This window comes from Spirosoma sp. KCTC 42546, from assembly GCF_006965485.1.
Classification (GTDB): domain Bacteria; phylum Bacteroidota; class Bacteroidia; order Cytophagales; family Spirosomataceae; genus Spirosoma.
Window position 1 is genome coordinate 3,935,515 of the sequence record NZ_CP041360.1, and the last position, 57,671, is coordinate 3,993,185.

Below are 57,671 nucleotides of genomic sequence, written 5' to 3' on the forward strand. Positions count from 1 at the left end.
GTGAGCACCCGTAGTTATGACCGGATTATCCCCATCAATTAAGCAGGAACAGTAAACAAACAAGAACAAATCAGTAAACACAAGACTAAAACGCACAACCATGTATAATAAACACGCATTTCAATCAGAACATAAAGGTGGTTGCGGTCCAATGGGCCGGGGTAAATTTGGCCCTTGGGGGCGCGGTAAATTCGGCGGATTCTGGGGCGGACCAATGTTTGGCCGTCACGGGGGGGGCTTCCACCAGGTGCCCGTCAATATTGAAGAGACTGACGCCGAGTATACCATCTCCCTCTTCGCAGCCGCTCTGGTAAAAGAGAATGTAAAACTAACCGTAAAAGACGATGTGCTTACGGTTTCCTATCAGGGCAATGATCAATCGGAAGCCAATGAGCAAGCAGATACGGGTAAGTATACCTATCAGGAATATGGTAACCGGTCGTTCGAGCGGTCGTTCCGGCTCAATGATAAAGTTCTCACCGAAAACATCACGGCCAGTTATGCCGATGGTGTCCTGAAAGTAGTTCTGCCCAAGAATCCGGCAACTAATAAGCCAGCCCAGACTATCACTGTGGCGTAACCGCCTGGTGAAATGAATAGCAAAAAGGCCAGTCCGTTTTACGGTACTGGCCTTTTTTTACCCTTTGTTAGCTACTTTAAATAGCAACTATAGGGGAACTATTGCTTTTTGATATCTCCCCGAATTTCACCAGCGGGATAGGTAGTTGTGTGTAAATTGGCATAGTAGAAGCCATTTTTAAGACTGTCTACCCGATTCTGATTCGCCAACTGGAATGTCCCGATAATCGGATTAGTTAAACTCGTAAAAGGGATTTCAACCCCACCCGTTAATGCAGTTGTATTCGTAATACGGTGCAGGTGTCCAGCTGTTAACGAAGCCGTAAATGGCCCTGTGTAGTTTACTGTATAGCTCAGAACGCGGGTTGATTCATCGATTACGCCTGCAAATGTACCCGTTGCCGTAGACGATGTTGATGATGGTTTCTCTGCCGCACCGGTTAACGTGGCAGTAAGCTTGGTTGTGGTTGAGGTAATAGTGGGGTTTTCATCGTTATTGCTACAGGACAGGAAAGGAAGTCCTAAGGCAAGGAGCGTTAAAATGGAATAGGTAATGTTCTGAAGTTTCATAGCAGTTCGCGTTTTTTAAATCAATTTAGTTCTTTAAAGGTATGTACGGCAAATACGTCAATGGGGTTGCGTTGACGCTAATTAAGTCGCCAAGATAATAGTAAGTGGTTAGTTTACGCCAATACTTGTCTATAAACAGTGGAAATGGCTGTATTTATGGCCATTTCAGATGAGGTTTTGCACCCATAAGCGGTAATACATCATAATATTTCCAAAACGTGACAGAATCTTCTAATTTTGGTCCACTAACCGGAATTCATTTCCTGAGTTCAATGGTTGTCTTTATAGAATATACTTTCAGTAACCTGTTATCCTACTTGCTATGGCTTTTGATTTAGACATGATTCAGCGCGTTTACGCTAACCTCGGCAAACGCGTCGATGCCGCCCGGCAGGCAGTGGGCAAACCGCTGACCTTGTCGGAGAAGATTTTATACAGTCACCTTTTTGGCGGTGAAACAACCCAGGCCTTCGAGCGGGGAAAAGCCTATGTGGACTTTGCGCCTGACCGGGTAGCCATGCAGGATGCAACGGCCCAAATGGCGTTGTTACAATTTATGCAGGCAGGTCGGCCACAAGTAGCTGTTCCCTCCACTGTTCACTGCGACCACCTGATTCAGGCTGAAGTAGGGGCCGTGCAGGATCTGGACATTGCTAAAAATAAGAATAAAGAAGTATATGACTTCCTGGCCTCTATTTCCAATAAATACGGAATTGGCTTCTGGAAGCCAGGCGCGGGCATTATTCACCAGGTAGTGATCGAAAACTACGCTTTTCCAGGTGGTATGATGATCGGTACCGACTCGCATACACCAAATGCGGGTGGTCTGGGTATGATCGCCATTGGCGTGGGTGGAGCCGATGCCTGCGACGTGATGGCAGGTCTGGCCTGGGAATTAAAAATGCCAAAATTGATTGGTGTAAAACTGACCGGCAAACTAAGCGGCTGGGCATCGGCAAAAGACGTTATCCTTCGTGTAGCGGGTATCCTGACCGTAAAAGGGGGAACAGGCTGCATCGTTGAATACTTTGGCGAAGGAGCTGAAAGTCTGTCGGCAACGGGTAAAGGTACGATCTGTAACATGGGTGCTGAAATTGGGGCTACAACCTCCATTTTCGCCTATGACGAGAAAATGGCCAATTACCTGAAAGCAACCAGCCGGGCCGATATTGCCGCTGCTGCTGACGCTGTGAAGGCAGACCTGCGTGCGGATGACGAGGTATATGCTGATCCCGCTTCCTACTACGATCAATTGATCGAAATCGATCTGAATACACTTGAGCCACATATCAACGGTCCATTCACGCCCGATCTGGCCTGGCCACTGTCGAACTTCGCCAAAGCCGTTAAAGAAAATAACTGGCCTGTTAAACTTGACGTTGGTCTGATTGGCTCGTGCACCAACTCCAGCTATGAAGATATGACCCGTTCGGCTTCGGTAGCGGCTCAGGCAACGGCTAAGAATCTGAAAACCAAAGCAGAATTCACCGTAACTCCTGGCTCTGAGCTGGTTCGGTTTACGGCAGAACGTGACGGACTTTTAGATACGTTTGAAGAAATTGGTGGTGTTGTCCTGGCGAATGCCTGTGGTCCGTGTATCGGGCAGTGGGCGCGTCATATGGATGACCCAACCCGTAAAAACTCGATCATTACGTCCTTCAACCGGAACTTTGCGAAGCGGAATGACGGTAACGCCAGCACCCACGCCTTTGTGGCCTCGCCCGAAATTGTGACCGCGCTCGTTATTGCCGGTGACCTGACGTTCAACCCCATGACCGATACGCTGACCAATGAAGCAGGTGAGCAGGTCATGCTTGATGAACCACAGGGTATTGAGCAACCGCTGAAAGGCTATGCCGTTGATGACGCTGGTTATCAGGCACCTGCCGAAGATGGTTCGGGTGTACAGGTACTCGTTTCGCCAACGTCGGATCGTCTGCAACTCCTGGCTCCGTTCGCTGCCTGGGAAGGTACCGATCTGAAGGGATTAAAATTGTTAATTAAAGCCAAAGGCAAGTGTACAACCGACCATATTTCGATGGCTGGTCCCTGGTTAAAATACCGTGGTCACCTCGATAATATCTCGAACAACATGCTGATTGGCGCGGTGAACTTCTACAACGAGAAGACCAACACCGTGAAAAACCAACTGACGGGTGAATATGGCGAAGTGCCTGCCGTACAACGGGCTTACAAAGCTGCGGGTATTGGCTCGATTGTGGTCGGTGACGAGAACTACGGCGAAGGATCTTCGCGTGAGCACGCAGCTATGGAGCCTCGCTTCCTGGGTGTTCGGGCTATTCTGGTGCGTTCATTCGCCCGGATTCACGAAACGAACCTGAAAAAACAGGGTATGCTAGCCCTAACATTCTCTAATCCTGCTGATTACGACAAGATTCAGGAAGACGACGTGATCGACATCGATGGCCTAACGGAATTTGCTCCAGGTCGTCCGCTCGAAATCGTTCTGCACCATGCCGATGGCACGACAGATGAATTCCCTGTCAATCATACCTACAACGAAGGTCAGATCGAGTGGTTCAAAGCGGGTGCTGCGCTGAACATCATTCGGATGAAGCAAAACGCGTAAGTAATACGTTCATAGTTAGTTAACGAATCGGCCTGGTCGATTGCCAAGCGCAATCAGCCGGGCCGATTTGTTGATGGCGCAAGGCTGGAGCCTTGCGCCATCAACAAATCGGTATTTCAGTGGGAAAATCAGCTTTGCTCGTTATAAACAAGCAACGTGACTCTGAAATCAATCCAGTGAATACACTTCCAAACACCCCTGCCGATTTAACTGACCTGATTAATTTATTTGACGTTGAAAAACAGGCAGCGGGAGTCATGACACACATGGCGTACGAATACGTTGCCAGTGGGGCCGCCGATGAATTGACCGTCCGATGGAATCGGGAGTCGCTGGATAACCTAAAACTTAACCCAAGCTTTCTTCAGGACGTTAGTAAGCTGGACACGCGAATCACTCTGTTCGGTGATGAGCTTCCGTATCCAATTCTCATTGCGCCAACCGCCTTTCATAAAATCATGCATCCCGAAGGTGAACTGGCGACGGCCCGTGGCGCTGGTGCCGCTTCGGCAACGTATGTTGTCAGTTCCTTTACAACAACTCCTCTGGAGGAAATCGCCAACGTAGCTACTCAACCGTTGTGGTTTCAACTCTATGTTCAGGACGATAGAAGCTTAGTGAAAGATCTGGTTCAGAAAGCCGAATCGGTAGGCTGCCGTGCGCTGTGCATCACCATCGATACACCAGTCCCCGGCGTACGGAATCGGCAGGATCGCGCAAACTTTCGGTTACCCAACGAAATACAGGCACCGTATATGCATGGATTAGGCGATCAGAAAAAGCTACTGACCTGGGCCGACATCGACTGGTTACAGTCTTTTGCTAAAATCCCGGTTTTGTTAAAAGGCATTTTAAACCCTGCCGATGCGGAACAGGCCATCCAGACAGGCGTCTCGGGAATCATAGTCTCCAATCACAGTGGCCGCAATTTGGATACAGTACCCGCAACCATCGACGTGCTTCCCGGCATTGCCGATCAGGTGAACAAGCGAGTGCCGTTACTCATGGATGGGGGCATCCGGCGAGGAACCGATGTGTTGAAAGCACTGGCGCACGGGGCCAATGCCGTATTAGTTGGGAAACCTATATGCTTCGGACTGGCTTGTGGAGGAGCCGATGGCGTCTCGAAAGTGATGAACATACTCCGAACTGAATTTGAACTGGCAATGACCTTAACCGGCAGAACCACCCTGACCAGCATCGACCGATCGGTACTCTGGAGACCGTATTGATTATAAAGGCTGGGTCAAATTGGTTTAACCACAGAGGCACAGAGATTACAAAGGGTAGAGTAGTTACTTCAATAACTCTGTGTTCTCTGTGCCTCTGTGGTTAAATAAAAATGATTTTGTTGTCAGCTTACTCCAAATTGCGCTAATAGCTGTTATGCATAAAACCGCTCGTAAACCCGCTTCTTAATAAGCTGGCTGAATCGGTCAAATTCGCCCTGATCAGGAATCGCCGGGATTGACATCAACCGCATGGGTATGGGCTCTTTACCATGTTGGTAGGGTGGTTGGACGTAATCAAAGGGATTTAAACTAAAGCCCTGTCGTTCGTAAAATCGAACCCGTCGCTGGCTCAGTTCGTCATTGGGTAGCTCGACTTCCAGAATCACATACTCGTTTGCAGAAGCCAGTAATTGCGTCAATGCCTGCTGGCCAAACTGCTTTCCCCGCTGGGCCGGATCAATCGCAAAATGCTCAACAAAGAGAGTAGTTTCCCAGGTCCAATAAATGATAAAACCTACGAGTTGGTCATTGTCGACCAGCGCACAGAGGTGCATATCCGGGCAGGGGAGGAGTATTGCCAAATCAGCGAAACTACGCCGTTCATCGATAGGGAAGGAGCTTTCATACCAGGTTTGAATGTTGTTTAAGTAAAAATTAGGAGCCTGAATTCGTAAAAAAGTCATACGCAGATTAGAGGATTTTAATCTAAATTTAATCTATCTTTGAATGTATTAGCTTTATCTAAGTTTTATAACTTACTGATAAGTAATCAGTTGAGTTTATATTGCTTTCGGACTATATTTGATTTCCGAACGATATGAAAGGGCAATATTATAACTTTTTAATTTACCGGCTGCTTGGTTTGTTGATGGCGTTGAACGTTATCAACCTGAGCATAGGTGTCCATGATCCGGCACTGCTGACGAGCCGTGCAGTTGCCTATCATGAAGATTTGTCGGTCAATAAAATTGAAAGTATTGGTGAGTTCCTGCTGGAAGAATGCCTCGGTTTTTACGATGCTGTCCCCGAGCACGATGATCCAGATGATGAGTCGGAACTGACCGAACTGGAGCAGGATTACGACTTCAACCCCTTATTTGTTTTTGCCCCCATACTAGCTTCTGTTCAGTACCTGTTTACGGGGAGTGTACCCTTTCGGCCGGAGTCCATTCCCGCACACGTGCTGGAAATTGTTGCTCCACCCCCCCAGATTGTGGTTTAAACCGGGACGAAGAGCCCCTGGTTCTCACATGGCTGACGATCATTCGATTAGCCATTTATACGATTTAATATTCATTTTTTAGAAACCGCTTTGGCGGAGGGCTATTGCTATATCCCTTTGCTGAGGATTACTCTATAGCTCAATTTAAATATGGAAAATTTGGTGAGATGGACAGCTGCCGTTTTGGTATGTGTATCGGTTGTTGGTTGTGCCGGTAGCGAAACGAAAACCGAGGAACCTGAAAAACTGACCCTGCCCGTCGTTCAGTTATCCCGGCAATCTACTACACTGCAACGTGATTACGTAACAACCCTGGAAGCTGTTCGAAACGTGGAAATCCGCGCCAGGGTGTCGGGCTTTCTGGAAAAAATATATGTCGATGAGGGACAGACCGTTCGGCAGGGCCAACTGCTGTTTAGTTTGAATGCAGCCGAATACAAAGTTGGATTGGATAAAGCCCGCGCTAGCCTGAGAAGTGCCGAAGCCGGAGCGAAAACAGCCGAAGTTGAAGTAGGTCGGGTAAAGTTGCTGGTCGATAAAAAAATTGTCTCACCCTCTGAGCTAGAACTGGCGAAAGCTAAACTGGATGTCGCCCGAGCCCAGATCGAAGAAGCACAATCGGCCCAATCAACGGCCTCTCTTCGGCTCGCCCATGCCAACATTCGGGCACCTTTCGATGGCGTTATTAACCGCATTCCCTTCAAAATGGGCAGTCTGATTGAAGAGGGGGCCCTGCTCACGGAGGTGTCTGATATCCACGAGGTGTTTGCCTACTTCGACGTATCGGAGAAAGAATACTTGGGGTTTCTGAAAAAACACCGCGATCTGGTGGGTAAAAATGGGCAGGAAGTAGAGATGATGCTGGCCGATGAGACCCCTTACCCGCAAAAAGGACGGATCGAAACGATGGAGAGTGTATTTGAAGAGGAATCCGGCACCATTGCGTTTCGGGCCCGATTTCCCAACCCACTCAAGATGCTGAAACACGGTTCGTCGGGTAAAGTTCGGATTCCCAGCATTGAAAGCGATGCCTTACTGGTTCCGCAGAAAGCGGTATTCGAGGTGCAGGATAAAAACTACGTCTATGTAGTTGATAAGGCCAATAAAGTGAAGTCGCGGAGTTTCGTGCCGCAGGCCCGGGTTGGTCAGAACTACATTGTTCGGTCGGGACTGCAAGCGGGTGATCGGGTTGTCTATGAAGGCATCCAAAATATTCGGGATGGCGATCAGATCATTCCGGAAGCCGTTTCCGCCGATAGATTGGCTTCGCAAAATACGCTTGCTCAACAGTGATTTGTAAAGAGTTTGAAGTTTGTAGTCTGAGGTTTGACGTTCGCTGACGCATGAACTGTTGACGCACAGTGAACGTCAAACCTCAGACTATAAACGTCAAACATAGCACTTTAATTCATGTTCGATTTATTTATCAAACGCCCGCTGCTATCGGCCGTTATTTCAGTGCTGATCACGTTGATGGGCTTTTTAGCGCTGACGGGTCTGCCTATAACGCAATTCCCGGACATTGTACCACCCTCCGTGACCGTAACGGCCAAGTATACTGGTGCTAACGCCGAAGTAGCCACTAAAGCCGTTGCTATGCCGCTGGAGCGAGCTATTAATGGGGTGCCGGGTATGGTGTATATGAATTCGGTATCAGGTAATGATGGGAGTACGTTGATCCAGGTATTTTTCAATGTGGGTACCGATCCCGATCTGGCGGCTATGAGTGTTCAGAACCGGGTGACAACCGTACTGGACGAATTACCCGAAGAAGTAATTAAAGCGGGTGTCTCGACCGAAAAAGAGGTTAACAGTATGCTGTTGTACCTCAATATATTCAGCGATGACCCGAGTGCCGATGAGAAATTCATCTACAACTTCGCCGATATCAACGTATTAGCCGAGTTGAAACGGATCGACGGCGTTGGTTTTGCCGACATTATGGGTTCGCGGGAGTACTCGATGCGGGTATGGCTCAAACCTGATCGTATGACTTCCTATGGGGTGTCGCCCGATGAAGTAATTAGTGCGATTCGGGCCCAAAACGTGGAGGCTGCTCCTGGTAAAGCGGGCGAAAGTGCCGACCGAGCTCCACAAATGCTGCAATACGTTCTTCGCTACAGCGGTAAATTCTTCGACCCCAAACAATACGAAAACCTGGTACTCCGGGCCGAAACAAACGGCTCGATATTACGCCTGAAGGATGTCGCTGAGATCGAATTTGGTTCGCTTGATTACGATGTGCTGTCCAAAACAGACGGACGGCCATCGGCATCCATTATGCTTAAACAACGACCTGGCTCCAACGCCAGTGATGTAATTAACAACGTGAAAGCCAGAATGGCGGAGTTGAAGAAAACCAACTTTCCACCCGGCATGACCTACAACTTCGCCTACGACGTCTCGCGGTTTCTGGATGCCTCGATTCACGAAGTAATCCGAACCCTGATCGAAGCGTTTGTGCTGGTATTTCTGGTCGTTTTTCTGTTTTTGCAGGACTGGCGTTCAACGCTGATCTGTGCGCTGGCCGTGCCGGTCGCGCTGGTGGGGGCATTCGCGTTTATGAGTGTAATTGGGTTTTCAATCAATTTGCTTACGCTCTTTGCGCTCGTTCTGGCCATTGGTATTGTCGTGGATAATGCCATTGTTGTCGTTGAAGCCGTACACGCAAAAATGGCGGAGGAAAACTTGGCACCAAGAGCGGCTACGTTTGCAGCCATGAAAGAAATCAGTGGAGCACTGGTGGCTATTACGCTGGTTATGTCGGCTGTGTTTGTGCCAGTGGCGTTCATGTCCGGACCGGTTGGTATTTTCTATCGGCAGTTTTCCTTAACGCTGGCCGTGGCCATTGTGATTTCGGGAATCAACGCCGTTACCCTCACACCTGCCTTGTGCGCCTTATTACTTCGTTCGTCGCACGATCATGCGCCTACGGGATTACTGGGCCGATTTTTTGCTCGTTTCAACCGAGGCTTCGATGCAATGACGGGTCGCTACCAGCGCTTGTTGAAACGGGTAGCTAGCCGAAGTGCCGTTACCGTAGCTATGTTTTTGCTGTTTGTTGGGGGGATCTGGGGTGTTGCGTCATTTTTGCCAAGTGGATTTATTCCAACCGAGGATCAGGGTATGATTTACGTAAGCGTAACCACACCCGTTGGCGCAACCCTGAAACGTACGGAAGATGTACTGGATAAAATTCAGCAGGTGGCTTCGAAGATGGATGCAGTCGAAAACGTGTCGACTTTGGCAGGATTTAGTTTAATGACCGATGGCGTTGGCGCTTCCTACGGAATGGGCATGATCAACCTGAAAAACTGGGACCAGCGGAAACAGACGCTGGAGGAGGTCATTGCCCTGCTGGAAGACAAAACCCAAACGGTACAGGACGCCAGCATCCAGTTTTTTCCACCACCTACCGTGCCAGGCTTCGGCAACTCCAGCGGGTTTGAGTTACGGCTTCTGGATCGATCGGGTTCCGGTGATCTGCAAAAGACGAAGAAAGTGACGGATTCGTTTATTGATGCGCTGAAAAAACGGCCCGAAATAGGTAATGCCTTTACGAGTTTTGATCCCAGTTTTCCGCAGTATCTCCTACAGGTTGACCAGGATAAGGCAGCACAGAAAGGTGTCTCCATTGACAATGCCATGAGTACGCTGCAAACGCTGATGGGGAGTTATTATGCCTCCAATTTTATCCGGTTTGGGCAGATGTACAAGGTGATGGTGCAGGCTTCGCCCGAGTATCGGGCCAAACCCGAAGATGTACTGAATCTGAAAGTCAAGAACAAAGATGGAGAGATGGTTCCCTATTCGAATTTTGTTCGGCTGGAGCGAGTGTACGGGCCCGAGCAGATTACTCGCTACAACATGTATTTATCGGCTCTTATCAACGGCGACCCAGCGCCCGGCTATAGCAGTGGTGATGCCCTGCGAACGGTACAGGAAGTGGCTGACAAACAGCTGCCTAAAGGATATTCGTTTGCCTGGTCTGGTATGTCGCGGGAAGAAATTCTGTCGGGCGATCAGGCTATTTTTATCTTTTCAATCTGCCTGGTCTTTGTGTATCTGTTGCTGGTAGCACAGTATGAGAGTTTATTCCTTCCGCTCCCCGTGTTATTGTCGTTACCTGCCGGAATTTTTGGCTCGTTTTTATGCCTGCAACTGGCGGGATTGCAAAACAACATTTACGCCCAGGTTTCGCTGGTGATGCTCATTGGTTTGCTTGGTAAAAACGCCATTTTGATCGTAGAGTTTGCCAATCAGCGCCAGCAGGAGGGACTTCCGATCATGAAAGCAGCAATTGAGGGAGCCGTAACGCGCCTGAGGCCTATTCTCATGACGTCGCTGGCATTCGTTGCCGGACTCATTCCACTTTGTATCGCTTCAGGCGCAGGGGCATTGGGGAACCGTTCCATCGGCACGGCGGCTGCGGGCGGAATGCTCATTGGAACCGTGTTTGGACTGGTGCTGGTCCCAGGCCTGTACGTCCTATTCGCCCGACTTGCCCAATGGTTTGGCGGGACGCAATCGCCAATTGATGATATGAAAACAGAATCTATATCCACCAAAACGAATACCAATGGTGCCATTTTTCAGGAATCTTAACCGTAACCCCTTCTCTTTTTTAGTGAGTTTGATCGTTGCCGGTAGTTTAGGTAGTTGTCGGATTCAGCATAACCCGGAATCTGTACCGGCAATGTCGGTGCCCAAGGTTTACGTTGGACGTGCAGATGGGCGAGCGGATTCGGTTAGTATTGGGGATTGGTCACATAGGGACTTATTTGCCGATCCGAATCTGGTGGCACTTATCGACACCGCCATGGCTCGCAATCCTAATATGAAGATTGCGTTTCAACGTATCGAGATGGCTCAGGCAAACTACGGAATTAGCCAGGGCGCATTGCGCCCCCGTGTCGATGCTGTGGCTACGGCAGGGGTAGAGCGGTATGGTCGCTACACACTCAATGGCGTGGGTAATTACGACACGAATCTGTCGGGTAACGTTTCCGGATCGAGCCGAATCCCGAACCCAACCCCCGATTACTTTGTGGGGCTGCGTAGCTCATGGGAGGTTGATATTTGGGGGAAGCTCCGTAACCGTCGACGAGCGGCTTATACACGCGTAATAGCTTCACAGGAAGGGCAAAATCTGGTGGCAACGGTACTTACTGCCGATGTGGCCCGATTATATTACTCATTACTGGCCTTGGATGCGGAGTTGGAAATCATTGTCGAGAACGTTGAGCTACAGCAGAAAGCGCTTGAGCTAGTCGAAGTTCAGAAAGCTGCAGGACGGGTAACAGAACTTGCTGTTCAGCAATTTCGTGCTCAACTTCTCAATACGCGGGGACTGGAAGGCCGGGTAAAGCAGGAGGTCGTAGAAACGGAAAACCAACTGAACGTGCTGCTGGGCCGCTATCCACAGACAGTAGCGCGTGGGGCATCGATCGAAAAGCAGTCATTGCCTGCAACTGTGTCGGCGGGTTTGCCTGCGCAGTTAGTGTATCGTCGCCCCGATATTCGTCAGGCAGAGCGTGAGCTGGAAGCCTTTCACATAGACGTAGCCGTGGCACGAGCTGAATTTTTACCCTCACTCAACCTGGCTCCGTATTTAGGTTTCAATGCCTTTCGGCCCAATGTACTGCTAAATCCACAGTCGCTGGCTTTAGGCATTCTGGGTGGATTAGCCGCTCCAGTCATCAACCGACAACAGCTAAAGGGGAATCTAGCCATTACGACGGCCCAGAGCCGTGAAGCGTATTATGCCTACCAACGGGCAATTTTAACCGGTGTTTCAGAAGTAGTGAGCAATCTGAAGGGTCTGGAAAACTACCGGAATGTGGCTGGTTTTCAGCAAGAGGAGGTAGCTGTACTTCGGCAGGCGGCTACCACATCGAACGAATTATTTGCTAATGGGTATGCAACCTATCTGGAGGTCATAACGGCCCAGCGAAATGTGCTCGAAGCGGAGTTAGCATTGATTACCACAAAACGGGCGCAGTTTCTGGAATTAGTTAGTTTGTACAGAGCGTTGGGCGGAAGAGCAAAATGATGTAGGATGTATTATATGTGATGTATGGATAAGATCACTTTATATCCTACATCACTTCAGCTTTTCCATGGCCTTTTTGGTGGCCTCGAACTGACGCTTTTTTTGCAGTACAGTTGGCGCTGCTACGCGCTCGCGACAATCGAAAATACCGCAGCGCTCGCAGGTTTGATTGACAACCCGAAAAGGAATATCGGTCAGGGATGCCACACCGTTAGGTGCGTTCAGAAACTTCATTTTGCTTTTCAAGTTGTCGTTCACCGCAAAGCACATCGAAACGCTCATATTCTGCTGAAACTCGGGCTGAAATGGGTGAGCGACCGAAATGATCAGGTACTGGGAGCCAGAATCAGCGTATTCTGAGAGCTGTGCGTGGCAAAGCGTACCATCAAAACCTTTGTTTTGCTGCAAAAACTGAAGCTCCTGCAAAATTGTCCACGCAATCCACCGACGACAGAAATGTTCATCCACAATACCACGCGGCCCCTGTTGCCGGGAAAGGTGCATCTCTTTGGTTAACTTAAACGTAGTTTGGCCGGGTACGTGATTGAATCGGTAAAAGAATAGTTGATCTATCCCGAAATGGCTTGGTAACACATTACTCAATCGGTAAAAGAAGCGTTCGGGCGTAGCCCCGAAATCGGAGATGAGTTGAAGAAAATCCTCACTGCTCCAGGTTTCGCGGGCAAACAGCTGGCTTACTTTAGTCACCAGCGCATCACGCCGAATGAGGATCGCCCCAGCAAAATAGGAGGCTTTATAGTTATTGAGGATCTGCTCAAACGACTCGGCTTCAACCCAGGAATAGGTATAGGGCCGATTTTTTAGATGCAAAAACTGGAAGCCCACTTCGCGGGCCAGAATGAATATTCGCTGTTCGACCGATAGCCCGACATTCATGTGTAAGGTATGCTGTTCAGGCCGATACACTGATCGCAGCGAAACCAATTCCGGATGAGTAAGGGTATCGAACTGTTCAATTCGAACATCATAACGGGTTTTGAGCAGATTAACCAACAGAGCTTCTTCAACGGGTCGGTCAGATGGGGCAAACTCGCTCAGAAATTGGTCGGCCTCTGCTTCGATCTCCGGGAAATAATTGTCGTGCATTTCCTGATACGACCGAAGCATGGTCAGGTACAGTCGCTCAACGCTCATGTTATAGCTTAACGCAATATCCATAAACGTGCGAATCATGGCACTGACTTTGGCGGGTGCTTCGGCTAGTAGTTCGAGCAGGTCGGAGGGATCAATGCCAAAGAGTTCGAGGGGAATCTCAGTGAGGAATTTTGAGCGAAGCAGATCCGAAATCGGCTCTAACTTTTTACTCAATTTCAACGAAACAAGCGAGTCATAATCGACTTGCATTGCATTCGCTAAGGCTGAAATCTTATCTGCCTTGGGGTATTTACGACCTTTTTCAATTTCAGTCACATACGAAATTGATAAGCCTGATTTTTGCGCCAGTTCACTGACAGACAGGCCCTTGTCTAGTCTTAATTGGCGTAGCTTTAGGCCAAATAACAGGCGTATATGATCGGCAGGTAAGTTCAACGGATTGAAGTAGGTTAAGAAAGTTCAGCGCCAGACTGATCAACCGTAAGCGGGTCGAAGTTCCAGGGCTTGGTCGAATCATAATGCAGAAATCCGTTCGAGGTAAACAGCGGGCTATCGACATTGTTATAGTACAACTGACCTGTGCCTAACCCTTGTGGCAGTAAATGCTTGAATTGGGCTGTGTATTGAGCAATGGCATTCAGTCCAATGTTCGACTCGAGTGCTGAGGTAATCCACCAGCCAATATTCAATCGTCCAGCCAGTTCAATCCACTCATCACAGTGGCGTAATCCACCCAGTAACGTTGGTTTCAGGATAATAAACTGCGGCTGGATTTTTTTCAACAACCTGAATTTATGGACGTACTCCATCTGGCCAATGAGTTCCTCATCCAGCGCTATGGGTATGGGTGTGTGGCGGCAAAGATCGGCCAGTAGATCGGGCTGGCCCGCACGGATAGGTTGCTCAATCGAATGCAAATCGTAAGTTGCCAGCCGTTCGAGCTTGACTAATGCTTCATCAGGTTTAAAGGCACCATTCGCATCGACCCGAAGCGTAATCTGGTCGGACGTAAAGCGATCCCGAATCATGGCCAGCAAGTCACATTCCTGCTCAAAGTCGAGTGCGCCAATTTTTAATTTTAGAGTTGTATAACCTGCCTGCAATTTCTCCTCGATTTGCTGGCGCATAAAAGCCGGACTACCCATCCAGACCAGTCCATTGATGGGTAACGCCCGTTGGCCCGTCGTAAAATCAGAGGCCCGGATAATACGCTGACCACCAGCCAGAAAATCAAGCATGGCCGTCTCAAAGCCGAATAATATGCTTGGAAACTGTGGGCTGATCACCTGGTTGAGTACTATCGGAATATTCCAGCTAAATAATTGAAGATCTAATTCGTTGAATTCCAGGCAGTATTGCTGAAGTCGTTCATCAAAGTCAGGCCGATCGTCATAGCTTAGTCCCACCAAAGGACCACATTCACCGTAGCCGACAATGGATGGATTCTCGTCGTCGAAGAGCCGGATAATGTAGGATTTTTTTTTCGTAAGGGTTCCGCGCGACGTACCCGCTTCGAAGCGAAAATGCAACGTATATGGTAGGAAGTCGGCTTTTAAACTCATTGTAAGGATGGCGAGGACGGGAAATCCCAGTCCTAAAAGTACTACTTTTGGCTGCTCAACCGGGCAATATTACGAAAATATTAATGAAACGTTTGGTAGTTAAATGGCTACTCTTGCCACTCAGTGGACTCTATGGACTAGTTGTTGATATTCGTAATTGGCTCTTTGATAGTCACTTATTGAAATCATATCGACCTTCTGTCTACTCCATTAGCGTTGGTAATTTGACCGTAGGGGGCACAGGAAAAACACCTATGATCGAATTTTTGATTAAACGGTATGTCTTTTCCGCTGTAAACGGAATGGGAGAGACGGCTACCTTGAGTCGAGGGTATGGCCGAAAAACCAACGGGTTTCGGATCGCAACAGGTACCGATTCGGCCGAAACAATTGGCGACGAACCACTTCAACTTTACCGGAAGTTTGGCACTCAGGTGCGGGTTTGTGTGGGTGAACGACGGGTCGATGCCATTCTGTCACTTCTGAGGCTTCATCCCGAAACAAAACGTATCCTGCTCGACGATGCCTTCCAGCACCGGGCCGTTCGGCCGCATTTGAGCATTCTGTTGATGGATTACAACCGACCCTTTTACGATGACTATGCTTTTCCTGCCGGACGACTACGTGAGCGACGGAAAGGAGCTCGTCGGGCCGATGTTGTGGTTGTTACAAAATGCCCAATGAATTTGTGGGCAACAGAGCAGGAACGAATTGCCAGACGGATTCGACGCTATACTTCCCCGGGAGTTCCTATCTTTTTTGCCGGACTGAGCTATAGTTCACCCATGACATTGGCAACCCATCAAGTGGCTACAGATCTTAATCCAGTTGTGCTGGTATCGGGGCTGGCCAATGCTGACCCACTTGAACAGTATGTTCGGCAAACATTTGGCCTACGTAGCCATTACCGATTTGCCGATCATTATGCCTATACAAGGGCCGATCTTGACGTACTTTTGGCGGATTTGCCGGCTGAAACAGTCCTGCTGACCACCGAAAAAGACTGGGTGAAACTTGATGCCCTGCTCAGCCCGGAAGAACGGTCCACCCTGCCGCTCTTTTATCTGCCAGTTGCTGTTCAGTTTCTCGCTGGGCAAGAAACAGAGTTTACTCAATTTCTGGACGCAAACGCCCTTAAAAATCGTTAAATACTGATCGTGTGTTCAGGCAAATTTTCGGCTGTCCCGCGTTTTGACGTACTTTTGACCTAATGAATCGGAGTCTTCTAGTTTTATTTTTAATGCTGGGCCTGGTGCTCAGAAGTTTGGCGCAAACGGGCCAAATGCCGGGTGGGTTTCCTGGAAGTTTTGGTGGACGACAGACAATGCCTGCTTCCACGACAGGGAATAAAGGGACAGGGATCATTGATGACTCTACGAAAGTTATCTATGGCCCAAAATCAACACGCTTCGTACTGGAGGATGATATTTTAAATAATCGTCAGAAACTGTACACCTTAGATACTACTATGGACGAGGTGCATCGGTTTACTTATGTGCAGCGAAGCCAGAATTTATACCAGGATTTGGGTACCCTGGGCACGCCCATACGCCCTGTATTTTTACAGGTTCCCCAACAATTAGGTGCCCAATCGGGCTACTACGTATTTAATCCCTACGCCTACCAGACAAAGGACGTCAAGTACTTCAATACAAAATCGCCCTACACCGATATGTACATTGCCCTGGGCGGAAACAGCCAGAATATTCTGCGCTTCGATATGTCGCAGAATATTAATCCCCGATGGAATGTAGGCTTTGATGTACAGCGATTTACATCGCAGAAACTATTTGGCACCAGCGGAACAAACGACTCCTACAAACTCCTAGCTCAGAATTGGGGACTATTATTACATACAAACTATCGTTCGAAAAACGACAAATACACTCTGCTGGCTCATTTTAACAACATGAACCACAGTCTCGATGAACAGGGTGGTGTACTGCCAGGACTGGAGGCTGATGGAACTACACCTATCATTTATAATTATACGGGAGATTCACGCTTACGAAGTGGCAGCTCAACGGTGCAGGGACCACATGGCTGGGAAATCCGGAATGACTGGCACGTTTATCACCAATATGTACTGGATAAAGGCTTTCAACTGTACCATCGGTTTGATTACCAGACCCATAAGAATTTTTATCAGGATGATACCCTCCGTCTAAATCAGTCGGTTACGCCAATTGATGGCTCGGCAGCTATTCGTTTTTACCCCACTATTTTGGGCGATACGTCGCGCATTTTTCAATTAACCCGATACCGATTATTGGAGAATCAGTTTGGTATAAAAGGGAATGCTCAATACAAAGGCTCTTCGTTTAACTACCGCGCCTATCTCCGCATTCGGAGTTATAACCAAACTACTCATTATAACGAGTCGCGTACATCGTTTAATGATTATTCAACTTCCCGGCTCGAAACGTTTGTGGGAGGATGGCTTGGTTATTATTTCCCGGATAGTTTATCACGCCTGACGGCTGAAGCTGAATTTGGCACGAATACCAAGGGAAACCTCCTATATCGACTCAAGGGAGAGCTTGAGAGTAAATTTCTAACGGCTGGTTATTCGTCAATCTCCACAAATCCCACGTTGATGCAGGAGCGGTATCAGAGCATGGTTTTTTTCTGGCGGAACGATTTCAGATTGCCAATTTTTAACCATGCCTATGGCAAGCTGAACCTTCATTACAGACAGCTTCGAATTGAACCGAGTCTAGATTACTACCTGTTATCGAATTATATTTACTTTGACGACAAAGCCACACCTCAGCAGGTCGATGGCTCGTTCAGTGTGCTTCGAACCGGACTAGGCTATCATTTTCAACTAGGTAAATTTCTGGTATCTGGACAGGGGTATTATACGGTTCAATCAAGGTCGGATGTGCTCCGGATACCGCCATTTTTTATGAATACCCGTATCCAGTATGAATTTCTATATGCCAAAGTCCTGTATATTCAAACCGGCATTGATTTACATTATAAGTCGTCTTATTTTGCCGATGCCTATATGCCGGTCACGCAGCAGTTTTATCTTCAGAACACGGAGAAGGTTGAAGGGGCCATACTGGCCGATCTATATGCCAATCTGCGCATCAACCGAACGAGATTGTTTGTAAAGCTTACCCATGCCAATCAGGGCTTGCCACAGGCGGGCTATTTTGTATCGCCTGGTTTCCTGCAAATGCGCCGGGGTTTCTCGTTTGGCGTCGACTGGTACTTGTTCGACTAGGACTACATAGCGATTTGGGGTCTTCTGACAGATGGCTGATACGTGCATAGACGACGTTGCTACCTAAAAACAATCTAAATTGGACGGGTACTAGTCCGAAATATCGGGTTCTTCGTACTACTTTAGGGTAATTTTAATCTCCAGTTGCTTTTATTAGCATAATCAGGTTACTTGTCTCAGCAAAACCAATAATTCTTTATAAATTCTGCATGGATCCATTTCAGATTCAAAAAGCACCCACCCAATTTGATGTAGTCATCGTTGGCTCAGGGGCTGGGGGTGGCATGGCGGCTTATACGCTGGCGAAAGCTGGTGCGAAAGTCGCGTTGTTAGAAGCGGGTGGTTATTTTGACCCGGCTGATCCCAAATACATTACCCAATTGAAATGGCCTTGGGAGTCACCCCGGCGTGGCGCGAGTACAACGCGTGCGTTCGGTGATTTTGACGCTGCCTGGGGTGGTTGGGATATTGAAGGTGAGCCGTACTCTGCCAAACAGGGTACCGAATTCTATTGGTTCCGGTCCCGGATGCTGGGCGGACGAACCAACCACTGGGGTCGTATTTCTATGCGCTTCGGCCCGGATGATTTCCGCCGTCGTTCACTTACCGGAATAGGCGATGACTGGCCAATCACGTACGACGATCTGAAGCCATTTTACGATCGGGTTGACAAGATGATTGGGGTATTTGGTTCGATAGAGACCGATTTTCCAAATGAACCGAACGGCCACTTCCTGCCACCGCCTAAACCCCGCCTGCATGAACTGATGCTTCGGAAAGGGGCGAAGAGTATTGGGGTTCCGGTTATTCCATCGCGCTTGAGCATCCTGACCAAACCCATCAATAAAGACCGTGGCTCTTGCTTCTATTGTAGCCAGTGCGGACGTGCCTGTCAGGCGTATGCCGACTTCTCGTCGTCGTCGGTACTTTGTATTCCTGCGGTTAAAACCGGTAACGTAACCCTTATCAACGGAGCTATGGCCCGTGAAGTGTTGACCGACCCCAAAACGGGTCTGGCAACAGGCGTAAGTTATGTGGATACCCGTACGCTTGAGGAGGTTACGATTAAGGCGAAGTCGGTTATCCTGAGTGCCAGTACCTGCGAAACAGCCCGGCTTTTACTGAACTCTAAATCATCCCGTTTCCCGACTGGACTGGCCAATAGCAGTGGCGTAATCGGCAAATACCTGAATGACTCGACCGGCGCTAGTCGTTCTGGGTTTGTTCCGGCTCTGATGGATCGTAAACGCTATAATGAAGATGGCGTAGGTGGTATGCACGTATTTACGCCCTGGTGGCTTGATAACAAGAAACTGGATTTCCCGCGCGGCTATCACATCGAGTACGGTGGTGGCATGGGTATGCCTGGCTACGGCTTTGGTGGTGGCATTGAGAACATGAACGGCCGGTTCCCCGGTCGGGATGGTAAGATGAAGACTGGCGGTGGCTATGGCGCAGGTCTGAAAGATGATTACCGTCGGTTCTATGGGGCTTATATTGGTATGGCTGGTCGTGGAGAACCGATTCCGCTCGAAAGCAACTACTGTGAAATTGACCCGAACAGCGTGGATAAGTACGGTATTCCAACCCTGCGTTTCCATTACAAATGGTCGGAGAATGAGATAAAGCAGGCCAAACACATGCAGGATACCTTCGAAGAAATCATTCATTCGATGGGGGGTGTTCCGTTGGGTAATAAACCAGGTCCTGAGAATAATTACGGTCTGGAAGCGCCTGGAAAAATCATTCACGAAGTCGGTACGGTTCGGATGGGTAACGACCCACAAAAATCGGCGCTGAACAAATGGCAGCAGGCTCACGATGTGAAAAACCTGTTTGTCGTTGATGCGGCTCCGTTCGTCTCGCAGGGCGACAAAAACGTAACCTGGACAATTCTGGCCAGCTCCATGCGTACCAGTGAGTATCTGATCGATGAAGTCAAAAAGAAAAATATATAAATCAGTTTGAAGTTTGTAGTTCGAGGTCTGACGTTATAAGTACATGGCAACTTTACAGCGTTTTGAAGAATTGAAGGCTTGGCAAAAAGCTCGTTTGGTCTCAAAAGAAGTATACCTAATTACTTCGCAAGGACCATTTGCCAAAGATTTTGATCTTAAGGGCCAGATACGTCGTGCTAGTGGGTCAGCCATGGATAATATAGCAGAAGGTTTTGAGCGTGGAGGAAAAGGTGAGTTTATTCAGTTTCTGGGTATGGCTAAGGGATCTGCTGGAGAAGTAAGATCACAACTGTATCGGGCATTGGATCAATCATATATTACCCAGACCACGTTCGACAGTCTGTATGCTCAGGCCGAAGAAGTTAGTCGAATGATAACAAATTTGATTGCGTATTTGAACCGTTCCACTTACAAGGGGAATAAGTACATCGTTTCTGAAGATTTACCGGACTATAACCTCGAACTACAAACTACAAACCTCAAACCCGAAGGTTTATGAAACGCAGAGATTCCTTAAAAACGCTATCGCTCGCCAGCTTTGGTTTAGCTGTTAATCCTGTCGAAGCCAACGTTCCTGAGCCACCAGACCCGAAACCCCTGAAAATTCCGGGTGGACGGCAGAAGCATGAAGCTGAGCGTGATGCCAAGCTTCATGCCGAGAAATTCTTTACCCCCCACGAACTACAAACCGTTACCGTTCTGTGCGATATCATCATTCCTGCCGATGAGCGGTCGGGGAGTGCCTCGCAGGCGGGTGTTCCGGCTTTCATCGAGTTTATGATGAAAGACCAGCCCCGCAACCAGACGCCTATGCGGGGTGGTATTAAATGGCTGGATAACACCTGCGTGAAACGCTATGGCAAGCAGTTTGTGCTATGCACCAAAGCGCAGCAGATCGACATGGTGGATCAGATTGCCTACCCGAGCAAAGCCACTCCCGACATGACGCAGGGCGCTTCGTTCTTCTCGATGATGCGTAACATGACCGCTTCTGGTTTTTATACCAGTCAGATCGGTATCAAAGATCTGGGTTATGTAGGAAACGTACCCAATCAGTGGAACGGTGTGCCAGACGATGTCCTGAAGCAATATGGTCTTGCGTATGAACAACGTGAGATTGATGCCTGGAAGGAATAACAATTTACAACAAAAAAAGGCCCTGAGAAACTCCTCAGGGCCTTTTTTTGTGACAATTAGAATCGTAAGAAACTTGCTACCGATAAATCTTCATCAAGAGCTTCCCAATGAATACCTTGCCCTCGGCCTATAAATCGCCAATTGTTGAGATCTACTTCGGAAGCGTCTCGTAAGCAGGGATACCAATCAATAGGTACACCAACCTCTCGACCATCCGTTAGGCGGACATATAGTTTACTATCTTCAAACCACACATCGGTGGCGAAAACGGTTTCTGGATTTTTAGTTAAAGTAGCCATGCCAGGCTTGCAGGAGCGTTACTTGATATTCTACTACTAATTTACGGATTTGATTTATTTCTTTCGCTGAAAAGCCATAAGAAGATTCCAATTCAACAGGTTCGAGCCAGAATTTGGCAACATCATCACCTTGCTCGATGTGTATATGGGGTGGCTCATTACCTTCTTTACTGTAAAAGAAGAATCGAAATCAATCGATGCGGAGTACGGTAGGCATTAAGGTTTTTGTTGCAAATTAATATTTTTTTTAATTGCACTTTATTGTATTATTCGCTTACTTATTACTATGCTAACCTAAGTTTCATGCCTTCGTTTGTTGCTATGAAACCCAGCGTTTCATAGAATTGAATAGCTCTGGGTCGTTTCTTATCCGTTATCAATTGGATCATATGGCAGCCTTTTTCTGTAGCCCGGTTAATGGCATAGCTAAAAAGCCGGGTTCCGAGCCCATTGCCGCGGTAGGCTGAATGCACGCGAACAGCTTCAATCTGCGCTCGCAATCCGCCCTGATGTGTGAGGTATTGGATAAACGATATATGGAACGTGCCAACGATTTCGCCATTGATTTCAGCAACGGTTAACTCTTGATTAAAATCGTTTGAGATGCGGAAAAATGCCTTGGTATAGTTCTCTGAAAGAGGCAGTTCTATGTTTTCCCGCAAGGCACCCAAGGCATCGTCGGCGAGTAGTTTGATGATGGTGAGTAGATCGTTCTCGGTGGCTAAGCGAAAGGTAAGTTTTTGATCCATAATCAGGAGGGGGGGCAGAGGTAAAACAATGGTTGATCTCCGTGGCCTCTGTGTCTCTGTGGTTAATAATTTGCGCAATTACTTGACGCCTATTGTCTGGATGATGTAAAGATAAAGGGAAAAAGAAGAGACAACATAAAGATTTAGTGAACAGCCGGCTGATGGCCAATTGATTAGCGTAAACCTACCAACTTTTCCTTCTGTCATCCTCTCTTTCCTCCTAAATTTCTCTTACCTTTACATCCCGTAACGACCTAAACAGGTTTCAATCATGGCGGCTACGGGACCAAAATCCGCGAAATATATTTTTGTTACTGGCGGAGTAACTTCATCATTAGGCAAGGGCATTATTGCTTCTTCGCTGGCTAAATTGCTTCAATCCAGGGGGCTTACGGTAACGATCCAGAAATTCGATCCGTATATCAACATTGACCCCGGCACCCTCAATCCGTACGAACACGGTGAATGCTACGTCACCGACGACGGCGCTGAAACCGACCTCGACCTTGGCCACTACGAGCGATTCCTGAATCGACCAACCTCGCAGGCCAACAACATTACCACCGGGCGTATTTACAACAACGTCATCACCCGCGAACGTCGTGGCGATTTCCTGGGTAAAACGGTGCAGGTTGTGCCGCATATCACCGACGAAATCAAACGGAATATCCGGCTTCTGGGCGAAACGGGTGAGTACGACATCGTGATTACCGAAATTGGTGGTTGCGTGGGCGATATCGAATCGCTGCCGTTTGTCGAAGCTGTTCGGCAGTTGAAGTTTGAGCTAGGGGAAAAAGATACCCTTGTTATTCACCTTACACTGGTGCCTTATCTGCAATCGGCGGGTGAACTGAAAACGAAACCCACGCAGCACTCGGTCCGGATGTTGCTCGAAAATGGCGTGCAACCTGATATCATTGCCTGCCGAACCGAACACCCCTTGCCGCAGGATATTCGTCGGAAAATTGCACAGTTCTGTAACGTTCAGGTGAGTTCTGTGATCGAAGCGATTGATGCAGAGACGATCTACGACGTACCCTTGCTCATGCAAAAGGAGCGTCTCGACCAGCGGGCGTTGTATATGCTGGATCTCTACAACGACAAAGATGCTGATCTGGACGTCTGGAAAGCGTTTTTGGGGCGACTCAAGAACCCTGGCGATGTTGTCCGTATTGGGTTGGTGGGGAAATATGTTGAGCTTCACGACGCCTATAAGTCGATTGCGGAGTCGTTCATTCATGCAGGCGCTACCAACGAGTGTAAAGTGCAGTTGGAGTGGATTCAATCGGAAACTCTGGTGGATGAACACCACTGCTCTGAGGTACTGAGTCAACTGGATGCGGTGCTGGTTGCGCCTGGTTTTGGGGAGCGTGGTATTGATGGAAAAATCAATGCAGTGCGTTACGTCCGCGAACAGGGTATTCCATTCCTGGGTATCTGTTTAGGCATGCAGATGGCGGTGATCGAATATGCCCGGAACGTGATGGGTATCGAAGACGCCCACTCGACTGAAATGGAGCCCCACACGGCTAATCCGGTCATTAGTATGATGGAAGAGCAGAAAAGCATTACCGACAAAGGCGGAACGATGCGGTTAGGGGCCTATGCCTGTAAACTTAAACGCGATTCGCTGGCACACCATATCTATGGCAAGACGCAGATTAGTGAACGCCATCGCCATCGGTATGAATTCAATAATGATTACTTAGCCGCTTTTGAAAAAGCAGGACTCCGCCCAACCGGTATTAACCCGGAAACGGGCTTAGTTGAAGTGGTTGAGCTACCTAAGGAAGTCCATCCCTGGTATGTAGGCGTGCAGTTTCACCCAGAGCTTAAAAGCACGGTGTTAAATCCGCATCCGCTCTTTGTGAAATTTGTAAAGGCCGCGCTGGCCTATAGTCAGCAAAAACGTGCCGAACCCGCATCTACAACAACCGCCCATGTAGAAACTGTCGATGCGGTTGATTAAGCAGCTAGATTGCTGTAATTTTGCACGAAATTCAGTTTGACGTCTGATGTTTGACGTTTGTGGTTTCTCCGGGAGCTACAACATCAAACATCGTACATCAAACATCAAACTATAAAAATGGATCGTAATCAAATAATTGGCATTGTCCTGATTCTGGCGATGCTGGTCGGCTATCAGCTACTGGTACCGAAACCCGCGCCCGAAAAACAGCCGGCCCAAATAACACAAACCACGAAACCGAAGTCAGCCTCCGGGGCGGAGGCCGCTATTGCCAAGGCAGAGCAACCGCTCGATTCCGCTGCTGCTAAAGCTCAGTTTGGTGATTTTGCCGCTGCCGCCACGGGTGAGGCCCGCGATATTATCATTGAGAATAAAGATATTAAAGTAACGTTTAGTACGCAGGGTGGCCGTGTGAAGGAGGTTGTATTAAAAAACTACAAGACCTACGATCAGAAACCATTGGTGCTCATCGACGAGCAAAGCAGCAAGTCATTACTGGAATTGCCCACTAATCGGGGTAAAGTCGATTTGCACAAACTGTATTACCAGACAACGGCTCAAAACAGCACGGTTAGCGGCCAGCCACAGCAAATTACATTCCGGGCGGAAGTTGCGCCAGGGCAGTCGGTTGAGCAAGTGTACACTATACCCGCCGAGGGTTATGTGCTGGACTATGGTCTGAAACTAAATGGTCTGGGTAATGCTGTCACTAACGACAATATCCGGTTCTTTTGGGAAGATAAGATGCGGCAGTATGAAAACGACCTGAGCAACAACCGTCGGGCTGCCACGATCAATTACCTTACTGCCGATGAGAACTTTCAAAACCTGACCGAGGGCGAAAGTAATCAGGAAGTTACTGTTGAGGAGCCCGTACAGTGGTTTACGGTTAAACACAAGTATTTCCTGGCGGGATTTGTGGCTAAGAATGCTCCATTAACCAAGGCTAACTTTAAAGCGCTTGTTGATCCAACAGACAGCAGTGTTGTGAAAACCGCCATTGCAGATGTAAGTCTTTCGATGGCTGATGTTAAAGCGGGTAAAGGGCAGTACAAACTCTTTTATGGCCCGAATGACTTTCAGTTGCTGGGAAGCGTAGCCCCGGAATTTGATCGGAACGTGTATTTAGGCTATTCTGTACTGAAACCCATTAACAAGTATTTCTTTGTACCGGTCTTTAACTACTTCGAAAAGTTTATTTCGAATTACGGGTTGCTAATCATTGCCCTGGTGGTGTTTGTAAAATTGATTCTAACCCCCTTAACCTATAAGTCATACGTTAGTATGGCTAAAATGCGGGTGCTGCAACCGGAGTTGAATGAGATGAAAGAACGCGTTGGCGATGATATGGCCAAGCAGCAGGCTGAGCAAATGAAGCTATACCAGGAGGTAGGGGTAAGCCCGCTGAGTGGATGCGTTCCGGTGCTGGCTACGATGCCAATTCTGTTTGCCCTGTTTATGCTCTTCCCAAACCTCATTGAATTGCGGCAGAAATCATTTTTGTGGGCAAGTGACCTGTCTACCTACGATGCGTTCATTAAGTTTCCCGCCATTCCGTTTGTGGGTAGTCATTTGAGCTTGTTCACTGTGTTGATGACGGCATCTTCCATCGCGTACGCTTACTACAACAACCAAACGACGCCAACACAACCGGGTCCGGTGAATATGAAAGCGCTGAGCTATGTATTCCCGCTGATGTTTATGTTTGTCCTGAACTCGTATCCGGCTGGTTTAACATTCTATTACTTCGTGTCGAACGTAGTGACCATCACCCAACAGCAACTCATTCGCCGGTTTGTTGATGAGGACAAAATAAAAGCGGTACTGGACGAAAATCGGCGGAAAAATGCCGCTGGTCAGGGTAAGAAACCCGGTGGATTCCAGGCGCTTCTGCAAAAACAACTGGCGGCTGCTGAAGAAGCCCGCAAACAGGCTGACGAAGCACAACGGAAAGCAAAGTCCAAGAAGTAAGTGGAGAGTCAAGCTGTGAGTTAAGCATGTAGCGTGAAGAGTAAGAATAGACATGATAGATTATTCTTCACTCTTCACGCCACATGCTTAACTCATTACTTTTTTGCATTAACCCAATAAACATGAACGGTAAATCGTGTTGGTATAAGCTGATGGTTGTTTGTCTGTTCTGCTTGCTGCAGGGGCACACAACTACGGCTCAGATAGCACCTGAGGTTCAGAAACGCTACAATGCCGCGGTTAACCTGCTGCGGTCAGGCGATTATGAGCGGGCAAAAACGGATCTGAATGTACTGATTCAGCAACGGGGGCCTCTGGCCCCCTATGCCAGTTATTATTATGCTATTGCCGCATTTCGTCAGCGAAATTTTGCTCAATCCCGGCTGATGCTTAAACAGTTAATGGACCAATTTCCAGACTGGCGTAAAGTAAACGATGCCTATTATTTGCTTGCTGCTGTTTCCATGGAAATGGGTCAATATGAAGAGGCACTAACGACTATTCAGCAAATAAGTGATCCTGCACTTCGCCCAGACGTTACGAAACTGGAACAGAATTTTATACACAGAATTACTGATCTAACAAGCCTAAAACAACTAAACAGAAATTTCCCGAATGATCGAATTATTGGGCTTGCCCTGATTGATCTGATCCAACGAACCGCTAGCGATAAAGATGATCTGGAACTGTCTGACCGACTAACCAATCGGTTTGGCGTTCCGGGCGTAACAGCTACCCAATCCTCCACATCAACGGTTGTAGGTACACCAAATCAGACCAGTCAGCCAGTTACATCGCCCACCCGTAATTCACGCCCAAAAGGCTATTATAACATTGCGGTGATGTTTCCGTTCCGGCTCGATGAGTTCAATGCTGAAAAACGAGCCCGTGCCAATCAGTATGTGTATGACCTGTACGATGGGATCAAGATGGCCAAAGCCAAGTTGCAGGAGGAAGGGATCACGGTCAATGTGTTTGCCTACGATCTTGATAATGACGCCAACAAAACGCTGGAATTAGTTAATAGCCCTGCCTTTGCGCAAACAGATCTGATTATCGGGCCGCTTTATATAGAACCGAATCGGATTGCTTCGGCCTATGCCAATCAAAATAATATCCTGCTGCTGAACCCCATTGCGACGAGTAGCGAGTTGGTGGCGAATCAACCCATGTCCTTTCTGGCACAACCGTCGATGAATCAGCAGGCAAAAAAAGTGGCCGACTATACCCGTAGCCTGAATGGGAGCCGCCGGGCGGCCATTTATTTTGGGACATCCCGTAAAGATTCATTGCTGGCAATGACCTACCAGAATGAACTCAAACAGCAGAATTATACCGTAATTGATTTTCGGAAAGTAAGTGGTACAGCACAGGCCATGGCCGATGCCATGCAACTAACGGGAAAACCCACTACGACGCGTCCGGCTGCTACGACGGCTACAATCAATGTTGGCCATGTGTTTTTTGCCAGTAGTAACGAAGAAGATGGCGCACGGATGATCGATGCGCTCAGTCGACGGCATGTGATGGGGCCACTCATTACCACGGCATCGGCCTTTGATTTTTATCGAAATTCAACATCAACCTTCAATCGGAAGGATTTGTATTTACTTTACCCCGATTTCATAGATACCTCACGTGAGCCGGTCATCTCGTTTCAGGAGCAATACGTAGCCAAACGGAATACGATACCATCCGTTTTTGCCAGTGAAGGCTATGACATGATGCTTTTCTTTGGGCGGCAATTGGCGAAAAATGGACTCCAGGCCCGGAATCGAAGCAATCTGCACTCTGATACAGACGATTATTTACTGTCGGGTTTCGACTATACACAAACGAATGAAAACCAAATCGTACCAATCGTAAAATACGAAGATGGGCGGTTGGTTAAAATTAATTAGTGGAGTAAGTGAAATAGGTGTAATGAGTAGAGTAAGTATAGCCCTATCCCACTCAGTACACTTACTCCACCCAGTCCACTCACTCCACAAAAATGACAACGAGCGAACAGTTATTCGAAAAAGCTAAAACGCTGATTCCTGGCGGAGTAAACTCACCGGTGCGGGCATTCCGGGCGGTAGGCGGTACACCACTTTTTATCAAGTCGGCCAAAGGGCCTTATCTCTATGATGAAGATGGTCGCCAATATATTGAACTGATCAATTCCTGGGGCCCCATGATTTTAGGGCATGCCTTCGAGCCCGTAGAAAAAGCTGTTCGGGATGCCATCCAGCATTCGTTTTCATTTGGAGCTCCGACGCGCAAAGAAGTCGAGATGGCCGAATTGATTACGACAATGGTTCCTTCCGTGGAGAAGGTACGGATGGTCAACTCCGGTACAGAGGCTACCATGGCTGCCATTCGGGTAGCGCGTGGGTTTACCAATCGGGACAAGATCATCAAGTTTGAAGGCTGCTACCATGGCCACGGCGACTCATTTTTGATCGCTGCCGGAAGTGGTGCCATGACGATGGGCATCCCGGATAGTCCAGGTGTTACAAAAGCTACGGCTGCCGATACACTGACTGCACCGTTCAATGATCTGGCGGCTGTAGAAGCGTTGCTGGATAATAACCATAACCAGGTGGCGGCTGTCATTCTGGAGCCTGTGGTGGGCAATATGGGCTGCGTATTGCCCGAACCCGGTTTTCTGGAAGAAATTCGTTCGCTCTGCGACAAGCATGGTGTTGTTCTGATTTTCGACGAAGTCATGACCGGCTTCCGATTAGCAAAGGGCGGAGCACAGGAACGATTTGGCATTATTCCGGACCTGACCACTATGGGGAAAATCATCGGTGGCGGGATGCCTGTCGGCGCTTACGGTGGTCGTGCTGATATCATGAATATGGTATCTCCCGCTGGACCCGTCTATCAGGCCGGAACCCTGTCAGGCAATCCAATTGCGATGTCGGCCGGATTAGCGATGTTGCACCACCTGAATGAACATCCCGAAGTTTATACGCACCTGGAGGAAATTGGCGAGAAGCTAACCTCCGGTTTCAAGGCTAGTCTACTGAAAATCGGGCTGAATTATACGATCAATCACCTGGGCTCTATGTTCACGCTGTTCATGACGGAGCAGCCCGTATCGAACTTTACAGATGCCAAGACCTGCGACATACCCTTGTTTGGGCGGTATTTTCACGCCATGCTCAAGCGGGGTGTTTACCTGGCACCCTCGCAGTTCGAAAGCCTGTTCTTGTCGGTAGCCTTAACGGATGAGTTAGTAGAGCAGGTAATTCAGGCGAATGACGAAAGTTTATTGGAAGTAATGCATACTGTAGACTGAATACTGTAAGATGGACAGTTGGTGATAGCCTTGCAGGGGTATTACCCATTTTACAGTATTCATTCTATAGTATGCATTGTTATGTTCTTCTCCATTATCATCCCCATCTTCAATCGCCCCGACGAACTTCGCGAGTTGCTGAGTAGTCTGACAAAACAGACCTACACCAGTTTTGAAGTTATTGTTGTTGAGGACGGCTCTAAATTAAAAGCAGATGGAGTCGTAACGGAGTTCGAAAACCAGCTTACTATCCGGTATTTTTTTAAAGAGAACTCAGGACAGGGGTTCACCCGAAACTACGGTTTTAAGCAGGCTAAGGGTGATTATTTCGTTATTTTCGATTCAGACGCGCTCATTCCTGATCACTACTTCCAGGTTGTCAACGAACAGCTTACGAGCTCCTGGTTAGATGCTTATGGCGGTCCTGATGCGGCCCATCCTGAGTTTACGCCTATTCAGAAAGCCATTAGTTACTCCATGACTTCACCTTTTACAACAGGAGGCATTCGGGGCAGTGGCAAAAATCTGGGCGGTACCTATCACCCAAGAAGTTTCAATATGGGCTTATCGAGGAAGGTCTGGGAAACGATCGGCGGGTATAAACTAAGTCGGATGGGGGAGGACATTGAATTTGCGATCCGCATTATCGAGAACGGATTCAAAACCGGCTTAATCCAGGACGCTTTTATTTATCACAAACGTCGAACAAGTTTTGGTCAGTTTTTTCGGCAGCTTCGTTTTTTTGGTCGCGCCCGGATTAACATCTCCCGGTATTATCCCAGCGAGCTAAAGCTCGTTCATACCTTTCCGGCTTTATTCACGCTGTTTTTAGCCACCGTACCGGTCTGGGCCTTAATAAGCCCCGTACTCTTCTGGCTTGCCTTGAGTGTACTTATCGTATTGGCAATCCTCATTTTTATTGATGCTACCCGAAAAGAAAAAAGTTTACAAGTTGGTTTACTGAGTGTCGAGGCAGCCTTTGTCCAATTAACAGGTTATGGGGTAGGGTTTTTAAGTGAAGGCTGGAAACGATTTTGGGAACCGAAACAGTTTCGCGAAACAGGGGCTAGTATTGAGTACCCATCCTGAAAAGGATCAATAGACCATTTTCGTTTATATTTAGGCCAACCCTTCACCAATCGTAACGAAATTGGCCTGTTGAACGTTATCTACCAAATTCCGCTGAACGACGCATTTCTATGACCAAGCTTGCTAAACCACCCGGCCAACGATTAGTGAAACGTATGAGCACCCGAACGAAGGGACTGATTATAGCTCCTCTGGGTTTGTTGTTGTTTAGTGCGGGACTGTGTGTGTTGAGTGTAGCAGCTGAGGCAAACCATTCGGGAGCTCCGTTTCGGCAATGGTTTCTATGGGGTGCGTATAGCCTGATCCTGATTAACAGTGGACTATTATTATTTGGGCAGGCGGTTCGCTACCGGGCTCAGTTGGACTATCGCCGGTTTGTGCGCCGGGAGCTTAAAAAGCGGGATCGCGAACTGACCCGGATTCTCCAGAAACGCAAAACCTCGCCTACTAAGGGCGAGGTTAAATGACTGAAACAAGTCATTGAAAAAACTTAAGCAGCTTTCTTTTCTGCAAACGATGCCTTGATGGCGTCAATATCTACGTTCTTGATCGTTGGCTTACGCAGCAATTGCTTGATCGCATTTACTTTATTGTTGGCAATAGCGCGGTTCCGGCGAGCCTTACGCTTTAGTTCTGTTACTCCCATGATTGTATGTTTTTAACGTATCGGTTCAAAATCAAGGTGCAAAAATACGGTTTTTTCTGACAGGATTGACAGGATTGACAGGATTTTTATACTACCATGCCAGTTAAAAGAAATGATTTGACAGGATTAACGGAAGTTGGATGGGCTAAAAATCCTGTTAATCCTGTAATCCTGTCCATAAACCTTTTTGATTTCTGCAAATCCTGTACTCCTGTCTCTTAATTTTGCAGCATGCAAAAACCAAGCTTACCAAAAGGCACCCGTGACTTTGGCCCGGAGCAAATGCGCAAACGGCTATTTATATTCGATACCATTCGCAGGACATTCCAACGGTTTGGCTTCCAGCCCCTCGAAACCCCATCCATGGAAAACCTGTCAACCCTAACAGGAAAATACGGTGACGAAGGTGACCAGTTATTATTCAAAATCCTCAATTCCGGCGATTTTGCCGCTACGCTTACCGAACTCGATCTGGCGTCGGGGTCTAAAAAACTAACCCCTAAAATTTCCGAAAAAGGCCTGCGTTATGACCTGACGGTTCCCTTCGCCCGCTACGTGGTGATGAACCGGAATAACCTGACCATGCCTTTCAAGCGTTATCAGATGCAACCCGTTTGGCGTGCCGACCGACCACAGAAAGGGCGCTACCGGGAATTTTACCAGTGCGATGCCGATGTAGTTGGTACTGATTCATTGATTTGTGAGGCCGAAATCATTCTCATGATCCACGAGGTATTTAGAAATCTCAATATTCAGGATTTCACGCTGAAGTTAAACAACCGGAAAGTTCTGGCGGGTATCGCTGAGGTAATAGGAGCACCCGGCCAGGAGGGGTTATTATCTGTGGCTATTGATAAACTGGATAAGATCGGTAAGGAGAAAGTACTGGATGAGCTTCGGGAACGAGGTTTTACGGAGGAGGCCATTGTTAACCTTGATCCACTGTTTGGGTTTATGAATCAGGAGGTATCTCAGGTAGTGGATCAACTCCAAACATGGCTTGTTTCATCCGAAACGGCTTGCCAGGGAATTACCGAACTTAAAGAAACACTTGAATTAGTCAGTCAATACGGCTTAGCAGACAGCCGTGTAGAATTAGATCCGACACTGGCCCGTGGGCTTTCGTACTATACCGGAGCCATTTTTGAGGTAAAAGCTAACGGCGTATCGATTGGAAGTGTTAGTGGGGGTGGACGCTATGATAACCTGACGGGCGCCTTCGGTATGCCAGGTTTATCGGGCGTGGGAATCTCGTTTGGTGTAGACCGGATTTATGACGTGATGGAGGAGCTAAACCTGTTTCCGGCAAATGCTGGGCAGGGAACCCAGGTGCTCATCATCCCATTCGATTTGGAAGCTCGCGGAGTTGCCTTGCCTTTATTGAGTAAACTCCGCGCTGCCAATGTTGTCTCGGAGGTGTATCCTGACCTGGCGAAAGTGAAAAAGATGATGGACTATGCCAATGCCAAAGCTATCCCGTATGTGGTGCTGATTGGCTCGGAAGAAGTGCAGACAGGCATCCTTTCGCTAAAGAATATGCTAACCGGCGAGCAGACGAAAGTGACCCCCGATGAAATTGTGCAAGTCGTGCAGTAACCGTTCGACCCCATTCGGGGTCGTATGTTTATAGAGGTATCTTTTACTATAGACATACGACCCCGAATGGGGTCGAACGGGATATGACAAACTAGAAATGGGGTTCACTTACAGGCCTACTTTAGCCGCGCTAAGAACCGTTTGGAGGTCTATTTGTGGAAGTGCGGCTACTTCGCCGATGACGATGATTGCGGGATTACTGATCCCAGACTCTGCCACTTTCTCGTTGATGGTTTCTACATTGCCAATCACAAGCTGCTGTTCGGGTAGGGTTCCATTCTGAATGATGGCAACGGGCGTTTCGGTTTTACCACAATTCGCAAAAACGGCCATAATTTCTGCCAGTTTGTGCATGCCCATCAGTATCACAACCGTTGCCGACGACTGAGCTGCCAAGGTAAGATCGGCTGACAGTTGCCCTTCTTTAGTGGTACCCGTTACTACCCAGAAACTTTCAGAGAGACCTCGCGTGGTGAGGGGTATTCCTGCTGCGGCAGGTACCGCATAGCTACTCGACAAACCGGGCACTACATGCGTGTCGATCCCGTGCTGACGAGCGTAATCAACTTCCTCATAACCACGCCCAAATACAAACGAATCACCACCCTTCAGCCGCACTACATGCCCGTATTGTTGCGCATAGTGTACGATCAAGGGATTAATGTCTTCCTGAACGCACGAATAGGCGCCCCGGCGTTTGCCTACGTAGACTTTCAGGGTGTCGGGACGGCAATAGTCGAGTAAATCCGGGTGAACCAGTGCATCATACATAACCACATTGGCCTGTTGTAACGCTTTGATTCCCTTTACCGTTATCAGATCCGCATCTCCCGGACCCGCTCCTACAAGAGTAAGTTTCATGATTTCAATGATGAATGAGTGAATGAGCGAATGAGTGAGTTGCTAACGCGAAGCTTATTCACTCATTCGCTCATTCACTCATTGAAAATTAACTGTCCTGCGCCTGGGTTAATTCCTGTAGTTCGGGTAAACCTTCCTGCTCGATCTGAGCTTCGCGGTTGGCTTGAACGGTTTGCAGGAACGCTTCGGCCTGGGCAATGAATCGGCGGGCAAACTCTTCCGACGGCTCCTGTTTGTTTATACTGAACACCAGTGCTTTAAACTCGCCTTCTACCTGGTGGAAATCCGGTTCACCAACAAAGGTTTTATCGAAATCGCTAACAATGCCATGTTGCGTATTAGTGGGTACGTCCCGACTCATCAAGGCGGCTCGAGCCCCTGTTATAAATACGTTGTATGTATGGTATAAGGCATCGGACCAGCGACTTTCCGCAAGGGCTTCCCGTGCCCAGCCCAGTTTTTCGCTGGCTTCTGTCAGGGTTGTAGCCACCAGGTCGATTAGTACGCTAGCGCACTCACCAATACCAACCTCCGTTACGTACTGTTCCGTATGGTCCCAATCGATATAATCACTGTCAATGAGAGTTTTGAGGTCGGCCAGTGGTTTCAGTAACTGGTAAAAGTAGTTTTTCCCCTGACGGGCATAGTAATCACTATAGTACTCGCCATCGAATGAATTCGCTTCGAAGTCACGCAGTAAATAACGCAACGAATCGGGACCACGTTTAGCCGGGATTTTAATGACTTTGTCGGCAATCAATCCTTCGCCTTTTCCGTTGAAACCGCCCCCGAGCAGCACTTGTAGGGCAGGGAGCACGTAAGCCCCATTTTTGAGTGATGAGCCGTGATAGCCAATGTTGGCCACCGAGTGCTGTCCACAGCCATTCATGCAGCCCGAAATCTTGATTTTGATATCGTCGTTGAATACCAGATCCGGGAATTCGTCGTGCATCATGGTTTCCAGTGCCCGTGTAATCCCGTAACTGCTTGAAATGGCCAGATTGCAGGTGTCCGTACCGGGGCAGGTGGTAATATCAGCGGTGGTATCGAAACCAGGGTCAGCTAATCCCAGTGCATTCAAGGCTTCATAAATAGCAGGTAAATCCTCAGGCTTCACAAAACGAAGTAAGTACCCTTGATTGACCGTCACCCGAATATCATCGGCTGCATACTGGTTTACAATTTGTGCCAGAGCACGGGCTGTATCGGAATGCATATCACCCAGTAACACCCGGAGTTGAACGGCATACCATCCCGCCTGCTTCTGTTCGAAAACGTTGGTTTTCAGCCAGCGCTCAAAACCTTCGTTCCCACTAAGGACATTCGGAGCCGGAGCATCCGGACGAGCGGCTGGTGGTGTTGCAAAGAGCGAATTGCCGGAGGTCTCGCCGACTTCATACGATTTGACGCGTAAAGCGGGTGTTTCGTCGGCAATCCGACGGAGCAGTTCCTCTAGCCCAATGTCATTGAGCAGGTACTTCATCCGGGCTTTATGCCGCTTTTGGCGCTCCCCATAGCGGTCGAATACGCGAATGACACCTTCAATAAACGGAATTACCCGGTCTTCTTCCAGAAACTCAAATGCGGTTTGTGCCGAAAAAGGCTGAGCGCCCAAACCACCACCCAGCATTACTTTGAATCCCCGCTGGCCATTCTGCGTGCGGGCAACTAGCCCAACATCGTGCATATAGCCATAAGCAGAGTCTTTCTCGCTGGATGAAAGCGAAATTTTAAACTTACGACCCATATCCTGGCAAATTGGATTACGCAGGAAATAATCGAATATAGCGTGAGCGTAGGGGGTTATATCAAACGGCTCTAGTGGATCAACGCCTGCCCGTGCCGAACCGGTTACGTTCCGGACGGTGTTGCCACAGGCTTCTTTCAGGGTAATGCCCGCATCTTCCAGATCAGCCCAGAGTTGGGGCGAATCGGCCAATTTGACAAAGTGCAGCTGGATATCCTGGCGGGTAGTAGCGTGGAGGTTGCCCGTTGCATACTTGTCCGATAAGTCAGCAATACGAACCAGTTGATCGGCCGTGATGCGTCCGTGGGGGAGCTTGATCCGAATCATTTGTACCCCTGGTTGCCGCTGGCCATATACACCCCGTGTCAGACGGAATTTCCGGAACGCTTCATCGGCGATATCCCCTTGCTGAAACGAACCGATTTTCTGAGCCAGATCGAGAATGTCGCGACGGGCGGCTGTACTTACATTGTCAGTGAGCTGAATAGACATAAGGTATATTGTCTATAGATTTAATAGTCTAGCTTATTAAAACGAAACGCCGGAACAGCCCGGCGTATTCGTTTATGTACAAATATAAAGCCATTCGACCGGCATAAAGTTCTGGGGATGCCCAACTTCTGGTTATGGACGATAAAGAACGGTTATAGAAGTGTGTTATTTATAACGGAACACCGGCCGTTTCATCGATCTGTTTTACTGCGTTAACCCTAAACCGATAATGACCTTTAGCCTTAACGCAGTAACTTGTTCAGGACAGTACCTCTTTCTTCTCTATACCCTCTGGTTGGCCTTTCAAAACGGCTTTCGCCTGGTTGACAACGTTTTCGACCGTAAAACCAAAGTAAGCCATGACCTCTTCGCCGGGTCCGGAAAGGCCAAAGCGATTCATGCTGATGGTCGTCCCCTCGTCGGTAACGTATTTGTGCCAGCCAATGGGGGAGCCTACTTCTACCGCCAATCGTTTGCGGATAGCCGGAGGTAGCACCTGATGCTGATAGGTCTTGTCCTGTTGCTCAAATAACTCCCAGGAAGGCATACTGACAACCCGAGACCGAATACCCTGTTTTTTTAACGCTGTCTGAGCCTCCAGTACCAGCGATACTTCCGAGCCTGTGGCGATCAAAATAAGCTGGGGGATGCCTTCGCATTCACTGAGAATATAGGCTCCTTTTTCCAGCCCCCGTGCCGAACCGTATTTACTCTGGTCAAGCACCGGTAATTTCTGGCGGGAGAGTAGCAGCAATACAGGCGTTTTAGGCTGTTTCATGGCTACGCGCCAGGCTTCAACGGTTTCGTTGGCATCGGCCGGGCGAAGGACAATTACGTTTGGAATGGTGCGTAACGATACGAACTGCTCAACGGGCTGGTGCGTGGGGCCGTCTTCCCCTAAGCCGATGCTGTCGTGGGTGAACACAAACGTTGCAGCCGATTCGGCAAGGGCAGTCAGCCGGATAGCGCCCCGCATATAGTCAGAAAAGTTGAGGAAGGTACCGCCATAAGGGTGTATTCCACCGTGTTGAGCCATTCCATTGAGAGCTGCGCCCATAGCGTGTTCGCGCACGCCAAACCAGATATTCGAGTTTTCGTAACGACCCGGCTGGAAACTAACATCGCCTTTTGTGGGCATGTCATTAGACGATGCCAGATCAGCAGATCCCCCAAACAGGAAAGGAACCCGCTTTTTCAAAGCCTCCAGTGCTTTACCAGACGCCTGACGGGTGGCCAGTGGGCCATCGGCCGGGGTAAATTTAGGTAAATCAGCTTCCCAGTCTTCGGGGAGCTTACCGGAAAAGGATCGGCTAAAGTCGTTGGCCTGATCGGGAAATTGGTCCTTATAAGCGGCAAACTGCTTTTTCCAGTCGGCCTGTACATCGGCTCCGCGTTTTCCGGCTTCGAGCAGGTGGGGTTTTACTTCCTCCGGTATGACAAATGACTTGTCGGGGTCCCAACCGAAGAATTCCTTCGTTTTTCGCACATTCTCTTCCCCCAATGGGCTACCGTGCACTTTACTGGTACCTTCCTGCGGACTACCGTAGCCAATGATCGTGCGCACGGCGATAATAGACGGACGTTCGGTTTCGGCCTGAGCTAATCGAATGGCGGCTTCAATTGCATCCAGATTGTTGCCATCGGTTACCTGCTGGGTGTGCCAGCCATAGGCCTCGAACCGAGCCATCCGGTCCTCGGTAAAGGCCAGATTCGTGGGGCCATCGAGCGAGATCAGGTTATCATCGTAGAGGTAAATGAGCTTGCCTAATTTCAGGTGACCCGCCAGCGAAGCCGCTTCTGAGGCAATTCCCTCCATCAAATCACCGTCGCTAACAATCGAATAGGTGTAATGATCCATGAGGGTATACCCATCTCGGTTGTAGGTGGCGGCCAGAAAGGCTTCGGCCATTGCCATCCCAACCCCATTGGCAAAACCCTGTCCCAACGGTCCAGTGGTTACTTCAACCCCAGGCGTCAGATTTGATTCTGGATGGCCGGGTGTCTTTGAATGGAGTTGCCGGAACTGTTTCAGGTCATTCAGAGAAAGATCGTAGCCGTACAGGTGCAACAGGCTGTAGAGTAGGGCAGACCCGTGCCCTGCGGATAACACAAATCGATCCCGGTTGGGCCATTTGGGGTCTTTGGGGTTAAATCGCAGAAAGCGCGACCAGAGAACATACGCCATAGGAGCGGCTCCCAACGGTAAACCAGGATGTCCCGAATTTGCTTTTTGAACGGCATCGACCGATAGCAGTCGGATGGTGTTCACGCTAAGTTGGTCGAGGTCAACAGAATGTTTAGTCATAACGAACGAGTCAGCTAGTAAACAATAGACCTGATTGGATATCCGATTGTCAGGCCGGTTGTTAGGTAGTAACACGTGAACCGCCATGAAGGGTTGAAAAAATTACTGAATTGGTCCAACGTAGCTTACATAACCATCCCCAGCAGTAAAAAGAAGAGAAACCCCGCATAAAAGGTGGCGGTTAACCAGGCGGGCTCTTCGGCAATATGCGCTTCGGTGAGTAATTCATCGGTAACAAGAAACAGCAACGCTGCCAATCCCACCGATAGTACCATATCCAGCACTTGTTCGGATACATTTTGCAGCAGGCTGGCTCCCAGGCCCGTGCTGAGTAGAAATAAAGCGGCAAAGCCAACAATCAGACTACTAATTCGGCCTCGTGTCAGCTTGTTTTTGACGAGTGACGTTGCTGTGGCCAGTCCAAGGGACAGGCTTTCGATTCCCAGCGCAAACGCCAGTAGTTTCCCCTGTTTTGCGCCCGCGGCAAAGCCAACGCCTAACAGTAAGCCATCGACAAACACATCGATACCAATAACAATCAGGAACGTAATGGGCCATTTTCCGCCGGTATCTTTCTTTTTGCTCTGGTGTTCCTTTGCTTCCGTCCATTGACGGATCAGGAGCATCAGGAGGATGCCTGCCCCGAACCCCAGGGCCGTCAATACAGGATGGTGTAAATGAACCACTTCGGGCAAAATCTCGACGGCTACAACGGAGAAAATGACCCCGGCTGCAAAATGAAGTACGGCACTTTGTAGCTTAATGGATAACCGGAAATAAACGGCTATTAATCCGCCCAGGCTAAGCCCAAGGGCAGGCAGAAGCGCGTAAACTAGAATTTGTTGAACAATTGGTGTCATGTTGATTGATTTAGTCAGTGACTTGAGAATTACCCCGCTGTCTTAGCCCGTTCGGCACTAATGAAATAAGCCCCTTGCCGCACAATTGAGGATGGGTCTATAGAGGCTGGTAAGGCTACTTCAGTTCGATGATTTTGGGTAATGCCAGCTCGGACCGGAAGCATGCCAAATTGATAGGTACCTGCTGGACTGTTGGCCTTTCGAATGTAAACAAACACCCGGTTGCCTTCTTTGATCAGCGCATCTTCGGGCAAGGCGACCACCTGCCGGGGAGCGGCCAGAATTGTAGCGCGAACATACGAGCCAGCGAAAAGTCGATCATGTTTCCCCGCCACTAAGTCGGCATGTACCAGTACTGTTTTGGTTTGCGCGTCAAAGGATTGGCCTACCCGAATCACTCTCGCCTGCATGTCGCCGGTTTGTTGCTGGGGCACGGTGAAACGCACCAGTTGTCCCTCCCGAACATGGCGGATATCATTCTCGAAAACGCGCAGTTCGAGGTAGAGGTGCTCTTTCCCAACAATCTCGATGAGTGCATCCGTCGTGCCCACGTACTGGCCCAGGCGTAGGTTGACTTTGTCGACGTACCCACTAATGGGAGCCAGAAGCGGAATAGTACGGCTAATTTTTCCGTTGCGAAGGCTTTCCAGTGGAATATGCAGCTGAGCCAGTTGGGCCTCCAGTGAAGACAGCAAAGCCGTAGTTGTTTCAAACTCCGACGTCGATTGCTGTAGTTTCCGTCGTGCGCCCACTTCCTCCCGAACCAGCTCGGTTTGTCGGTCAAGTTCCTGGCGTTCAAAACGATTCTTGGCTTTGGCTTGCAGGTACTCCTGTTGTAATTTGACGTAATCGGGGTGCTCCAATACAGCCAGTACCTGGCCTTTGCGGACAAAATCCCCTTCCACCAATTGGGCTGACCGGACAAAGCCACCCATGGGGGCACTCACTGTAGCCCATTGATCGGGTGGGGCTTCGAGCTTACCCGTTGCCTGGATCGTTTCTCCCAACGTAAGGGTATCCGGGCCACCCAGTTGAATACCTGTTTCAATAAACTGGGCGGCACTGATGGTAACCGTAGACGCAGATTGACTGGACGATATGGGAGCCGTTTCCGACTTTTTTTCGGAGGAGGAACAGCTCCAGAGGCCAGCTAGTCCGACAAATATCCCAAAAATTATCTGTTTTTTCGTTTGAGTCGTTTTCATGGGGAATGAGTATATTAAGGAGCCTTGGGCGAATAGCCGGTTAGTGCATCCTGTTCAATAATCGATTGGTTATAGTGGGCCAGGGCGTCCAGATATTGCTCGCGAATGAGCCAGGCCTGTGTAGTGCTTTGCACAAATTCAACGTATTCAATATCGCCACCCAGGTAACTCCGTTCGGCGGTTCGCAGAATCAGATTCGCCTGGGGTAAGGCGGAGGTCTCGTAATAGGAGAGCGTCATTACCGATTGACGATACTGCTGTTCCCGAATCGAAAGTTCACCCCGAAGCCGGTGTTGTTGGTACATCAATTGACGATCAGCGATCTGACCCTGAAGCCGGGCCGCTTCCAGTCTGGCCCGTAACGGCGTTAGGAAGAGGGGGAGCGAAACACCAACCTGATAGACGCCAAATCCACCTCGTCGTTCAATGGATTGCGATAAATACCCTACCCGAACATCCGGCCAAAAGCGTTGCTGTTCCAGATTGATCTGACGACGACTTAGCTCAACATGCGCACGTTGGAGTGCCAGGATTGGAGTAGACTCCAAGGCTGCGGGCAAGAGCGGTTGGCTTACTTTCATTGAGCTGGTTGTATCGATAACTACTGGCTCGTTCACCTGTAGTAACATGGCCAGTTGCTGCCTGCCAATCCCAATTTCAGATTGGAGGACTGCTAGTCGGTTCTGGATATCGCGTTGCCGGGTTTCGGCCGTTACGCGCTCCAGCTGATTGGTTTCACCAGTGCGGTAGCGGATACCAGCCGCCCGGGATGCCCGTTGGTACAACGTATCCTGGGCCTGGAATAGGCTAAGCCGTTCGTAATTGAGTCGAAGGGTATAAAAGACGGACCGAATCTCACGTATCAGTTCAGTTCGGTGGAGGGCTGCTTGCTGTTGGGCTAGCTGTTGCTGCGACTGATTTAGTTTTTTCTGAGCCACGTACACAGAGGGCATCGCCAGCGACTGCATGACCACCAAACTATGGTCGATGGGATAGGACTGAATCTGTCCGCGTTGGTAATCGACGGTGGTTCGGGGAATGTCCCAGGCAGTTTTCGTCAACTGTTCTGTCACTCTGACGCCCAGATTGCTGGCCTGTAGCGCACCGTTGTTTTGCAACGCCACGGTAATTGCCTGGTCAATGGATAGGGGAGCCGGTGTTGATTGGGACCTGGCAGTTGTAGGACTAGCCAGCCCAGCCAATAGGAACAATCCCGCAAGACTCTGTAAAACAGTAGGTTGTCGACCGGATTCCCGGCGACGTACGCTACGAGAGGTAACCAGGCTATATAATACAGGCAAAACCACCAGCGTAAGGAGGGTGGCCGATACCAGACCCCCAATCACGACCGTTGCTAAGGGCTTCTGAACTTCGGCCCCGGCTGAACTCGACAAGGCCATCGGCAGAAAACCCAGCGACGCCACCGCGGCAGTCATGACAACCGGGCGGAACCGAACCGCTGTGCCTGCTTTCACCCGCTCTACTACATCCGTGATGCCTTCTTCGGCGAGCTGATTAAAATAGCTGATCAGTACAATGCCGTTCAGGACCGCGATGCCAAAGAGCGCAATAAAGCCAACCCCCGCCGAAATACTGAAGGGCATACCGCGTACCCAAAGTGCCAGCACCCCGCCGATGGCAGAAAGAGGAATAGCCGAGAAGATCATCAGGGCCTGTGCCATCGAACCAAAGGTGAAAAAAAGTAGTAACCCAATCAGGACCAGGGCCAGTGGCACCGCAATAGCCAGTCGCTCCTTCGCTTTAACCAGATTCTCAAACTGCCCACCGTAGCTGTAACTGTAGCCTGCCGGTAGGGGTACCTCTTTCTCCAGAATGGTTTTCATCTCCCCGACCAGACTTTCAACATCGCGGCCCCGGACGTTGATCCCCAGGGTGATCCGTCGCCGGGCATTGTCCCGGGAAATCTGCATCGGTGCGTTTTGGTAGCTGATGGTGGCCAGCTGATCCAGCGGAACCTGCTGGCCGTTGGGCAAATCGACGTATAACTGGCGAATGTTGTCGATGTCCTGCCGATACGTACTATCGAGCCGCGCGACCAGATCGAAACGTTTCTCCCCTTCGAAAACAACACCAGCCGTTTCCCCGGCAAAGGCTGTTTTCAGGATGCGGTTCAGGCTCGCTACAGAAACCCCATATTGCGCCAACCGGGGTCGGTTGTAGGAAACCAGCATTTGTGGCAATCCACTGATCTGTTCCACCTTCAGGTCGGCCACGCCCGGGATAGACGTTAGTTTAGCGGCTGCCTGATTGGCTTTTTTGAACAGGATGGCAAGGTCTTCGCCGTAAATTTTAACGGCAATATCCGACTTTACGCCTGTCATTAATTCATTGAAGCGTAGCTGAATGGGTTGGGTGAATTCCAGATTCAGGCCGGGTAAGACCCGTAATGCCCGCTCCATTTTCATCAACAGTTCTTCCTTAGTCGAAGCCGTTGTCCAGTCTGCCTGATCTTTCAGGACAACAATAACGTCGGCCGCTTCAATGGGCATGGGGTCTGTCGGGATTTCTGCCGTGCCAATCTTGGAAATAACTTCCTTCACTTCCGGGAAGCCGCTTTTAAGAATGGTTTCCAACCGGCGGGTTGTTTCAATTGTCTGGGAGAGCGACGAGCCTGGTTTTAGGGTTAAACTAATAGCAATATCCCCCTCGTCCAGATTCGGAATAAACTCACCACCCAGGGTGCCAAATAGCCCAACTGTTCCGGCCAGCAGGAGTACAGAGGCAGCTAAAACACTTTTTTGCCACCGTAAGGACCCAGTCAGTAAGGGCGCGTACACGCGGTAAAGGGCCTTCATGATTCGGTCGGCCAGGGTACCTTCTTCCTGGATATCCTGCCGCAAAAGGGTAGCTGCCATCATTGGTACATAAGTCACACAGAGCAGCATAGCCCCAATTATGGCGAAACCAACCGTCAGGGCCATCGGGCGAAACATCTTTCCCTCAATACCCGTCAGTGATAAAATAGGAAAGTAGACGATCAGAATAATAAGCTGACCAAACAGGGCCGATCGCATCAGCCGACTGGCGGAGTCCAGCGCAATTTCATCCATGGACTGCGAGCGGCTGGCCCGCGTGTGAACGATCTGAAAAATCATACTCTCCACAATAATGACGGCCCCATCGACCAGCAGGCCAAAATCAATAGCGCCTAAACTCATCAGATTGGCCGATACGCCGAAGACATGCATCATGCCCAGTGCGAAGAGCATACAAAGCGGAATCACCGATGCAACGACCAGACCCGCTCGCCAGTTGCCCAGTAAGAGCAGTAAAACACTCATCACAATCAGTCCCCCTTCGAGCAAATTCTTGGTAACCGTGTGGATGGCTTTGTCAATGAGTACTTTACGGTCCTGGAAGGGCTCAATTACCAGACCCGGTGGCAGACTTTTCTGAATGTCGGCCATCCGGCTTTTCACCCCTTCAATGGTTTTCTCAGAAGAAGCCCCTTTTAACATCAACACAATTCCGCCCACTACTTCGCCCCGGCCGTTGCGGGTCATTGCGCCGTACCGAACGGCATGACCAAACCCCACCTGCGCTACATCCCGAACGAGTACAGGTGTCGGCCCCAGGTTCTTGACCACAATCTGACCAATTTCGTCGGGGCTTTTGACCATGCCCTCTCCGCGAATAAAAAAGGCTTCCGGCCCTTTTTCTATATAGCTTCCTCCCGTGTTGGCATTGTTCGTGGACAAGGCATCGACCACTTCAGTGAGGGTTGTATTCATACCCCTGAGCCGTTCCGGGTCAATGCTTACCTCATATTCTTTCAAATAGCCGCCCAGACTACTAATATCCACCACGCCGGGGACCCCCGCCAGTTGTCGTTTGATCAGCCAATCCTGGATGGTACGTAGATCGGTGGCGGAGTACTGGGATTCAAAGCCTTCTTTAGGGCGGACAACGTACTGATAAATTTCCCCTAACCCCGTTGTGATGGGTGCTAACTGAGGCTTACCTGCGGTTAGTTCGGCTTCAATGGTTTTCAACTGTTCCGTAACTAACTGCCTGGCCTGTAAGGTGGGCGTAGCTTCCTCAAAAACCACCGTAATGACCGATAACCCAAAGCGGGAGATTGATCGGATTTCAGTAACCCCCGGTACATTGCGGAGGGTTGTTTCGAGCGGGAAGGTGATAAATTGTTCGGTTTCCTGAGCAGCCAGTGAGGGTGCCTGCGTAATAACCTGAACCTGATTGTTGGTAATATCCGGAATGGCGTCGATAGGAAGCTGGCTGAGGGCATAGGTTCCCCAGGCAATCAGCGCCACGACACCCAGCACCACCATCAGTTTTTGATGGATGCTGAACTGAATGATTTTTTGCAGCATGAAAAAGGTAACTCGTTGAGAAATAAAGAACAAGTGACCGCGCTTCTGTCGGAGACAAAGGCAGGGACACTCGATAAGTCAAGCGAGAATTACCCTATGCGAGGAGGTTGAAACAGAAAGGGGGCTTGCAGAAAGGAGTACAGATTTTCGTACGCAAACCGAACGGGTAATCGGAGAATAAGGCTTGAAAGCTGATCAGGACGCCATTGCAACTGGGTTAAGATAAACACAAATCCCGCCGACAGGTGATTGTACATGGGCAGTTTTACGCCCTGATGGGGTGTCTTCGCGTGTTTGGACGCAGTGTTATAATGAAGGTCCAGAAACTGCCAGAAGTCAAACCCGGCTCCGGCCGTTTTTTTATGCAACTGATAATGGACAAGAAGTCCGGGGAGTTTATATACTTCCTCTACGTCAGTCTGCGGGAACAAACTGCCGGCCAGCATGAGTATACCCAGAAAAAGAGCCAGCGCGGATTTCATGGGGCAAAGGTAGGGCTCAATCGGCGTACTTCCGCGTCAAGGAGGCATTTGGTCAAAATACCTCGTTCCGCTCACCCGTTTCCTGCCAGTCGGCGTCCATCTCCTGAAACCGTTGCGCTACCCGCGTCAGAAAAGGCGTATCGAGCATGGTGGGAACGGCTTCCGGGTCGCTAATGTCCATTTCACTGATCTTATACGTCTGCTCATAGGGACCGGCTTCAATTTTGACGATATATTTGCCATTCCAGGCGTAAAGGCCTATGCGGAACTGAGGGTGGGGAATATCCTGAACGAAACGCATTTTTATTGAATAATTGTTAATGTATAATGAATAACGACTTGTTAACAGCGTATCAAAACTGTGTGGAGACAAAGGTAGGCAACGCAGTTTGTCATCTACTTCTCAAATCGTTATTCATTCTTCATTGTTCATTATACATTCTCTCCTGTGGAAACGAAACCGACGAAGCGGCTCAGTTTTTTCTGAAGGGGAATGTGCAGCTCCAGAAACGCGAGTATAAGGAAGCCATTCGGTATTATTCGGAAGCGATCGGTAAAAAGCCCGATTTTGCCGATGCGTATAACAATCGGGGATTAGCGAAATTCCGAAACGATGACCGGGAAGGCGCTCTGGCTGATTACACCCGAGCTATCGATGCAGACCCTGATTTCGGGACGGCCTATTTTAACCGGGCGGAAGTTCGACTGGAAACCGGCGACGCGGCAGGCAGCCTGGCGGATCTCGAACGAATTGAGAAGCAATACCAGGATTCTACCTTTTACCAGACCCGATTAGCGGATACCTACGTTCGACTCAACAAGGTGTCGCAGGCGCAAACGGCCTATGATCGGGCCCTGCAACTCAAGCCCGACAATGTTGAAGCCCTCACCAATCGGGGGGCGTTGTATTTTAGTCAGAAAGCCTACAAAGAAGCTGACGCCGACATCCGGCAGGCATTGAAACTGAAACCAAATCAGGATGCCGCGCTCAATAACCTGAGTTTATTACTGGCGCATGCCGGAAACTATGCCGAAGCACTTACGTATGTTGATCGCGCGTTAAGTCATCAACCCCGGCAGCCTTATTACCTGAATAATAAGGCCTATCTGCTGCTGAAATTGAACCGCCCGGGCGAGGCCCTGCCACTGGTACAGGAATCGCTTCAACGTGATAACCAGAATGCCTGGGCGCATCATACGCTGGGTTTATACTGGCTGAGCCAGCAGCAACCCGATAAAGCCCTCTCCGAGTTTCGATTGGCCGAAAAACTGGATGCCTCCGTTGAGCAGCTTTATTATTATATAGGCACGGCGGAGCTGGCAGTCGGCAATAAAACCGGCGCCTGTGAAGCCTGGCAACGGGGCGAATCAGCAGGCGATGACCAGTCCCGACGCGAACGGGCGGATCGTTGCCGGTAGAGCGTTTCACTCCATTAACTTTCCGAGTTGATAGACGGCTCATAAAAAGGGACAACTCAACGAACAATCGTGATTTGTCCCTGCCCGCAGTCAGGTCATCGGCCACATTCACCGTGATAGTAGGCTATACTGCCTGAATTGGCCGTTGTGCGGGTAATGCTGAAGCCTAAACTCGACTCGCCCCCGCCACTGATAAAGGCCCCCGAATTCATCGTCAACGTCAACTGCCGATTCGCCAGGGAGGGCTTACCGTCCACTGCCCGTTATCGACGGCTACCGGGTTGTGCTCTCCACCTGCAACATTGATGCTGGTCAGACTACCAGTAAACGACAGCGTGTAGCCACGTGTCAATTCCGGTCAATGGCGAGCATCGTTTGCAGTAATACATTAGCTCCATTCCCAATATCGACTCCTTTCGAGAATTCTTTGGGTGAATGACTGATACCACCCACACTGGGGATGAAAATCATGCCCACCGGCGCAATTTGTGCTATTTCCTGCGAATCATGCCCGGCCCCGCTTTGCATATACCGGTACGAGAATCCCAGCGCTTTGGCCGAACTTATGATTTTATCCTGAATCGGTTTGGCCGTGAGGGCAGGTGTTACGCCTACAGACGACTTCTTGAAGATGATGGTTGTTTCGGAAGCTTTGGCAATTTCCCTGGCTTTTGCTTCGACCTCATGAAACAGGCTCCAGATTTTATCGTACGACAAATCCCGGATTTCCACGCCCAGTACTACCTTGCCCGGAATGACATTGTAGGCACCAGGCTCAACCGCCAGTTTTCCAATGGTACCAACCTGCTTGCCTTCGTGGCTGGTAATTACCTCATTCAGCGCAATAATGAGTTTGGCCGCTGCCAACAGCGCATCGCGACGCATTGCCATCGGGGTGGTGCCCGCATGGTTGGGTACCCCTTCAACCGTTGCATCCCAGTGTTCGATCCCGACTATTCCTTCAACCACGCCGATCTGCTGATTTTCGGTCATTAAGATGCCGCCCTGTTCAATGTGCAGTTCGATAAAGGCAGTCAAATCTCCTTTTTTTCGGACCACTTTGTTCAGGCTATCCGGGTTACCGCCAATGGCCCGGATGCCATCGGCTATTGTCAGTCCACTTTGGGTGACCGACTTCAGGGCGTCAGGCGTGATTTTACCAATCATTGCACCACTACCAACCGTACCGCCTTCTTCATTGGCAAAAATGATCAGCTCCAGGGGGTGTTCCGTGACGTAATTGTTTTCGTTGAGGGTTTCAATGAGTTCCAGCCCACTAATGGAACCAACGGGACCATCGTAATTGCCTCCATTGGGGACGCTGTCGATATGGGAGCCAAAGGCGATGGGTTTCAGGGCCGGATTTTTTCCTTTTCGTTGGCCAATGATATTGCCTGCATAGTCGATTTTTACATCGAGTCCGGCTTTTTTCATTAGCCCAATGAAGTAGGCTCTGCCTTCCTGATCGGCTTTGCTATACGCCACCCGCCCTATTCCGCCATTGGGCAGCTCGCCAAATTTTGATAACTCCAGCAGTCGGGTTTGAATTCGCTGCTGGTTGATTTTCAGATTGATTGGCTGTGCCTGGGCAATCGCTGTACATGAAACAAGGACAAGGCAAATGAGTAATGTGTTTTTCATGAATGGATATAGTTAGTCAAGCTGTGCCATGCCCTTTTTCTTTCGATAAGGCGTTTTGAAAAAATCTCCGACAATCTGATTGAATAGATCTTTGTACGTAATCAGCGTTGAATGCCCGGAGTTGGGCAAAATCCACAAGTACGATTGCGGAATGGACTGGGCAATGACCAGTGTGTGTTTGGGTAAAATTACATCGTTATCGCCACCAATTACCAGCGTAGGGCATTTTACTTTTTGTAAATCGGTGGTTGAAATATGGGGATGGCGGATCATCAGCGTAAGCAGCTTCTCCTGGGTTTTAACCGCCGGGATTTGCTGCACCTTGGCCAGACTATCGTTGGTGGAAACGATCCATTGAAAAAGGTCAGGTTCAACGGCGGTTGTGTCGGGCCATAGATTTGCGCCGGTAATAGCCAGTTTCTTTACCTTTTCGGGGTGCCGCATGGCTAGTAACAACCCGTCGATTCCACCGTCACTCCAACCAATAACGTAGCATGAATCTACATGCAGCTGATTCAGCAGAGCGTTTAGATCGTCGGCCATCATTTCATACGTGAGGGAGTCGCTGGTGTCCGTCGATTTTCCCTGGGCCCGGCTATCCGCTACAATGACTTTGTAGTTTTTGGCGAAATAGGGAATCTGGTTCTTGAAGTTATTGATGGAGCCGCCGTTGCCATGAATCAACAGGAGTGGTTTCCCGGCGCCATAGACTTCATAATACATATTGAACCCCCGGATAGTGGCATAGTTTCCCACATTGGCGTTGTTGCCAAATTGTTTGTTGCCGGATGACGCAACCGGTAATGTCGATTGCGCAAACGAGGGTACCGTAAACAGAGTGGTTAGTAGCGAGAGGAGTAGTTTTTGGGAGTTGCTCATTGGGCTGGTCATTGTTTTTAGGAAGACAATATACCGAACTTAATGAACCTTATACGCTTCCAGCTCAATCTGGGTTGGAAGTCTAAGCGGTGACTGTTAACCGGGCCTGGTAACTACCAACGTGACAACTCGCTGGTAGATACCAGGCAGTTGGTTATACTTTACTTTCTGGATACACCTTTTTGTGCTGGGCCACGAGTATCGTGTACTGTTCCGGGGTTAAGATTGCTTTATAAGCGCGCACCTTATCGTCTTCAACACCTATGGCCAGCGTTCGTAATTTTTTTTGATTCATGCCGGATGCTTTCAGCTTCTTTACCCCATCGTTGTAATTCACAACCGCATTGGTAATAATTTCTTTCGCCTTCGGAAGTTGCTGATCGGTGAGCTTCAGCCGTTGTTTATCCGCTTTTATAACGGCTTTAACAATCATGCCGATGGTCGTGCCATTGTTGAGGAAGACAAATTTCTCATTTTCAACGGAGGAGGGTTTGGTCTGGGCTACCATACCCGTTGATGAGCCAAGCAGTAGCGCGAAGGCGACAATGTAATTTTTCATGCGAGCCAATTGATTACGACCAGTGATTTGCTGGCTTATACAAAAGTACAGTTTCGGGATAAATACCGTTTCTGGCATGTCGTTTATCTATCCTGTTGTACCGGTCGTCAAACTAATTTCCCGCCGATCGGTCAAGTCACTACATTCAGGGTGCAGGGTCCAGACGATCCGGAGCGGACACTACCCAACTATAGTTTCGATGGAAAACAGGAAACGAACACCCTCCCGCAGGGATTTTATTCGGTCGGCTGGCTTGTCTGGTCTAGCTTTAACAATTGGGGTTACGGTCCCCGTTTTCGGTGCTGAGTCCATAGCGATTGTGACCATACCAACGGCTGCTCCCGACGGTATCGAACTGGTTTCCTGGATCTCGATCAGTCAGGCTGGGCGGGTAACCATCATGAATCATCGCTCCGAGATGGGGCAGGGGACCTTCCAGGCAATTCCACAGCTAATTGCCGAAGAGCTGGAGGTAAGCCTGGATCAGGTAACGATCCAGTTTGCGCCCGCCAATCCGAAAAAGTACGGACCTCAGCCACAGGAAGGGAGTTTCTCGATTCGGGGATGGTACAAACAGTTGTTACAGATCGGTGCGTCTGCCCGTGAGATGCTCATTGAGGCTGCCGCGAACCAATGGACTGTTCCTGCGTCGGAATGCTACGCCGAAAAGGGACAGGTAATTCATCGCCCAACCAACAAGAAACTCGGTTATGGAGCCCTGGTCGAGGACGCATCCAAATTAACTCCCCCACAGAACGTTCCCTTAAAAAGCCGGAGCGCGTATACCCTTATCGGAAAATCAGTACCCCGGCAGGATATTCCTCTAAAAGTCAATGGCCGTGCTCAATTTGGACTTGATAAGAAACTACCGGGTATGCTGTATGCCGTGGTAGAACGCAATCCCCGCTTCCGGGGAAAAGTTAAGCGAATTGACGATAGCGCAACGAAGGCAGTACCCGGAGTGAAGCGGGTTCTTACCGTTCAACGGGCTGTTTTCTCGAGTTTATTTGAAGGCGTTGCGGTTGTAGCGGATACACTCTGGGCGGCCATGAAGGGACGCAAGCTGTTGAAGATCGAGTGGGACGATACGGGGTTTGATCACCTGGATAGCGAACAGTTAGTTGCCCAGATGCGGGACGACCTTAAAAAGCCAGCGCCCGCTGCGAAATTCGAAAACGCCTTTCAACAGGCTGCCACTAAACTGGAGGCCGTTTATGAAACACCCTACCAATCGCATAGCGCGATGGAGCCCCTCAATTGTACGGCGCATGTCCAGGAAAACAGAATTGAGATCTGGGGACCCATCCAGGAAGCGAACTGGATTCAGGCGGATTTAAGTGCGCGAATGGGCGTTCCTATTGAGCATGTGTCCGTCAATATGACCTTTCTCGGTGGCGGGTTCGGACGCAAAGCGTTTACCGATTACCCCCACGAAGCAGCCCTGATCTCCAAAGCCATGAAAGCCCCCGTTCAGGTGGTCTGGACCCGGGAGGATGACATGAGCCAGGGTCCCTTTCGGCCCGGTGCTCTGTATGCCTGCAAAGGAGGGCTTTCCAGGGATGGCAACATCCTGGCTTTTCAAGCGATAACCGCCGGGCAGTGGATCGGGCAGGAGTGGAGTACGAAACCCAATTCAGCTCCTGAACCAATGACCGATAATACGGGCACGATGGAAGGTATGCTAACTCCCTACTTTACGTCTATTCCTCACTACAGCCTGGGCGGTGTGGGTACCCGGTCGCCCATTCCCGTGATGTGGTGGCGTTCGGTATCTGCATCCACGAGTGGCTTTGCCTGCGAAAGCTTTATCGATGAACTGGCCCATGCGGCCGGAAAAGACCCCCTGGACTTCCGGCGAGCTCACCTTCAGGATACTCGCTATGAGGCATTTATTAATCAACTTGAGCACGTTAGCGGCTGGAAATCAAGGCGTAAGCAGGCCGGTTGGGGCGTTGCCATAACGGAATGTTTTGGCAGTATCTGCGGTCATGTCGTAACGGTATCGCGTAAATTGGATGGGCATGTAACGATCGATAACGTGATTGCCCTGATGGATTGCGGCTGGTACGTAAACCCGGATAGTATTCGTGCGCAGGTGGAGGGAAGTATCCTGATGGGCCTGGGTGCTGCCAGTAAACACGCCACTACCTTTACAGACGGGAAAGCCGTGGAGCAAAACTTCAATACCTATACCATGCCCCGCATCGCCGATAGCCCCCGCATCGAGGTGCATATCATGGAAAACGATGAAAAAGCCGGGGGCGTAGGCGAACCCGGTTTGCCGCCCTTCGCGCCCGCGTTGTGCAATGCAATTTTTGACCTGACCGGGAAGCGTATCCGTACCTTGCCGTTTAAGTTAGAGGACGTGTAGGATTTTTAATTAAACACAGAGGCACAGATAACACAGAGAATAAATTAAAAACTCAATGTTATCTGTGCCGCTATGTTCATTTCCTAGTTGGCAGCCGGTACCCGTTTTAGATCCAGGTCCTGAAAATCGAAACTAAAATCGGTGAGGGGCGAAATGGGTTTCATTTTGATGGAGGCAGGTTTCTGATTCTCGTCATACTGGAATGTCAGGTAAGCATCGGCATCGAAACTACGGTTGGTCCACTTGACAATGAAGGTATTATTCTTGTAGAAGAACAGCTCTCCCGTGAGTTTGGGGGAGCGCAGCGACTGGAACCACCATCGCCCCGGCGACCCGGTTCCAGTCTTCTGGCTAATGACCACATCTCCGAACCAGGTATCGTGATAGGTTCCGGCGTACGCAGCAAAATCAACTGGCGTCGTAGTGTTTTTCTGTTCCCGGGCTATAGACTCCCAGATTCCCTTTGTGATCTTATCCGCTTCTTCCTGCCCCTTTTTAACCCGGTCGTTGTAAACCTGTATCCAGTCGGTGGGAGGGAGGCCCAGGTAACTGTCTTTGATGGTGTTGGTAATGGCGCTGAACGCTGCACCGGACTGCTGATTGGTGAAGACGATAATACCCAACTGGAGCTCGGGGAGTAAGGTTACCTGCGTAACCATACCGGCGAGTCCACCCGTGTGCGTTACCTGTTTATAGCCTTTCACATCGCTCAGGCCCCAGCCCAGTCCATAGGCAGCAAAATGGGTATTATAGGGGGGCGTCGGTGTTGGACTTACCGGAAGAATAGTTTGGGCACCCCACATATCAGCCTGTCGTTTTTCGCTGAATAACTGCTTGCTCCCATTTTCACCATATTTCCCTTTACTCAACTGGCAGATCACCCATTTACTCATATCCGCTACGCTGGAGTTGATCCCACCGGCCGAATACCCAAACCGGAACATATCCCGGCTAATGACCTGTACTTTCCCGTCCACAGGCGCATGGGCATCAATCACATTGACTTTATCGGCCAGGCGGCTGTAGCTGCCCGCGCTGCGGTTCATGCCTAATGGATTCATGATCCGTTCTTCCACAAATGCTTCCCAGCTTTTCCCACTCACCCGTTCTACTACTTCACCGGCTACCATATACAGCAGGTTGTCATAATCGTACTTAGTCCGAAAACCCGAAACCGGTTTCAGGTAACGGAGATTATGAATGATGTCTTTCATGGTAAAGTTGCTGGAATCAGGCCAGAACATCAGATCCCCCGCTCCCAGGCCCAGTCCACTCCGGTGGGTCAGCAAATCCCGGATGGTAAAGGCCTCCGTCACATAGGGATCATACATCCGAAACTCGGGGATATAGTCGATCACTTTATCATCCCAGGCTAGTTTTCCTTCATCCATCAGTATACCCAGGGCGGCAGCGGTAAAGGCTTTGCTGTTAGAGGCTATCCCAAACAGCGTGTTTTCGTCTACCTTTTGGTTCGTTTTCAACGAGCGAACCCCATAGCCTTTGCTGTGAATGACCTTGCCATCCTTGATAACGGCTACGGCAATCCCCGGCACATCGAACGTGGTAAGGGTGCGCTGCACCAGAGCGTCGATCTGAGACGAGGGGATACCCTGAGCCGATGCAGACTGAAAGGGGATGAAGCCATTAAAGAGTATAATGGCAGTAGCGAACAGGAGAACATGTGTTTTCATAGATGATGGCCGAATGGTCCCGAAAGAACGCGAATTTAAGGCTACAGGAAAAGCTAATGAACACGAGGTAACCAAAAGAAGTACGTCTGTGCGATTAAGATTGGAACTGGTCCAGTGTGGATTGATACCCGTATCTTTAAAAACCGCCCGGAATCCAACCTTATTGGCTTTATTGGGGTCGTATTGTACGCGTGACCAAACCCGTTGAAGGATGAAAAATAGTATATTGAGCTTGTTGCTACTAGTGGCTTTGGGAATCATAAGTTGTAAAAAAACAGCCGAGGTTGATCCCACAGCCTATCCCTTAAAAGAATACACGCTGGATTTGAACCAAGCCAAGGCGTGGTTACCTGGTAAGTGGAAGTTGATAAAGGTATCAGCCCAGATTCTTAACCCTACTATACCGAATGTAGAACTGGTGATCGATGAGAACCAGATCAATCTTATACAGGACGGTATTCAGACCGACAAGGTTGATTATACGACAGTTAAGACAGATTATGGTCTGCTGATCAAAACCAATGCCCAACCCAGAGGAGACAACTGGTATATCCGTGATCCCAGCTTATATATCAATAAGGATCGAATGTATTTAGATTTGGGTAGGGCTCAGGACTTGCCTGCTTATGAATTCAGCAAAGTGAATTAGCTCCGCTCGATTGATGATACTTAAGAGTACTCCAGTGTATAGGCTTATGTAAACTTATTTCTCAGCCATGAAAACAATTCATTTTTCCATCGACCTACGGTCTTTCTTTCTGGGCGCACTTACCGTCACGGGCATCCTGCTACTCACAAATTTTACGCCTTCGGGACAACCCGAACCCGGCTTTATTGAAAACCGCCGGTTTCAGGCGGTTTCCGGCGAGCGGGAAACCATTATTCTGGACACCAAAACGGGGCAATTTGTAGTTATGCCGAGTTACATTGGCCAGCCCCGTAGACTTAAGTATGATTTTAATGAAATTGAGCCTAAAAGCAACTAGTTGATTGAGCCTTAACGAGTTTATAAGCCCTGGCCATCCGGGGCTTTTTTAGTAGCCTGTTCCAGGCGGCAGGGCATCCTTCCAGCCCGAATGGACTGGTTGTTTTCCAGTCAGTGCTATATCGTTTTCAAAAGCCAGACTGCAAACGGGAAAAACGGCGATTAATGTGTTTGAGGGCTTTCCGGGCTTTCTAAGGGGCATTTTTACCAATAAAGCCCTCAAGTTTTGCCGGTTAATAAATTGACATGAACGGTTATTAATTTTTTGATTTTGAGTCAATATCTTAAGCGCTAACAACCTGAAGTTGCGGTGACTAGATTGGGCATTACGGCTAGTAGTGCCCTACTCATCGCATTTCTAAACCCATATGAAAACGGAAAACGTAGTACGGATAGGCCAGTTAGCCGAAACACTTAAAACCCTGGGTGACACCCAGAGAGCAAAAACACACCAGCCAGATCAGGAAAACAACCAGTTCCTGCCTGATCTGGTGACGGAACTACGGGCCATTTTTGTAGCTGAAACGGGCGAAAACCCCTGGGCCAAACCCATTGAAGATATCTCGGAGCAGCATCTGCATCAGTTGAGCGATACCTATATCGGCGAAGAGGAATACTTTATTGAATTCAACACCTTTTGGCTTGCGTTTCTTATGACTAAACCCGAGCCTGATCAGATGGTTAAGCTGCTGAAGCAATTGAAAGACTGGGGGTACGTGCTCGACGATGAGTCCGGATTAGGTTGATTCGTCCGGTTACGATTCTACACTCCGCCTTCACGCCACCAAAGCCACAAAAGTTGCCAATAGAGTAGGCAGATTAATTTGGGGCGGGGCCGTTTCCTTACAACCCGTCTCCAGTTGCTTTCAATACCAGTCGACAATCAGTTTTTTTTGCTGGAAATGCATACATACAGGGTATGTCCAGCCACAAGTAAGATCACACAGTGGACCCAGAACAGTACGATCCGGAACTAGATTCAAATGGGGAGTTACCCGTCAGACCCAAAGTAACACTATACGCCCTTCTGGTGGTGGTTTTCCTGTTTCTGTTGCTATTGAAACGAGCTAAAGTACTCGCCTGGTCCTGGTGGTGGATCAGCCTGCCGCTCTGGATCTTACCCACGGGGTATGGTCTGAGAAGTATCATTACCTGGGTTAGCAAATTCGTACCCCAAAATCGTATTCGGAAACGGTAATCTTTATTGTGCGAAAACAAATGCCTGGTTACTGTGTACCACCGATCCAGCTCGTGTTCGACCGTTTATGCAGCTTTTCAATCCTGATGGAGTACTTTTTAGTAGCTTGACACCCATAAACAAAACCCATATATACCTATGCACACGTATCAACTTGACGGGAACGACCAGCTTTACGAGCTGGACTATCCAAGTCCCAGGGAGCAACAGACCCAATCAAATGTGGCCTTCCTATCCATTCTGGCTGTCATCTTTTTTTGTCTAACACTTTTAAAACAGTCGCAGGCAATTGATTGGTCCTGGTGGTGGATCAGCCTGCCACTGTGGATCATACCGGCCGGGGCGCTGCTACTGGTCATAGTTACCCTGGTGGTGACCCTCTGGCATGAGGCTGTGTATGCCATCCGCTTTAAGCTATAAAAACAAGACAAGCGGCCCGGAGTTTTCCGGGCCGCTTGTCTTGTTTACTAATGACGAAATTATAGGCGATTGGTCACCTAACTTGTAGTAAATTTTTATCAGAATAGGCAAAGTTGTAGTAATTGATTACCCTTAAAGGGTTCATGTTAACGTGATGCAGCACATGCTTTTTAGATTAAGCAACCCGCACGTGCGCGGGCACCAGGGTGTTCCACTCCGGGTTGAGCAGGTGCGTACTTTGGTAGGATTTATTCGGTAAGTCAATCCCTAACTGCTCAATAACATCGACAATACGCCTTCGACCGATGGTTAATCGAGCCCCGTTTCGCATAATCAGATGGGCATCCGTAGAGGAGCTCAGGACACAGCTATAAATATGGTCGGGATTCACCAGGTGGGCTTTATGAATCCGGACAAAGTTGGGCCAGCGTTCAAAATACCATTTTAGGGTCCGGCTGGACAGAATTGCCTTGCCATCAAGCAGGTAAAGCGTGCAATAATTAATGTCCCCTGTTAAATAAAGTACCTTCTGCGGGGCAAACTTATGCTGTAGCTGGGCAGCGTTTACATTTTTCATACTCAGGATGGTTAATGGAGGGATAGTCAAAACTATCGCATAAAACCCTGAATTACAAGCGGTAAACGTCAATATTTATTACTTTCTCCTTTTGGTAACAAAAGAACTTGCATTATTCCTATAGCCTGTTCAGGTTATTTTGGCTGGTAGTGACCCAAAACACCCGCAACATTAACTCACCTTTAAAGCATCGAGGCTTAAAGGCCAAAGCCCGGAGGCAATTTTGTTAATTGTAATGCTCGTTAAGTTGGACAAAGTAACGGTCGTACAGATTGACAAAAAAGCTACGACTTAGGAACCGTAGCTTTTTTGTTATTCGGTTCTTCTTCACTGGCTTTTAGACAATTAACCTACAAGGATCGGTAATCTACATACCTATCTAATGCGCTCACCTACTTTGTCGCCTGGGATCGAACGCCCCCCATTACCTTTATTGCAAGCTGGCCAGCCCTACCCAATATAAGCCACGTTCAACCAATAAACACCTATCAATCATGAAATTACATTACACCCTTTCCTGGCCTAAATTAGTGCGCCTGGTCTTCGTTCTGCTTCTGCTGACGGGCTGCAACCCGGCTTCTGATAATGTCAGCCCAGACTCCAGTCTAGATCAGGCCCGTCTTCGTACACGGTCCCCCTCAAATTGCGTCGCACTCCAGCTCCCGCTCACTCTTCAAACTAGTTGCGGCAATATAAACGCCCCCGTGTGCGGCTGCAATAAGGTAACCTACCAGAATGCCTGTTTAGCTCAGGCTGCTGGCATTAGAGT

At 49.1% G+C, this 57,671-nt stretch carries 50 protein-coding genes (2 of these 50 only partly in view); 28 read left to right on the forward strand and 22 right to left on the reverse strand.

The window, feature by feature from the left end; translation table 11 throughout:
* Positions 1-42, forward strand: the end of a protein-coding gene (locus tag EXU85_RS15970) for a hypothetical protein (protein ID WP_142773043.1). Its footprint begins 222 nt before the window's first position; only the last 42 of its 264 coding nucleotides appear in the window; the start codon falls outside the window, past its left edge; the stop codon is at positions 40-42.
* Between the two features lie 58 nt (positions 43-100).
* Positions 101-580 (forward strand): Hsp20/alpha crystallin family protein, encoded by a 480-nt coding sequence (locus EXU85_RS15975; protein ID WP_142773044.1) that lies wholly within the window; start codon positions 101-103, stop codon positions 578-580.
* 98 nt (positions 581-678) lie between these two features.
* On the opposite strand, the gene EXU85_RS15980 is transcribed toward EXU85_RS15975, so the two are convergent.
* Positions 679-1,149: a CHRD domain-containing protein gene (locus EXU85_RS15980; protein WP_142773045.1), complete on the reverse strand. Its 471-nt coding sequence runs from the start codon at positions 1,147-1,149 to the stop codon at positions 679-681.
* A 322-nt stretch (positions 1,150-1,471) separates the two neighbouring features.
* Here EXU85_RS15980 and EXU85_RS15985 point away from each other — a divergent pair, with 322 nt between their 5' ends.
* Together EXU85_RS15985 and EXU85_RS15990 are read left to right on the forward strand one after the other, a co-directional pair.
* The gene (locus EXU85_RS15985; protein ID WP_142773046.1) at positions 1,472-3,739 is read left to right on the forward strand and encodes an aconitate hydratase; all 2,268 of its coding nucleotides are present in this window, start codon (positions 1,472-1,474) and stop codon (positions 3,737-3,739) included.
* Between the two features lie 176 nt (positions 3,740-3,915).
* On the forward strand, positions 3,916-4,971 hold the full coding sequence (locus EXU85_RS15990) for an alpha-hydroxy acid oxidase (RefSeq protein ID WP_246859577.1): 1,056 nt from the start codon (positions 3,916-3,918) through the stop codon (positions 4,969-4,971).
* Between the two features lie 152 nt (positions 4,972-5,123).
* Here the strand turns inward: EXU85_RS15990 and EXU85_RS15995 are convergent, their stop codons facing one another.
* Complete coding sequence (locus EXU85_RS15995; RefSeq protein ID WP_142773047.1) at positions 5,124-5,654, reverse strand: GNAT family N-acetyltransferase; 531 nt, start codon at positions 5,652-5,654, stop codon at positions 5,124-5,126.
* 134 nt (positions 5,655-5,788) lie between these two features.
* Between EXU85_RS15995 and EXU85_RS16000 the strand changes: the two genes are divergently transcribed.
* From EXU85_RS16000 to EXU85_RS16015, 4 genes are all read left to right on the forward strand, one after another.
* The gene (locus EXU85_RS16000) at positions 5,789-6,193 is read left to right on the forward strand and encodes a hypothetical protein (RefSeq protein ID WP_142773048.1); all 405 of its coding nucleotides are present in this window, start codon (positions 5,789-5,791) and stop codon (positions 6,191-6,193) included.
* A 150-nt stretch (positions 6,194-6,343) separates the two neighbouring features.
* Positions 6,344-7,486, forward strand: coding sequence for an efflux RND transporter periplasmic adaptor subunit (locus EXU85_RS16005; RefSeq protein ID WP_142773049.1), 1,143 nt, complete (start codon positions 6,344-6,346; stop codon positions 7,484-7,486).
* Between the two features lie 117 nt (positions 7,487-7,603).
* Entirely contained in the window at positions 7,604-10,798 is a 3,195-nt protein-coding gene (locus EXU85_RS16010) for an efflux RND transporter permease subunit (RefSeq protein ID WP_142773050.1), read from the forward strand.
* The gene (locus EXU85_RS16015) at positions 10,773-12,245 is read left to right on the forward strand and encodes a TolC family protein (protein WP_142773051.1); all 1,473 of its coding nucleotides are present in this window, start codon (positions 10,773-10,775) and stop codon (positions 12,243-12,245) included. The genes EXU85_RS16010 and EXU85_RS16015 overlap by 26 nt, the downstream gene beginning before the upstream one ends.
* A gap of 51 nt (positions 12,246-12,296) precedes the next feature.
* Here EXU85_RS16015 and EXU85_RS16020 read toward each other — a convergent pair whose 3' ends face one another.
* Both EXU85_RS16020 and EXU85_RS16025 read right to left on the reverse strand, forming a co-directional pair.
* Positions 12,297-13,796, reverse strand: a complete 1,500-nt coding sequence (locus EXU85_RS16020) for a helix-turn-helix domain-containing protein (RefSeq protein ID WP_142773052.1) — start codon at positions 13,794-13,796, stop codon at positions 12,297-12,299.
* A gap of 14 nt (positions 13,797-13,810) precedes the next feature.
* Positions 13,811-14,923: an o-succinylbenzoate synthase gene (locus EXU85_RS16025; protein WP_142773053.1), complete on the reverse strand. Its 1,113-nt coding sequence runs from the start codon at positions 14,921-14,923 to the stop codon at positions 13,811-13,813.
* A gap of 83 nt (positions 14,924-15,006) precedes the next feature.
* Here EXU85_RS16025 and lpxK point away from each other — a divergent pair, with 83 nt between their 5' ends.
* The 5 genes from lpxK (at position 15,007) to EXU85_RS16050 (ending at position 21,250) form a co-directional block, all read left to right on the forward strand.
* On the forward strand, positions 15,007-16,071 hold the full coding sequence (gene lpxK / locus EXU85_RS16030) for a tetraacyldisaccharide 4'-kinase (RefSeq protein WP_142773054.1): 1,065 nt from the start codon (positions 15,007-15,009) through the stop codon (positions 16,069-16,071).
* A gap of 62 nt (positions 16,072-16,133) precedes the next feature.
* The gene (locus EXU85_RS16035; RefSeq protein WP_142773055.1) at positions 16,134-18,155 is read left to right on the forward strand and encodes a putative porin; all 2,022 of its coding nucleotides are present in this window, start codon (positions 16,134-16,136) and stop codon (positions 18,153-18,155) included.
* 209 nt (positions 18,156-18,364) lie between these two features.
* Complete coding sequence (locus EXU85_RS16040; protein ID WP_142773056.1) at positions 18,365-20,113, forward strand: GMC oxidoreductase; 1,749 nt, start codon at positions 18,365-18,367, stop codon at positions 20,111-20,113.
* A 43-nt stretch (positions 20,114-20,156) separates the two neighbouring features.
* Positions 20,157-20,612 (forward strand): four helix bundle protein, encoded by a 456-nt coding sequence (locus tag EXU85_RS16045; protein ID WP_142773057.1) that lies wholly within the window; start codon positions 20,157-20,159, stop codon positions 20,610-20,612.
* Positions 20,609-21,250, forward strand: coding sequence for a gluconate 2-dehydrogenase subunit 3 family protein (locus EXU85_RS16050; protein WP_142773058.1), 642 nt, complete (start codon positions 20,609-20,611; stop codon positions 21,248-21,250). Before EXU85_RS16045 ends, EXU85_RS16050 begins: the two co-directional genes overlap by 4 nt.
* Before the next feature lie 56 nt (positions 21,251-21,306).
* Here EXU85_RS16050 and EXU85_RS16055 read toward each other — a convergent pair whose 3' ends face one another.
* From EXU85_RS16055 to EXU85_RS16065, 3 genes are all read right to left on the reverse strand, one after another.
* Positions 21,307-21,549 (reverse strand): DUF2442 domain-containing protein, encoded by a 243-nt coding sequence (locus EXU85_RS16055; protein WP_142773059.1) that lies wholly within the window; start codon positions 21,547-21,549, stop codon positions 21,307-21,309.
* Positions 21,533-21,694, reverse strand: coding sequence for a DUF4160 domain-containing protein (locus EXU85_RS16060; RefSeq protein WP_371732046.1), 162 nt, complete (start codon positions 21,692-21,694; stop codon positions 21,533-21,535). The genes EXU85_RS16055 and EXU85_RS16060 overlap by 17 nt, the downstream gene beginning before the upstream one ends.
* Positions 21,695-21,833: 139 nt before the next feature.
* Complete coding sequence (locus tag EXU85_RS16065; RefSeq protein WP_142773060.1) at positions 21,834-22,298, reverse strand: GNAT family N-acetyltransferase; 465 nt, start codon at positions 22,296-22,298, stop codon at positions 21,834-21,836.
* A 271-nt stretch (positions 22,299-22,569) separates the two neighbouring features.
* On the opposite strand from EXU85_RS16065, the gene EXU85_RS16070 reads away from it, so the two are divergent.
* From EXU85_RS16070 to EXU85_RS16095, 6 genes are all read left to right on the forward strand, one after another.
* On the forward strand, positions 22,570-24,267 hold the full coding sequence (locus EXU85_RS16070) for a CTP synthase (RefSeq protein ID WP_142773061.1): 1,698 nt from the start codon (positions 22,570-22,572) through the stop codon (positions 24,265-24,267).
* Positions 24,268-24,384: 117 nt separating this feature from the next.
* Positions 24,385-26,238: a membrane protein insertase YidC gene (yidC, locus tag EXU85_RS16075; protein WP_142773062.1), complete on the forward strand. Its 1,854-nt coding sequence runs from the start codon at positions 24,385-24,387 to the stop codon at positions 26,236-26,238.
* Positions 26,239-26,360: 122 nt separating this feature from the next.
* Positions 26,361-28,139, forward strand: coding sequence for a tetratricopeptide repeat protein (locus tag EXU85_RS16080; protein WP_371732020.1), 1,779 nt, complete (start codon positions 26,361-26,363; stop codon positions 28,137-28,139).
* Positions 28,140-28,231: 92 nt separating this feature from the next.
* Entirely contained in the window at positions 28,232-29,527 is a 1,296-nt protein-coding gene (gene hemL / locus EXU85_RS16085) for a glutamate-1-semialdehyde 2,1-aminomutase (protein ID WP_142773063.1), read from the forward strand.
* Between the two features lie 81 nt (positions 29,528-29,608).
* Positions 29,609-30,616, forward strand: a complete 1,008-nt coding sequence (locus EXU85_RS16090) for a glycosyltransferase (protein WP_142773064.1) — start codon at positions 29,609-29,611, stop codon at positions 30,614-30,616.
* 110 nt (positions 30,617-30,726) lie between these two features.
* Positions 30,727-31,083, forward strand: coding sequence for a hypothetical protein (locus EXU85_RS16095; protein WP_142773065.1), 357 nt, complete (start codon positions 30,727-30,729; stop codon positions 31,081-31,083).
* A 23-nt stretch (positions 31,084-31,106) separates the two neighbouring features.
* On the opposite strand, the gene EXU85_RS35380 is transcribed toward EXU85_RS16095, so the two are convergent.
* Positions 31,107-31,262 (reverse strand): hypothetical protein, encoded by a 156-nt coding sequence (locus EXU85_RS35380; RefSeq protein WP_168207803.1) that lies wholly within the window; start codon positions 31,260-31,262, stop codon positions 31,107-31,109.
* A 231-nt stretch (positions 31,263-31,493) separates the two neighbouring features.
* Between EXU85_RS35380 and hisS the strand changes: the two genes are divergently transcribed.
* Entirely contained in the window at positions 31,494-32,858 is a 1,365-nt protein-coding gene (gene hisS, locus EXU85_RS16100; RefSeq protein ID WP_142773066.1) for a histidine--tRNA ligase, read from the forward strand.
* Between the two features lie 108 nt (positions 32,859-32,966).
* Here hisS and cobA read toward each other — a convergent pair whose 3' ends face one another.
* From cobA to EXU85_RS16140, 8 genes are all read right to left on the reverse strand, one after another.
* Positions 32,967-33,719 carry a uroporphyrinogen-III C-methyltransferase gene (gene cobA, locus EXU85_RS16105; protein ID WP_142773067.1) on the reverse strand — a complete coding sequence of 251 codons (753 nt, stop codon included), beginning with the start codon at positions 33,717-33,719 and terminating at the stop codon, positions 32,967-32,969.
* An 88-nt stretch (positions 33,720-33,807) separates the two neighbouring features.
* Entirely contained in the window at positions 33,808-35,958 is a 2,151-nt protein-coding gene (locus tag EXU85_RS16110; RefSeq protein WP_142773068.1) for a nitrite/sulfite reductase, read from the reverse strand.
* A gap of 259 nt (positions 35,959-36,217) precedes the next feature.
* Entirely contained in the window at positions 36,218-38,263 is a 2,046-nt protein-coding gene (tkt, locus tag EXU85_RS16115; RefSeq protein WP_142773069.1) for a transketolase, read from the reverse strand.
* 125 nt (positions 38,264-38,388) lie between these two features.
* Complete coding sequence (locus EXU85_RS16120; RefSeq protein WP_142773070.1) at positions 38,389-39,123, reverse strand: ZIP family metal transporter; 735 nt, start codon at positions 39,121-39,123, stop codon at positions 38,389-38,391.
* A gap of 29 nt (positions 39,124-39,152) precedes the next feature.
* Positions 39,153-40,328, reverse strand: a complete 1,176-nt coding sequence (locus EXU85_RS16125) for an efflux RND transporter periplasmic adaptor subunit (RefSeq protein WP_142773071.1) — start codon at positions 40,326-40,328, stop codon at positions 39,153-39,155.
* A 14-nt stretch (positions 40,329-40,342) separates the two neighbouring features.
* Positions 40,343-44,680 carry a CusA/CzcA family heavy metal efflux RND transporter gene (locus EXU85_RS16130; RefSeq protein ID WP_142773072.1) on the reverse strand — a complete coding sequence of 1,446 codons (4,338 nt, stop codon included), beginning with the start codon at positions 44,678-44,680 and terminating at the stop codon, positions 40,343-40,345.
* Between the two features lie 89 nt (positions 44,681-44,769).
* Positions 44,770-45,162: a hypothetical protein gene (locus EXU85_RS16135; protein WP_142773073.1), complete on the reverse strand. Its 393-nt coding sequence runs from the start codon at positions 45,160-45,162 to the stop codon at positions 44,770-44,772.
* A 52-nt stretch (positions 45,163-45,214) separates the two neighbouring features.
* Positions 45,215-45,463, reverse strand: coding sequence for a hypothetical protein (locus EXU85_RS16140; RefSeq protein WP_142773074.1), 249 nt, complete (start codon positions 45,461-45,463; stop codon positions 45,215-45,217).
* Positions 45,464-45,525: 62 nt separating this feature from the next.
* Here EXU85_RS16140 and EXU85_RS16145 point away from each other — a divergent pair, with 62 nt between their 5' ends.
* Positions 45,526-46,581, forward strand: a complete 1,056-nt coding sequence (locus EXU85_RS16145) for a tetratricopeptide repeat protein (protein WP_246859578.1) — start codon at positions 45,526-45,528, stop codon at positions 46,579-46,581.
* Between the two features lie 220 nt (positions 46,582-46,801).
* Here the strand turns inward: EXU85_RS16145 and EXU85_RS35990 are convergent, their stop codons facing one another.
* The 4 genes from EXU85_RS35990 to EXU85_RS16160 form a co-directional block, all read right to left on the reverse strand.
* The gene (locus tag EXU85_RS35990; protein ID WP_256366044.1) at positions 46,802-46,933 is read right to left on the reverse strand and encodes a hypothetical protein; all 132 of its coding nucleotides are present in this window, start codon (positions 46,931-46,933) and stop codon (positions 46,802-46,804) included.
* Positions 46,930-48,222, reverse strand: a complete 1,293-nt coding sequence (locus EXU85_RS16150) for a Zn-dependent hydrolase (protein WP_142773076.1) — start codon at positions 48,220-48,222, stop codon at positions 46,930-46,932. Before EXU85_RS16150 ends, EXU85_RS35990 begins: the two co-directional genes overlap by 4 nt.
* Before the next feature lie 12 nt (positions 48,223-48,234).
* Complete coding sequence (locus tag EXU85_RS16155) at positions 48,235-49,101, reverse strand: alpha/beta fold hydrolase (RefSeq protein ID WP_142773077.1); 867 nt, start codon at positions 49,099-49,101, stop codon at positions 48,235-48,237.
* A 154-nt stretch (positions 49,102-49,255) separates the two neighbouring features.
* Positions 49,256-49,660, reverse strand: a complete 405-nt coding sequence (locus tag EXU85_RS16160; RefSeq protein ID WP_142773078.1) for a hypothetical protein — start codon at positions 49,658-49,660, stop codon at positions 49,256-49,258.
* 199 nt (positions 49,661-49,859) lie between these two features.
* Here EXU85_RS16160 and EXU85_RS16165 point away from each other — a divergent pair, with 199 nt between their 5' ends.
* Positions 49,860-52,031, forward strand: a complete 2,172-nt coding sequence (locus EXU85_RS16165) for a xanthine dehydrogenase family protein molybdopterin-binding subunit (RefSeq protein ID WP_142773079.1) — start codon at positions 49,860-49,862, stop codon at positions 52,029-52,031.
* An 83-nt stretch (positions 52,032-52,114) separates the two neighbouring features.
* Here EXU85_RS16165 and EXU85_RS16170 read toward each other — a convergent pair whose 3' ends face one another.
* Positions 52,115-53,722, reverse strand: a complete 1,608-nt coding sequence (locus EXU85_RS16170) for a serine hydrolase (protein ID WP_142773080.1) — start codon at positions 53,720-53,722, stop codon at positions 52,115-52,117.
* Positions 53,723-53,933: 211 nt separating this feature from the next.
* Between EXU85_RS16170 and EXU85_RS16175 the strand changes: the two genes are divergently transcribed.
* The 5 genes from EXU85_RS16175 to EXU85_RS16195 all read left to right on the forward strand — a co-directional run bounded on the left by EXU85_RS16175 (position 53,934) and on the right by EXU85_RS16195 (position 56,325).
* Positions 53,934-54,371, forward strand: a complete 438-nt coding sequence (locus EXU85_RS16175) for a hypothetical protein (RefSeq protein WP_142773081.1) — start codon at positions 53,934-53,936, stop codon at positions 54,369-54,371.
* A gap of 67 nt (positions 54,372-54,438) precedes the next feature.
* Entirely contained in the window at positions 54,439-54,708 is a 270-nt protein-coding gene (locus EXU85_RS16180; protein WP_142773082.1) for a hypothetical protein, read from the forward strand.
* 367 nt (positions 54,709-55,075) lie between these two features.
* The gene (locus tag EXU85_RS16185; RefSeq protein ID WP_142773083.1) at positions 55,076-55,453 is read left to right on the forward strand and encodes a hypothetical protein; all 378 of its coding nucleotides are present in this window, start codon (positions 55,076-55,078) and stop codon (positions 55,451-55,453) included.
* 200 nt (positions 55,454-55,653) lie between these two features.
* On the forward strand, positions 55,654-55,905 hold the full coding sequence (locus tag EXU85_RS16190; RefSeq protein ID WP_142773084.1) for a hypothetical protein: 252 nt from the start codon (positions 55,654-55,656) through the stop codon (positions 55,903-55,905).
* A gap of 138 nt (positions 55,906-56,043) precedes the next feature.
* Entirely contained in the window at positions 56,044-56,325 is a 282-nt protein-coding gene (locus EXU85_RS16195; protein WP_142773085.1) for a hypothetical protein, read from the forward strand.
* A 175-nt stretch (positions 56,326-56,500) separates the two neighbouring features.
* Here the strand turns inward: EXU85_RS16195 and EXU85_RS16200 are convergent, their stop codons facing one another.
* Complete coding sequence (locus EXU85_RS16200; protein ID WP_142773086.1) at positions 56,501-56,902, reverse strand: LytTR family DNA-binding domain-containing protein; 402 nt, start codon at positions 56,900-56,902, stop codon at positions 56,501-56,503.
* Between the two features lie 494 nt (positions 56,903-57,396).
* Between EXU85_RS16200 and EXU85_RS36165 the strand changes: the two genes are divergently transcribed.
* Positions 57,397-57,671, forward strand: the 5' portion of a protein-coding gene (locus EXU85_RS36165) for a Kazal-type serine protease inhibitor domain-containing protein (protein WP_142773087.1). The gene runs 322 nt beyond the window's last position; the window shows 275 of its 597 coding nt (coding positions 1-275); its start codon is at positions 57,397-57,399; its stop codon lies beyond the right edge, outside the window.

Excerpts from the sequence above, each read along its gene's own strand:
- EXU85_RS15975 (WP_142773044.1), top strand. The coding sequence starts at position 101 with ATGTATAATAAACACGCATTTCAATCAGAACATAAAGGTGGTTGCGGT.
- EXU85_RS15985 (WP_142773046.1), top strand. The coding sequence starts at position 1,472 with ATGGCTTTTGATTTAGACATGATTCAGCGCGTTTACGCTAACCTCGGC.
- EXU85_RS16070 (WP_142773061.1), top strand. The coding sequence starts at position 22,570 with ATGGCGGCTACGGGACCAAAATCCGCGAAATATATTTTTGTTACTGGC.
- yidC (WP_142773062.1), top strand. The coding sequence starts at position 24,385 with ATGGATCGTAATCAAATAATTGGCATTGTCCTGATTCTGGCGATGCTG.
- EXU85_RS16175 (WP_142773081.1), top strand. The coding sequence starts at position 53,934 with ATGAAAAATAGTATATTGAGCTTGTTGCTACTAGTGGCTTTGGGAATC.
- EXU85_RS16005 (WP_142773049.1), top strand. The coding sequence starts at position 6,344 with ATGGAAAATTTGGTGAGATGGACAGCTGCCGTTTTGGTATGTGTATCG.
- EXU85_RS16025 (WP_142773053.1), bottom strand. The coding sequence starts at position 14,923 with ATGAGTTTAAAAGCCGACTTCCTACCATATACGTTGCATTTTCGCTTC.
- EXU85_RS16195 (WP_142773085.1), top strand. The coding sequence starts at position 56,044 with ATGCACACGTATCAACTTGACGGGAACGACCAGCTTTACGAGCTGGAC.
- EXU85_RS16160 (WP_142773078.1), bottom strand. The coding sequence starts at position 49,660 with ATGAAAAATTACATTGTCGCCTTCGCGCTACTGCTTGGCTCATCAACG.
- EXU85_RS16080 (WP_371732020.1), top strand. The coding sequence starts at position 26,361 with ATGAACGGTAAATCGTGTTGGTATAAGCTGATGGTTGTTTGTCTGTTC.
- EXU85_RS16130 (WP_142773072.1), bottom strand. The coding sequence starts at position 44,680 with ATGCTGCAAAAAATCATTCAGTTCAGCATCCATCAAAAACTGATGGTG.
- EXU85_RS35380 (WP_168207803.1), bottom strand. The coding sequence starts at position 31,262 with ATGGGAGTAACAGAACTAAAGCGTAAGGCTCGCCGGAACCGCGCTATT.
- EXU85_RS16110 (WP_142773068.1), bottom strand. The coding sequence starts at position 35,958 with ATGTCTATTCAGCTCACTGACAATGTAAGTACAGCCGCCCGTCGCGAC.
- tkt (WP_142773069.1), bottom strand. The coding sequence starts at position 38,263 with ATGACTAAACATTCTGTTGACCTCGACCAACTTAGCGTGAACACCATC.
- EXU85_RS16125 (WP_142773071.1), bottom strand. The coding sequence starts at position 40,328 with ATGAAAACGACTCAAACGAAAAAACAGATAATTTTTGGGATATTTGTC.
- EXU85_RS16170 (WP_142773080.1), bottom strand. The coding sequence starts at position 53,722 with ATGAAAACACATGTTCTCCTGTTCGCTACTGCCATTATACTCTTTAAT.
- EXU85_RS16135 (WP_142773073.1), bottom strand. The coding sequence starts at position 45,162 with ATGAAATCCGCGCTGGCTCTTTTTCTGGGTATACTCATGCTGGCCGGC.
- hisS (WP_142773066.1), top strand. The coding sequence starts at position 31,494 with ATGCAAAAACCAAGCTTACCAAAAGGCACCCGTGACTTTGGCCCGGAG.
- EXU85_RS16120 (WP_142773070.1), bottom strand. The coding sequence starts at position 39,123 with ATGACACCAATTGTTCAACAAATTCTAGTTTACGCGCTTCTGCCTGCC.
- EXU85_RS16040 (WP_142773056.1), top strand. The coding sequence starts at position 18,365 with ATGGATCCATTTCAGATTCAAAAAGCACCCACCCAATTTGATGTAGTC.
- EXU85_RS16000 (WP_142773048.1), top strand. The coding sequence starts at position 5,789 with ATGAAAGGGCAATATTATAACTTTTTAATTTACCGGCTGCTTGGTTTG.
- EXU85_RS16185 (WP_142773083.1), top strand. The coding sequence starts at position 55,076 with ATGAAAACGGAAAACGTAGTACGGATAGGCCAGTTAGCCGAAACACTT.
- EXU85_RS16200 (WP_142773086.1), bottom strand. The coding sequence starts at position 56,902 with ATGAAAAATGTAAACGCTGCCCAGCTACAGCATAAGTTTGCCCCGCAG.
- EXU85_RS16050 (WP_142773058.1), top strand. The coding sequence starts at position 20,609 with ATGAAACGCAGAGATTCCTTAAAAACGCTATCGCTCGCCAGCTTTGGT.
- EXU85_RS16045 (WP_142773057.1), top strand. The coding sequence starts at position 20,157 with ATGGCAACTTTACAGCGTTTTGAAGAATTGAAGGCTTGGCAAAAAGCT.
- EXU85_RS16165 (WP_142773079.1), top strand. The coding sequence starts at position 49,860 with ATGGAAAACAGGAAACGAACACCCTCCCGCAGGGATTTTATTCGGTCG.
- EXU85_RS15995 (WP_142773047.1), bottom strand. The coding sequence starts at position 5,654 with ATGACTTTTTTACGAATTCAGGCTCCTAATTTTTACTTAAACAACATT.
- EXU85_RS16055 (WP_142773059.1), bottom strand. The coding sequence starts at position 21,549 with ATGGCTACTTTAACTAAAAATCCAGAAACCGTTTTCGCCACCGATGTG.
- cobA (WP_142773067.1), bottom strand. The coding sequence starts at position 33,719 with ATGAAACTTACTCTTGTAGGAGCGGGTCCGGGAGATGCGGATCTGATA.
- hemL (WP_142773063.1), top strand. The coding sequence starts at position 28,232 with ATGACAACGAGCGAACAGTTATTCGAAAAAGCTAAAACGCTGATTCCT.
- EXU85_RS16095 (WP_142773065.1), top strand. The coding sequence starts at position 30,727 with ATGACCAAGCTTGCTAAACCACCCGGCCAACGATTAGTGAAACGTATG.
- EXU85_RS16035 (WP_142773055.1), top strand. The coding sequence starts at position 16,134 with ATGAATCGGAGTCTTCTAGTTTTATTTTTAATGCTGGGCCTGGTGCTC.
- EXU85_RS16140 (WP_142773074.1), bottom strand. The coding sequence starts at position 45,463 with ATGCGTTTCGTTCAGGATATTCCCCACCCTCAGTTCCGCATAGGCCTT.
- EXU85_RS16065 (WP_142773060.1), bottom strand. The coding sequence starts at position 22,298 with ATGGATCAAAAACTTACCTTTCGCTTAGCCACCGAGAACGATCTACTC.
- EXU85_RS16150 (WP_142773076.1), bottom strand. The coding sequence starts at position 48,222 with ATGAAAAACACATTACTCATTTGCCTTGTCCTTGTTTCATGTACAGCG.
- EXU85_RS16015 (WP_142773051.1), top strand. The coding sequence starts at position 10,773 with ATGGTGCCATTTTTCAGGAATCTTAACCGTAACCCCTTCTCTTTTTTA.
- lpxK (WP_142773054.1), top strand. The coding sequence starts at position 15,007 with ATGAAACGTTTGGTAGTTAAATGGCTACTCTTGCCACTCAGTGGACTC.
- EXU85_RS16010 (WP_142773050.1), top strand. The coding sequence starts at position 7,604 with ATGTTCGATTTATTTATCAAACGCCCGCTGCTATCGGCCGTTATTTCA.
- EXU85_RS16155 (WP_142773077.1), bottom strand. The coding sequence starts at position 49,101 with ATGAGCAACTCCCAAAAACTACTCCTCTCGCTACTAACCACTCTGTTT.
- EXU85_RS16180 (WP_142773082.1), top strand. The coding sequence starts at position 54,439 with ATGAAAACAATTCATTTTTCCATCGACCTACGGTCTTTCTTTCTGGGC.
- EXU85_RS15980 (WP_142773045.1), bottom strand. The coding sequence starts at position 1,149 with ATGAAACTTCAGAACATTACCTATTCCATTTTAACGCTCCTTGCCTTA.
- EXU85_RS16090 (WP_142773064.1), top strand. The coding sequence starts at position 29,609 with ATGTTCTTCTCCATTATCATCCCCATCTTCAATCGCCCCGACGAACTT.